This is a genomic window from Nocardia sp. NPDC049707, assembly GCF_040674855.1.
Taxonomy (GTDB): domain Bacteria; phylum Actinomycetota; class Actinomycetes; order Mycobacteriales; family Mycobacteriaceae; genus Nocardia.
In genome coordinates this window covers 1-40,646 of the sequence record NZ_JBFANN010000059.1, presented here as the reverse complement: position 1 = coordinate 40,646, position 40,646 = coordinate 1, and the positions used below count along the sequence as shown (strand labels likewise).

Genomic DNA, 40,646 nt, shown 5'->3' with positions numbered 1-40,646 from the left:
GCCCGCACACCATGGCGCATCTCGACCTCACCGGCCAACCCGGCACCCGACTCCCCCATCACCACCTGCCCGACGGTCGCTCGACACTCGACCTCCCGCCCCGACCATTGGTCGAAAGACCGTATTTCGGCTCAGGCCTTCACGATCGATACCCGCACGCCACCGACGATTTCGGCGGCATTCGCGCCAGGATCACCGAAAGTCAGCTCGGTGGCGAGGATTTCGCCCGCGATGAGGTCGCGGTGGGACTGTGCCCAGTCCTGCTTATCGGCGGGCACCGCGAGCACCACGATGATGCGATCGGAAACTTCCAGCCCCAGTGACTTTCGCGTCTCCTGCAGATCGCGGATCACATCGCGGGCCCAACCCTCGGCCTCGAGGTCCTCGGTCACCACCGAATCGAGGACGACCAGGCCCGCATTGCCGGGCAGGGCCGCGGTGGACTCCGGCTCGGCCGCGACCAGGCGCTGGGTGTACTCCTCCGGCAGCAGTTCGATGCCCGCGGCGGTGACCACACCGGCGGCGTTCTCGGACCATTCGCCCGCCTTCACCGCCTTGATCACGGTCTGCACATCCTTGCCGAGGCGCGGGCCCGCGGCGCGGGCGTTCACAACCAACTCGAAACGGCCGTGCACGGCGACATCGGTGGTCAGGTCGACCTTCTTGACATTCACCTCATCGGCGATGATATCGGCGAACGGCCGCAGCCGCTCGGCATCGGGCGCGGCGATGGTGACCTCGGTCAGCGGCAGGCGCACCCGCAGGTTCTGCGCCTTGCGCAGGCTCAGCACCGTCGAGCAGACCACCCGGACTTCGTCCATGGCGGCGACCAGATCCGGATCCTCCGGCAGCTCACCCTGCTTGGGCCAATCGGCCAGATGCACCGACCGCTCGCCGGTCAGTCCGCGCCAGATCACCTCCGAGATCAGCGGCAGCAGCGGCGCGGCCAGCCGGGTGACGATCTCGAGCACGGTATGCAGTGTGTCGACCGCATCCCGGTCCTCGTCCCAGAAGCGCGAACGTGACCGGCGCACATACCAATTGGTAAGCGCGTCGGCGAAGGCGCGCAATTCGTCACAGGCGCCGGCGATGTCGTAGACCTCGAGCGCCGCGGTCATCGCATCCTGGGTCGCGGCCAACTTGGCCAGAATGTAGCGGTCCAGCACATGCGGCGAATCCGTGCGCCACACACCGGATTTCGAGGCATAGAGCTGCAGGAAGGTCCACGCGTTCCACAGCGGGCGCAGCGCGTGGCTCACCCCCTCACGGATGCCGCGCTCGGTGACGATGAGATTGCCGCCGCGCAGGATCGGCGAACTCATCAGGAACCAGCGCATCGCATCGGAGCCATCCCGGTCGAACACCTCGTTCACATCCGGGTAGTTGCCCTTGGACTTACTCATCTTCAGCCCGTCGTCACCGAGCACGATGCCGTGCGCGACAACGGTTTTGAAGGCCGCGCTGTCGAACAGCGCGGTCGAGAGCACGTGCAGGTTGTAGAACCAGCCGCGAGTCTGCCCGTTGTACTCGACAATGAAATCGCCCGGGAAGTGGCCGTCGAACCACTCCTTGTTCTCGAACGGGTAGTGCACCTGGGCGTAGGGCATAGAGCCCGATTCGAACCAGCAGTCCAGCACCTCCGGCACCCGGCGCATGGTCGACTTACCGGTCGGATCATCGGGATTCGGCCGGGTCAGCTCGTCGATGGTCGGCCGGTGCAGATCGCTCGGGCGCACGCCGAAATCGCGCTCCAACTCGTCCAACGAACCGTACACATCGATCCGCGGGTAAGCCGGATCATCGGAGATCCACACCGGGATCGGGCTGCCCCAGTACCGGTTACGGCTGATATTCCAGTCTCGCGCACCCTCGAGCCACTTGCCGAACTGTCCATCGCGGATGTGTTCGGGCACCCAAGTGATCTGCTGATTCAGCTCGACCATGCGGTCGCGGAACTTGGTCACCGCGACGAACCAGGACGGCACCGCCATGTAGATCAGCGGCTGACCGGAGCGCCAGCTGTGCGGGTAGGAGTGCTCGATCGTCTCGTGCCGCAGCAGCTTTCCGGCCGCCTTGAGATCCTTGATGATCACCGGATTGGCGTCGAAGACCATCAGGCCCTCGTATGGCGGCACCATCGAGGTGAACTTGCCGCCCGGATCCAGCGGCTGCACGAGCTCGATGCCGTTGGCGCCGGCGACATCCATATCCTCCTCACCGAAGGCCGGTGCGAGGTGCACGATTCCGGTGCCGGAGTCGGTGGTCACGTAGTCGGCGGTCAGCACGCGGTGCGCGTTGGGATGGCCGACGAAGAAGTCGAACGGCGGGGTGTAGGACAGATCCGCGAGGGCGGCACCATCGAATTCGCCGAGCACCTCGACAGGAGCGGAGCCTGCGGAGCGACCAGAGGATTCAGCGTTGCCGAGTTCGCGGGCGTAGTGCGAGACCCGTTCGGCGGCCAGCAGATAGCGCTTGCCGTCGGTGCCGCGCACATGCACGTAGCGCACATCCGGATGCACCGCGATCGCGAGGTTCGACGGCAGCGTCCACGGCGTGGTGGTCCAGATGAGTGCGTTGGCGCCATCGAGTTCGTGCAGCGGATGCTCGCCGGGTACGCGCAGCACCATATCCACGGTGACGGCCGGATCCTGACGCATCTTGTAGGCGTCGTCGAGCCGGCTTTCCTGATTCGACAGCGGAGTCTGCTCGTACCAGCTGTAGGGCAGCACCCGGAACCCCTGGTAGATCAGGCCCTTGTCGTACAGCGACTTGAACGCCCACATCACCGACTCCATGAAGTCGAGATCCAGTGTCTTGTAGTCGTTGTCGAAGTCGACCCAGCGGGCCTGACGCGTCACATAATTACGCCATTCCCCCGTGTAGCGCAGTACCGAGGATTTACAGGCCGCGTTGAATTCCGCGAGCCCCATGGCATCGATCTGTGATTTGTCCGTGATACCGAGCTGCTTTTCCGCTTCGATTTCCGCGGGCAGTCCGTGACAGTCCCAGCCGAAACGTCGATCGACCTGCTTGCCGCGCATCGTCTGGAAACGCGGGATGACATCCTTCACGTACCCGGTGAGCAGATGTCCATAATGTGGCAATCCGTTGGCAAACGGCGGACCGTCATAGAAGACGAACTCCGCTGCACCCGAACGGTTCTCGATGCTGGCGCGGAAGGTGTCGTCGGCGGCCCAGCCGTCGAGTACCCGACGCTCCAGGTCCGGGAAGGATGCCCCGCTGCCGGCTGCGTAGCGACTGTTTGCAGGTCGCTCGACAGGGCCTGCCAGATCGACGCGCGGGTATGCGCTGCTCGAAGGTTCGTCCGCCATCGCGGATCCCGTCTCCTCGTGCCGCCGCGCCGTAGCGCGTAAGTGTCAGCACGGGGACGATGACGACGCCGGTTGCGTCGAAACCGCGGTACCACCCCGCTTGTCCGGGCGGCGCGCCGATCCGCGGCGACCAACCAGGACCTCTCGTTTCGAGCTGTGACGGGCTCACCCGTTCGGTTCTACTGGGCGCGGTGTGCGCACCGTTCTTCCGAAGACTCCCCGGTGATGGCCGGATCTACGCCGATTACATGTTTGATTCTAACCAGGACGGTCAAACCGATTTGTAGGGCCTACGATTACCGTTTCGCATGGCGACCAGGCGGTGGCGCGGTATCGCTATCAGAGCTGCGCATGGAAAGCGCGCTCACCAGCAACAGCACAGCGCCCATGATACAGACGAGGATGCACCCCCATGCCCACAGCACCGACCCGGTGGTCAGCGCGGTCACTAGCAGGGCGAACCCGATCGCGGCCAAGACAAGCGTCAAGACGAGCATATTGACCCCCTAGGCGTACCAGGCGGCTCGGCGTACCTCTAGCTACTCGAACAGCAACTACAGCGGAGATATCTCTCTACTACGAGAGACTACTTGGCGCCCTTGGCGAACGAGGCGGGAGCGAGATTGTTCGCGGTATTGACGTCCACGAAAGCCTCGCCGCCGTCCACCGGCACCGCCGAGCCGCGGTTCTCCAACTCCTCGAGCTGGGATTCCAGGTACGACTTCAGCCGCACGCGGTATTCCCGCTCGAAGGTCTTGAGCTGCTCGATCCGGCTTTCCAGCACGCTGCGCTGTTGGGTGATGGTGGCCATGATCTCGGTGTGCTTGCGCTCGGCATCGGCCTGCAGCGCGTCGGCCTTCTCCTTGGCCTGCCGTAGCTGATTGTCCGAACGGGTCTGGGCATCCGACAGCATCGCATCCGACTTCTGCCGCGCATCGGCGATCATCGCCTCCGAGCGGGTTCGCGCATCGCCGACCAGGCGCTCGGAATTGGCTCGCGCGTTCGACAGCAGATTCTCCGCTTCGAGCTTCGCATCGGTGGTCAGCCGGTCCGCCATCTCTTGGGCGAGGCTGAGTACCTTGGCCGCCTGCAGATTCGCATCGGCGCTCGGCGCATCCTTGGCTACCGGTACCGCGACCGGCATCGGAGGCGGCGGCGGGGCCTGCTGAACAGGTGGTTTGATGGGCTCGGGCTGGGGCGGTGGGGCTTGCGGAACTGGTGCTTTCACCACGGCATTGACATTGGCCGGACCGCGATTCTTCTTGGCATCAGCCAGTTCCGCATCGAGCTCGGCAACCCGCTGGCGCAGGTCGGCATTCTCCTCGATCAGACGCGAGAGCTCCTGCTCCACGAGATCCAGGAAGGCGTCTACCTCATCCTCGTTGTAGCCGCGCTTCCCGATCGGCGGTTTGCTGAACGCGACGTTGTGCACATCGGCTGGGGTCAGCGGCATGGAAGGATCCCTTCACGCGTCTTTGGGAGATCTAGCAGATCTAGCAAGCTATCTTCTCGGTTCATTCTGACACACCTGGGCTACCCGTCGGCGTGGCCGCCCACAAACGTCATCGAGATGAAGACGACGAAAAGCAGGACCATAATCGACAGATCGAGCCGAATTCCTCCCAATGACACCGGTGGTATCAACCGCCTCAGGAGTTTCACCGGAGGATCGGTGATCGTGAAGATCACCTCGAGGATCACGACGACGAAGCCACTCGGGCGCCAGTCTCGGGCAAAGCTACGGATGAACTCGACGATCACTCGGCTGATCAACAACAGCCAGAAGATGAACAGCACGAAGTACAACACCGCAAACAAGGCCACGACCTTACTCTGCCCGAAAATCCGCGCCGCGCAAAGTGACCACACCGCTGGCAACGGCTCGCAGATCGCTCGAAAACGTCAGCCCGATACCCAACGGGTCTGACAGAACCCCCGGAACACAAGCGTTATTTCTGGTTGTAGAAGCCGGTTTCGGCGATCCTGCGACGCTCCTCGGCCGAGACATCGACATCGGCGGGTGAGAGCAGGAACACTTTGGTCGCGACCTTGTCGAATGAGCCACGCAGCGCGAATGCGAGACCGGCGGCGAAGTCGACCAGCCGCTTCGCGTCGGCATTGCTCAGATCGACCAGGTCCATGATCACCGGGTTGCCCTCGCGGAAACGCTCACCGATAATGCGGGCCTCGCTGTAGTCGCGCGGGCGCAGCGTCGTGATCTTGGACAAGGGACCTCCGTCCTCGAAGATCCCCGGCCGACGCGCGGGCGCGGGCTCGGGGCGCACGCGCTCCTCCATTCGCCGCTCCTCGGCCTCGGGATCGACGGCGAGCGCACCCCTGGTGGCTCCCCGCAGCATCGGCGCATTGCCGCCCGCACGGAATCGGGACGCGCCCGGCGCGGCATCGATCCTGGTAGGGCGCGGCCGCGCGTCATAGCGGTCGTCCCCATAGGGCTCGTCGACATAATCGTCGCGCCGAGACACCGGGTATCCCGCCTTGTACGGCGACTTGTACGCCGGCTCCGCGTAATCCGGCTCGTCGGCATAGCGGTCGTCGGCATAGCGGTCCGCGCCGTAACCGGCGCGCTCGGAATAGTCACGGGGCCGGGGACGACGTGAGCCGCGCTCGTCCACACCGCGGGGGGCGGGTTCGGCGACGTAATCGTCTTCGTAATCCTCGAGCGGAACCATGCCGAAGTACGCCTTGAACTTGTGCAGCGTGCTCATTTCATAGACCTTCCTTCGGCCCCGGTGGCGGCCGGGTGTTGAAGTCTTGCTCAGTCCTCTCCAGTCCCAGCATATGTGTCAAATGTGACTGATGAGGTTCTTTGCTACGCCGAGGTTATCGGTCGAGCGCCCATCAAGGCGGTACCGACACGCACACAGGTAGCACCGTGTTCGATTGCCAATTCCAGATCACCCGACATGCCCGCGGAGAGTTCGGTCGCTTCGGGATGATCCGCGCGCACCAGCGCATGCACATGCGCAAGGCGTGCAAAAGCATCGGCGGGCACGGCGTCGAGCGGGGGAATCGCCATCAGGCCCACGAACTGCAGTCCTGGTGCGGTGGCCACCCGAGCGGTCAGTGCCGCAAGATCTTCCGGGGCGACGCCGCCCCGACCCGGATCCTCGTCCAGGCTCACCTGGACCAATACGCGAACCGGTTCAGCGCGCTCCCCCGAGTCCAAGGCGGCTCGCGCCGCGGTGTCAAGGGCCGTTGCCAGCCGTTCGCTGTCGACCGAGTGCACGGCATGTGCCCAGCGCGCGACGATCCGTGCCTTGTTGCGCTGCAGCCGACCGATCATGTGCCAGCGCACCTCCGCGAGGTCTGCCAGCTCGGCGACCTTCGCGGTGGCCTCCTGCTCCCTGGACTCGCCGAAATCCCGGCAGCCCAAGCGATGCAGGATAGCGATATCGGTGGCCGGGAAGAACTTCGTCACAGGCAGCAGCCGCACCGAGCCCGGATCACGCCCGGCCGCAAGGCAAGCCGCGCCGATGCGCTTGTTCAGATCGGCGAGATTCGCCGCGAGTTCGGCGGTCCGGCCGTCCATGGCCTCGGCGGCAATCGATTCCGGCCTCATGCGTCCGCCTGCATCCAGATGACACCCGCGATGCGACCGGTCGGTGCGCCACGGCGATGACTGAACAGCGTCTTGTCCTCGATCGTGCAGCGCGGATCGATGGCGACCGCGCCGATTCCCGCTTCGGTGAGCTGTCTGTTGATTCCGGCGCGCAGGTCGAGTGCGGGCGTGCCGCGCACGGTGGTTGTCGCGCTGCCGGGTAGATGCGCCTCGACGTCGGCGCGCATCGCGGCGGGCACCTCGTATTGACGGCCCGATGCTGCCGGGCCGAGAAAAGCGCCGATGCGCTCGATGCGGGCACCGGCCGAAACCATTGCATCCAAGACGCGCGGCACGATGCCGATGCGCGCACCGATCCGCCCGGCATGTACGGCCGCGATCACGCCTGCCTCGTCATCGGACAGCAGGATCGGCACGCAGTCCGCGGTGAGCACCACCAGTGCAAGACCTGGCACGGTCGTCACCACTGCGTCGGTGGCGGGCACCGGCGCATCCTGTGGCCCATCGATGATTTCGACTGTGCGCCCATGGATCTGTTCCATCCACACGAGCCGATCCGGTGACAGGCCGATACCCTCGGCCAGCCGGTCCCGGTTCCGCTGCACGGCCGCCGGGTCGTCCCCCACATGGTCCCCCAGATTGAACGAATCGTATGGCGGCGCCGAGAAACCGCCCGCTCTGGTGGTTGTCACTCGTCGAACGGTCAATGGCGGCGCTGCTCGCCCGCCTCCCCGGAACTTTTGCCGGTCGTCGAGTGCGTCAACGGCACCGTTGTGGGCCATCGGTCTTGTGCCTGGCCGAGTGCTGGGCATTCCCGACGAGTTACCCATGTGCGTACGAGATCTGTTGTTGCGTGGGCATACCGCCCAGTGTGCCAGTCCTGCCGAGCGATGTGCTCGTACCCTAGCGACGCATGAACGACGGCACGTCGACGTCGTCATCATCGTCGGTATCCGGCGGCTCGATATGCGAACGCGTATTGTGCGTGACCGTCGGGTCGGCCAGCGTGCGGGCCCGTTCGGAATCCCGGTAGCTGGGCACCGCGCCCCGAACGGAGCCGGTTTGACCTGCGGCGGAAGTGGTTTCGGTGCGCGCGGCGGCGGCGATCTCACTGGTCCGGCCGGTCGAGCCGATCTCACCGGCCCGGCCCGAACCGATCGCGCCGCGGCCCGCCTCGAAGGTGCGCCGCGCCGGCCCGCCGCCGTCGAAACCGGCCGCGATCACCGTGACGCGAACCTCATCGCCGAGCGAATCGTCGATGACGGTACCGAAGATGATATTCGCCTCGATATGCGCGGCCTCCTGCACCAGCGAGGCGGCCTCGTTGATTTCGAACAGACCCAGATCCGAACCGCCCGCGATCGAGAGCAGCACGCCGTGCGCGCCATCCATCGATGCCTCGAGCAGTGGCGAATTGATCGCCGATTCGGCGGCCTTGACCGAACGGCCCTCGCCACGCGCCGAACCGATACCCATCAACGCGCTTCCCGCGCCGGACATCACGCTCTTCACGTCGGCGAAGTCGACATTGATCAGACCCGGGGTGGTGATCAGGTCGGTAATGCCCTGCACACCGTTGAGCAGCACCTCATCGGCGGAGCGGAAGGCGTCCATCAGGCTCACCGCCGCATCGCCGAGCTGCAGCAGCCGATCGTTAGGGATGACGATGAGCGTGTCGCAGGATTCGCGCAGCAGGTTGATGCCCACTTCGGCCTGATTGCCACGCCGCTTGCCCTCGAAGGAAAACGGCCTCGTGACGACACCGATGGTGAGCGCGCCGAGCTTGCGCGCGATGCTCGCGACGACGGGTGCGCCACCGGTACCGGTGCCGCCGCCCTCACCCGCGGTGACGAAAACCATATCGGCGCCCTTGAGCACCTCTTCGATCTCGTCCTTGTGATCCTCGGCGGCTTTGCGACCGACCTCCGGGTCGGCACCGGCACCGAGACCGCGGGTGAGCTCACGGCCGACGTCGAGCTTGACGTCGGCATCGCTCATCAGCAGCGCCTGCGCGTCGGTGTTGACCGCGATGAACTCGACTCCCTTGAGTCCCTGTTCGATCATCCGGTTGACGGCATTCACGCCGCCGCCACCGATACCGACGACCTTGATCACCGCAAGGTAGTTGTGCGGGGGCGTCATGGGCCTTCGCCTTCCTTAGATCTAAAGTCTGTCGTTTTCGGACTCTCGACATTCGGCCTGTGGCAAGTCCGGGCAAACCCTAAACCTCAACCATAGGGTCAGCGTTATGTCAAGTATCCGACTGCTGCGGAACGCTATTCGCAGCCGCCGCGATAGACGCGCAGGCGCGCCGAAACGACTGACAGAATCTTGTGTGATCCCACTCGTCTCGCCGCGCAACACGTCATATCGTGAACGGTTGCCCCCGAACGCCCGGTCTCGCTGGGCTGTTCCCACTGCGGTCACAGTTCCATCGAAAAACCCCTGGGCACAAAGGGTATCGATCACTTTACCGTGACCAGATTCGGACTCGAAACATCGAACACCGTTCCATCGCGGGTCAACAGCGGCATCACCACGGCCGCCTTGCGTTCCGCGTCATTAGTTCCTCCCCACAGTACAGTGCGACCGTCGCGCAGGTTCAGGGAAATATTCGAAATCGACCGCGCGACAACCTCGTCCACTTGCACGACCAGCGCGGCAGGCAATACCGCCAAAACCGAGACCGCGGCCCGGGTCACCGGATCGGTGCCGTCCGGATATTCGGTGGTCAGCTTCGGAACACCGATGGGCGCGTCCTCGATCGCGAACTTCACACCCTCCGCATCAATCAGATGCGCGCCTTGCGGACTGTCCCAGAACAATACCGGCGTGCGCTCCACCACCGTCACCTTGACGGTGGACGGAAGTACCCGCTGCACCCGTGCGGTGCGGACCTTCGGAATGCTCGCCACCCGCCGGGCCATCGCATCGGTGTCGATGCGCAACATCGAGCGGCCGGACGGAATCTCGAGTTTGTCGCGCACCTGTTCCTCGGGCACCGCGACCAAACCGTCGATCTCGACCGTGCTCGCCGAAAGCACCGGGGTGAACCAGGCGAGTACGAGGACAACGGTAAGGACGCACACGCCCAGCCAACTCCACCGACGCAGGCGACCCCGGTGTGCCCGGTCGAACCAGTCACCGGCGGTGCGCATCGCGGGTCACCGCCCGTATTGCGGACGCGCGCGCAGCCCATCGAGAATCTGGCTGCCGAGCATCGTCACATCGCCCGCGCCCATGGTGATCACCACATCGCCGGGCAAGGCCAGGCCCGCGACCTGACGGCCGACCCGCGATATATCCGGCTGGTAATGCACGGGTTTGGTGACCGCTTGTGCGACCAGTGCCCCGTTGACACCCGGCAGCGGCTTCTCCCGCGCACCATAGACATCGAGCACGACGACCTCGTCGGCAAGGCTCAGAGCCGCGCCGAAATCCTGGGCGAAGGTGGCGGTGCGACTGTAGAGGTGCGGCTGGAACACCACGATGACCCGGCCCTGTCGGGAGCGGGCGCCATCCCGAGCCTCCTGCCGCACCAACTCGGCGGCCGCGCCGAGTACCGCGCGCACCTCGGTCGGATGGTGGGCGTAATCGTCGAAGACGCGCACGCCGTTTTCCCGGCCCACGAACTGGAACCGGCGGTGCACACCGCCGAAACCCTCCAGCCCCTGCACGATTTCGTCCACATCCGCACCAGCGGCGCGCGCGGCGAGCAGCGCGGCCAACGCGTTCAGCGCCATATGTCGACCGGGCACCGCGAGCCGCAGGGTACGCGGCGCGGCCTCGTCGGCGAGCTGGAACTGGGCCAGGCCGCCGACATCGCGCGGCTCCCAACTGTGCAGCCGCACGCCTACCGGCACCGGCGCGTCGGCCAGCTCACCCGATCCGTAGCCGAGCACCCGAACGTTCTTCTCCGCCAACCGCACACCGACCCGCTCGGTCAGCGCCCGCGAACCGGGATCGTCCAGACACACCACCAGCAGCCCGCCGGGACCGAGACGGTCGGCGAAATCGTCGAAGACCTGGACATAGGCCGCATCGGAACCGAAGAAATCCAGGTGATCGGATTCGATATTGGTGACCACGGCGACATCCGGGTGGTATTGCAGCAGTGAGCCGTCGCTCTCGTCGGCCTCGGCGACGAATATTTCGCCGGTGCCGTGATGGGCATTGGTCCCCGCCTCGTTGAGTTCGCCGCCGACCGCGAAGGACGGATCGAATCCACAGTGCTGTAAAGACACGATCAGCATGGAGGTAGTCGAGGTCTTGCCGTGCGTGCCCGAGACCAGCAATGTCCGATGTCCCTGCATCAGCGAGGCGAGCACGGCGGGACGCAACAGCACCGGAATATCGCGCCGATTCGCTTCGACCAGTTCGGGATTGGTCTTGGGGATGGCGGCATAGGTGGTGACCACCGCCGTCGGGCCGCCGGGCAGCAGGTCGAGGGCGCTGGCATCGTGACCGATGCGCACCTGAGCGCCGCGGGCCCGCAGCGCGAGCACGCCGCGGCTCTCCTTGGCGTCCGAACCGGAGACCGAGCCACCGCGCGCGAGCAGGATGCGGGCGATACCGGACATGCCCGCACCACCGATCCCGACCATATGCACCCGCGCCAATTCAGGCGGCAGGGCAGAGCGCGCCTCGTCGGCGCCGGATTCGACCGCCCCGGATTCGGTGGCATCGGCTCCCGTGGTCACCGGCCGCTCACCTCGACGACAACGCGTGCCAGCTCGTCGGCGGCGTCGCGGTGTCCGGCGCCTGCGGCGGACAGGCTCATTTCGATCAGCCGTGCGCGGTCGGTCAGCAGCGGTATCACCTCGTCGATCACGTATTTCGGGGTCAGCTCGGCATCCGGGACGATTCTGCCACCGCCCTGGCGGACGATCGGTCTGGCATTGAGTTCCTGTTCACCGTTGCCGTGTGGCAGCGGTACATAGAACGCGGGCAGGCCGACCGCCGACACCTCGGCGACGGTCATCGCGCCGGAGCGGCAGACGACCGCGTCGGCGGCGGCATAGGCCAGGTCCATCCGGGAAAGATACGGCACGGCGACATACCGCGCCCCACCTTCATCCGCATCCGGGACCTCGAGGGTGTTCTTGGGACCGTGCGCGTGCAGCACCGAGACGCCCGCCGCGGCCAGCTGTGCCGCCGCGCCGGAAATCGCCTTGTTCAACGAGACCGCCCCCTGCGAGCCACCGAAGACCAGCAGCACCGGTCCCTCGGCTGGCAGGCCGAAATGGGCACGGGCCTCGGCTTGCAGCGCGGCCCGATCCAGTGAGGTAATGGACCCGCGCACCGGAATGCCGATGACCTCGGCCTTGGCCAGACCCGAATCGGGTACGGCGGCAAGCACTCTGGCCGCGCGCCTGGCACCGACCTTATTGGCGATTCCGGCCTTGGCATTCGCCTCGTGCACCACCACCGGCACCGCACGCCTGCGGCCGAGCATGCCGCGGCCGGCCGCGAGGTAGGCCGGCAGTGCGACATAGCCGCCGAAGCCGACGATCACATCGGCCTCGACCGCGTCGATGACCGCCCTGGTCCGAGCCACCGACGCGCGGACACGGCCGGGCAGCCGCAGCAGATCCGCGGTCGGTTTGCGCGGCAACGGAACCGGCGGAATCAACTCCAGCGGATAACCGCGCTCGGGTACCAGTCTGGTCTCGAGTCCGCGTTCGGTGCCGAGTGCGGTGACCCGGATCGAATTGTCGAGTCGCCGCAACGCGTCGGCGACGGCCAGCGCGGGCTCGATATGTCCCGCGGTACCACCGCCCGCGACGATCACCGATAGTGGCTTGCGGGGTCGCTCCGCACTCACCTGGATCTTCCCCGATCTCTCGCATGGTTTATCGGATAGCTGGGCTCCCATGCCCTGGTCGCCCGCAGTGAACTCGTGCCCCTGCTCTCGGGCGCCCGCCGTCGACCGGAGTCGGATTGGGTCCGCCGCCCCTGCGGCAGCGCGGCCCGTGCCCGGTCGGCCTTGGCCCGTTCGGCCCGTGCCCGCTGTTCGGCCGCCCTGGCCTTGGCCGCGGCCGAGCGCGCACGCGCCGCGTCCGCCTTCGCCGGTGAGTACACCTCCGGCTTGGGCAATCGCAGCAGTCGGCTGACTCGGCCATCCTGTCCGGCCTGTAGTGCCGCGATCGCCTCGGGTTCGTGCCGGGCCGCATTGGCGATGATGCCGAACATGAACAGGGTGATCGCCAGCGACGAACCGCCCGCCGAAACCAGCGGCAACTGCAGACCGGTCACCGGGAGCAGGTTGACCACATAGCCGATATTGATCAGCGCCTGGCCGGTGATCCAGGTCGTCGCGGTCGCGGTGAGCAGCCGCAGGAACGGATCGACCGAACGGCTCGCAATGCGCAGGCCGGTATAGACGAACAGCGCGAACAGGCCCAGAACCAGTGCGCAGCCGAGGAATCCGAGTTCCTCGCCGATGATGGCGAAGATGAAGTCGTTGTGCGCATTCGGCAGGTACTGCCATTTGGCCCGGCTCTGGCCGAGGCCGCGACCCCAGATCCCGCCGTCGGCCAGCGAGTACAGCGCCTGGCGCGCTTGGTAATTGATGCCCTGCGGATCGTCGCCCGGATTGAAGAAGGCACGCATCCGGTCCGAACGATAACCGGCGGACAGCGCGAGAATGCCCGCGGCGATCATGCCCGCAATCGCGATGGTGACGAACAGCCGCACCGGCAGCCCACCGAACCACAGCAGTGCGGCGAGCACGATGCCGAGCGCAATGGTGGTCGACAGATTCGGCTCCAGCACGACGAGCAGACACACCAGCAGACCGGCGGGCACCAGCGGCACCAGAATATCCTTGAGCGCGGCGCGTTCCGAGCGGCGCGAGGCGAGCAGATGCGCACCCCACACCACCAGTGTCACCTTCACGATCTCCGACGGCTGCACCGAGATCGGCCCGATGAAGAACCAGCGCCGCGCACCCTGCACCTCGGAGCCGATGCCGGGAATCAGCACCAGCACCAGCGCCAGCACCGAGATCGCGAACAGCGGAAACGACCATTGCCGCAGTCGCCGCAACGAAATCCGCAGTGCCACATAGAACAGCACCGCGCCGATCACGGCGAACATGGCCTGCTGGATGAACAGCGAGTACGCCGACCCGCCGTCGACATACGCCTCGACGCTGGATGCCGACAACACCATGACCAGACCGAGCACCGTCAGCAGTGTCGCGATCGTGACGACCAGATGGAACGACGCGAGCGGGCGCGCCAGCCAGGCGCCGAACTTGGTGTCCGCCAGCCGATTCCGCCGTGCCGTCTCGGTCATAGATGCCGCCCGATGTCACCGACTTCCAGCGCGGCCACCGCCGCGGCGAAACTGCGCCCGCGGTGGGTGTAATCGGCGAACATATCCAAGGAAGCCGCGGCCGGAGCGAGCAGTACGGCGTCCCCAGCACGGGCAAACCCGGCCGCGGCGCGCACGGCCTGCGCCATCACGGCGTCGGCCGCGCTCTCATCGATACCGGCGTCACCCATGCCTGCATGGTCTCCCGCGCTGACCTCGACAACTGGGACCTCGGGCGCGTGTCGCGTCAATGCAGCCGCGATCACCGGCGCGTCGGCCCCGATCAGCACCGCGGCGACGAGGCGGTCGGCGATCTCCTCGACCAGATCCTCGACCGAGGCGCCCTTCAGCTGCCCACCGGCGATCCAGACCACCTGCGGGTGGCCGAGAATCGAGGAGCGGGCGGCATGCGGGTTGGTGGCCTTGGAGTCGTCGATGAACTCGACCTCGGCCACCTCACGCACGAACGCGGCCCGGTGCGGACCGACCTTGTGCTCGATGAGACCTTCCCGCACGAACTGCGGTGCCACATCGATGGCCCTGGTCACCGCGGCGGCGGCGAGTGCGTCGGCGACACCGGCGGGTCCCTTGGGGCTGATATCGCCGACCTCGGCCAGGATGGCGGCCTTGGTGAAAGCGCGGTCGAGCAGTTTGCCGTCCACGACACCGAGTTCGCCGTCGGCGGGTACGCCGATCCGGAAGCCGACCATCCGGCGCGCCTTACTGCGCCGGGCCAGCGAGGCGGCCACCGGATCATCGAGTCCGACGACACCGACACGGCCGTACAGCGCCCTGGACTTGGCTGCGGCGTAGGCATCGAGGCCGCCGTGCCAATCCAGGTGGTCCTCGGCCACATTCAGCACCACACCGGCCTCGGGCCGCACCGATGGCGCCCAATGCAATTGGAACGAGGACAGTTCGACCGCGAGCACCTGCGGACCGGGATTGCGGCGTAGCGCATCCAGGATCGGCAGCCCGATATTGCCGCAGGCGACACTGGCGATTCCGGCCGCGCGCAGGATGGAGTGCACCATCGAGGTGGTGGTGGTCTTGCCGTTGGTACCGGTCACCACCAGCCATTTGCGCACTGGACCGTAGATCCTGGCCTGATCGACCCACCAGGCGAACTCGACATCGCCCCAGACCGGGGTGCCCTCGGTCACCGCGGCGGCGAGCACCGGCGAATCCGGCCGCCAGCCCGGACTGGTGATGACCAGTGCGAAGCGGCTCCAGTCCGTGGTTTCCAGTTCGGTGCAGGTCGCAATGTCCAAGCCGAGTCCGGCCGCCTCGGCCAATGCGGCGGCACCGCCGTCCGTGACCACCGGACGCGCGCCGATATCGCGCAGCGGTTCGATCAACGAGCGGCCCGAGACGCCCCATCCGGCCACCAGAACGTCACGGCCACGCAGGAATTCGAGCATGGGCCCCGGTGTTCGCAGGGCACGCGGAGAATGTTCGACCATCGCTACTTCACCCGACCGCTGAGAGATATTCGCTGTAGAACAGGCCGAGTCCGACCGCCGACGCCATGGCCGCCAACAGCCAGAATCGGATGATCACCGTAGTCTCGGCCCACTTACTGAGTTCGAAGTGATGATGGAACGGCGCCATCTTGAACAGCCGGTTGCGGGTTGTGCGGTACACCGCGACTTGCAGCACCACCGATGCGGTTTCGGCGACGAACAGCGCACCGATCACGACCATCAGCAGTTCGGTGCGAGTGGTGATGGACAGACCCGCAAGCATGCCGCCCAGGGCCAGCGATCCGGTATCACCCATGAAGATCTTGGCGGGCGCGGCGTTCCACCACAGGAAGCCCACACACGCGGCGGCCGCCGAGGCACAGACCAGCGCCAGATCCAGCGGATCGCGCACGTTGTAGCAACCCGCCTCCGGAATCGTCGCGCAAGCGTTGCGGTACTGCCAGAACGTGATGATCACGTAGGCGCCCAGCACGAGGCTCATCGATCCCGCGGCCAGACCGTCCAGGCCGTCGGTCAGGTTCACCGCATTGGACCACGCGACGACCAGCAGACAGACCCAGCACACGAAGATGATCACGCCCATCGACACCGTGGTGATATCGCGGACATAGGACAGATGCTTACTGGCCGGAGTCAACCCGTTACCGCCGCGGAACTGCAAGGCGAGCACGCCGAAAATGACCGCGGCGCTGATCTGACCGATGTATTTGCCCGCGGCCGACAGCCCCAGATTGCGCTGCTTGCGCAGCTTGATGAAGTCGTCGAGGAAGCCGACCACACCGAGTGCGGTGGTCAGTCCGAGCACCAGAATGCCCGAGGCAGACGGTCCGTCGGCGTCGTAACCGATGCCGATCAGATGTGAGCCGAGGTAGCCGGCCCACATGCCGACCAGAATGGCCACACCACCCATGGTCGGGGTGCCGCGTTTGGCCTGATGACTAGCCGGACCATCGACCCGGATCTCCTGCCCGAAGCCCTGCCTGGCGAAGATCCGTATCAACAGTGGCGTCAACAGGATGGAGACCGCGAGCGCGATCCCCGCCGCGAACATAATCTGCCTCACGACTCCGCCTCGCTAGCGCTCGGCTCCGTCGTTCGGCCGATGGCCGCTGTATCCATGGTTCGCTCACTCCGCTCACTCACGACTCCGCCTCGCCAGCGCTCGACTCCGTCGTTCGGCCGAAGGCCGCTGTATCCATGGTTCGCTCGCTCCGCTCACTCACGACTCCGCCTCGCCAGCGCTCGACTCCGTCGTTCGGCCGAAGGCCGCTGTATCCATGGTTCGCTCGCTCCGCTCACTCACTCCCAGCGCCTCCGTGCTACCCCGGCTAGTTCCCGCACGTTCCGCGCTGGTCAAATGTTCGGCGACCGCCCACAGCCCGACCGCCTTGGACGCTTTGACCAGCACCACATCGCCCGGTTCGACCTCGCTGTCGAGCAGCGCGATGGCCGCACCGATATCGGGTACGAGGATCGACTCCTCGCCCCATGAGCCTTCCATTACCGCGCCCTGGTGCATCGCGTGGGATGGCCTTCCGGTACCGACCACGATCAACCGGGAGACATCAAGGCGCACCGCGAGGCGGCCGATCCGGTCGTGTTCGATGACGGATTCCTCGCCCAGTTCACCCATTTCACCGAGTACGGCCCAACTGCGGCGCGGGGAGTCGCCCACCCGCGACATGGTCACCAAGGCCTTGAGCGCGGCGCGCACCGAATCCGGATTGGCATTGTAGGAGTCGTTGACGACGGTGATGCCGTCGGCGGTGGTCCGCACATCCATGCGACGGGCCGATGCGGCATGCGCGCCGCCGAGTGCCCGCGCGATGGTGTCGAGATCCGCACCGCATTCGAGCGCGACGGCGGCGGCGGACAGCGCATTGCCGACCTGGTGTTCGCCGTGCACGGCGAGCCGCACCGGGATGCTGCCCTGCTTCGTGTGCAGGGTGAAGCCCGCGCGTGCCTCGGCATCGAGATGTACATCGGTGGCGCGGATTTCGGCATTGCCCGCCTGGCCGACCGTCACCACGCGGGCCTGCGTACGTGCGGCCATCGCGGCCACCTGCGGATCGTCGGCATTGAGGACCGCCAGCCCGGTCGACGGGAGTGCCTCGACGAGTTCGCCCTTGGTCTGCGCGATCGCCTCGCGACTGCCGAACTCACCGAGATGGGCGGCGCCGACATTGAGCACGACACCGATCTTCGGCGGCGCGACGCGCGCGAGCGCGGCGATATGGCCCGGACCGCGCGCGGACAGTTCCAACACCAGGAAGCGGGTGTCGGCGTCGGCGCGCAGCGCGGTCCACGGATGGCCGAGTTCGTTATTGAACGAACCGGGCGGTGCGACGACCGGACCGAGCGGTGTGAGCACGGCCGCGAGCAGATCCTTGGTCGAGGTCTTGCCCGACGAACCGGTCACTCCGATCACGGTGAGTCCGCCCGCCGCAGTGTTGGATTGGCCGCGCTCGTGGTGCCCTGCGTGGTTACGCTCCGCTACCGCCTCCGGGCCCGTCGCTCCCGCGGCGGAAAGACGTTCAACGCTCACCCGGGCGAGCGTAGCGAGCGCGACCAGTACTGCGGCCCCCGACCCATCCGAATCACCGGCCAGCGCAACGGATTTCGCGGGTACGGTGCCCGGACTCGGCGCCACCACGATCGCGGGCACGCCGACCGGGCGGGCCGCGAGCACCGCGACCGCACCGGCGTCGACGGCGGCCTTCGCATAGTCGTGGCCGTCGGCCTGCTCGCCGGGCAGGGCCAGGAAAAGATCCCCGGAACCGATTCGGCGCGAATCGAATTCGACCGAACCCGTTACCGTCACCTCCGGGTCGGGGGCGTCGTGCAGCGTGCCGCCGACGACCTCCGCGATCTCCCGCAGTGTCATCTCGATCATGAAACCGTCAAGTCCTCCGCGTCCGTCCCCTGCGGACTCTGCTCAGTGTTGTCGTGCCGCGGGCCCCGCTCCCGTTGCTCCAACGCCGCCGCGAGCACCTCGCGGTCGTCGAATGGATGCTTCACGCCCCGGATCTCCTGCCCTGCCTCATGTCCCTTACCCGCCACTAGCACCACGTCACCGGGACGGGCCCAGCCGACGGCGGCGGCAATGGCCGCGGCCCGGTCCCCGATTTCGCGCACCTCACCGCGTTCGGCCTCCTGGACCGCCAACGCACCTCGGCGCAGCGCGGCGCGGATCGCGGCCGGATCCTCGCTGCGCGGATTGTCATCGGTGATGATCAGCAGATCGGCGCCGCGGGCACCGGCCGCACCCATCAGCGGGCGCTTCCCCTCGTCCCGGTCGCCGCCCGCGCCGACGACCACGGCCAGCCGACCACCGCTACCATCCGCAGTACTGGATTCGCGGCGCTCCCGGTGCCCTCCGTGGTCACGCTCCGCTACCGCCTCCGGGCCCGTCGCTCCCGCCGCCAGATGACCGCGCAGCGTAGCGATCACCGACTCCACCGCCGCGGGCTTGTGCGCGTAGTCGACGATGGCCAGGAAGTCCTGTCCGCGCTCCACCCGCTGCATCCGGCCCGGCACGTCGACGGCGGCCAGTGCGGGTGCGACGACGGCGGGATCCACGCCGGCGGCGGTGCACACCGCAACCGCGAGCAGCCCGTTGGCGACGTTGTAGCGCCCCGGAAGTCGCAGGCGCACATCGACATTCGCCTCCGGTCCGGTGGCGCTGAATTCCTGCTCACCGCTGTGCGCGGATACCTCGCCGATCAGCTGCCAAGTACCGGAACCGGTGGTGGAAACGGTGATCGGATTCGCGAGATCGGCGGCCAGGCGTCGTCCCCATTCGTCATCGACGCAGATGACCGACGTGCGCGCGGCGATCGGCGACTCCGGTTCGAAAAGCCTGCGCTTGGCGGCGAAGTAATCCTCGAAGTCGGCGTGGAAGTCCAGGTGATCCTGCGAAAGATTGGTGAACGCACCCACAGCGAAGCGCACGCCGTCCACCCGCCCCAGCGCCAGCGCGTGGCTGGAAACCTCCATCACGACCGCGTCCACACCCTGCTCGACCATTAGCGCGAACATGGCATGCAACTGCGGCGCCTCGGGCGTGGTCAACGCGCTCGGCACCCGGGTACCGCCGATCCTGGTCTCGATGGTGCCGATCAGCGCGGTGGACAGGCCACTGGCGGCCAGCCCGGCCTCCACCAGATACGCGGTGGTCGTCTTGCCCGAGGTGCCGGTAATGCCGACGATGCGCAGCCGCTCGGACGGATTGCCGTAGAGCGCACCCGACAGCTCCCCGAGCACCGACCTGGGCTGCTCACGCACCAGCACCGGCACATCGAGCTCACCTACAAATTCGGCACCCGCGGCATCGGTGAACACCGCGAGCGCACCGCGTGCGACGGCATCGCGTGCGAAACGGGCGCCGTGCGCCTGCGCGCCCGGCAGTGCGGCGAACAGATCACCCGGTTGCACCGCATGCGAGCGCTGCTCGATGCCGGTGACCTGGATCTGCGCGAGGTCGGCTCGCGACGAGCCGGCACCGGTCATGGCCAGCACGGTGGACAACGACGTCGACCGCGGCTGGGTCGGCCGGAGCACGTGCTGGTTGGACTGTGCGGGCACAGGGCTCCTCTCGGGAATCGGCATGGACGGGACTGAGCGGATCAATAGGAATGACGGGAACGTCGAGTCAGGTTACCGACGTCGGCTCACGGCCGGGCAACGCGGCTCCAATCTTATGAAGCCTGCAGAACGAACCGTCGCGACGGCTCGGGTGACGGCGGGATCCGGTCGCGCTGCAACGCCCAAGAGGCGATGTTGTGGAACAGGGGGGCTACGGAGCCTCCACCGGAGCCGTCAGAGCTGCGAATAGGGGCGTCGAGCATGAGGCCGATGACGTAGCGCGGATTGTCGGCCGGAGCCATGCCCGCGAAGGTGATCCAGTAGCTGGAGTCGGAGTAGCACTTGCAGCGCGGGTCGATTTGCTGCGCAGTCCCGGTCTTACCGGCTATCTGGTAACCGTCGACGGCGGCGGGCGCACCCGTTCCATTCTGATTCGCGTCCATCCGGTCGCGCTGTACGACGGCCTGGAACATGGTCCGCAACGTCGCAGCGGTCTGCGGACTCACCACCCGCACGCCGTCCGGCTGTGCTTCCTCGGTGCGGGTGCCGTCGGGCGCGATCTGGGCCTTCACAATTCGTGGCGGAACACGAACACCGTCGTTGGCGATGGCTTGATACATGCTTGTCATCTGCAGCGTTGTCAGCGAAAACCCCTGACCGATAGGCAGGTTGGCGAAGGTGGAACCAGACCACTGATCGCGAGCGGGCACGACACCGGGGCTCTCACCGGGCAACCCGACACCGGTGCGCTGGCCGAGTCCGAAGCGTTTGAGCATGTCGGCATACCGTTCTTCGCCGACCCGCTGCGTGAGCATCAATGTGCCCACATTGGAGGATCTGCCGAAGATGCCAGTTGTCGTGTATGGCACAACCCCGTGCACCCAGGCGTCCGCGACCGTCACGCCACCCATGCTGATCTTGCCCGGAACCTGGAGCACCTCATCGGGATTCGTCAGCCCATACTCGATCACGGCGGCCGCAGTGACGATCTTGTTGACCGATCCCGGCTCGAATACATCCTCCACCGATGGGTTCTTGGTCTTGGCCGCGCCCCAATTCTCCGGTCCCAGCTCCGGATTGAAAGTATTGTCGTTGGCCATCGCGAGCACCTGGCCGGTCTTGGCATCCAGCACCACCGCAGAAGCCGAATTCGCGCCGGACATCTCCTTTGCCTGCTGTACCTGCTGCTGCACGTAGTACTGCAGATCCGAGTCCAAGGTCAGCTCGACACCGGTGCCGTTCATTGCGGGCTGCTTGTCACGCCAACTTCCAGGGATAACGGTGCCGTCCGAACCACGATCGTAGGTCTGTGACCCGTTGGTCCCGGCAAGCACCGAGTCCAGCGACGATTCCAACCCGATCAGACCGTGCCCGTCCCAGCCGGTGGCCCCGATGATGTTGGCCGCCAACGACCCACCGGGGTGCTCGCGCAATGGCTGCGCATCCGCGCCCACCTCCGGAAACTGCAACCTGATATCGGTGGCGATGCGTGCATCGACATTCCGGGCCAGGAACACAAAAGTCTCGTCGCTGCGCAGCTTCGCCAGCAATTCCGATTCGGTAGGTGCCTGCTTGCCGAGCTTGTCGTGGATGGTCTTTGCGATCGCCTTCAGCCGCTCGTCAGGATCGGGTGCCTTGGCGCTCTTCTCCTTCGCCGCCTCCAGATTCTTGCGCACCTGTACGGGTTGGAAGGTCAGCTCTTTGGCGGAGGTGGTGAAGGCCAGCGACTTGCCGTAGCGATCCGTGATCGGACCGCGGACAGCCTGCTCAGTGAACGTGGTTCTGCGCTGGTTGGCTGCCTGCGCGGATAGCCGGGGCGCGGAAATACTCTGCACCCACAGCAATTGGAGCGCGACGACTGCCAGTGCGATCAACATGATCACCCGGCCGACGCCGAGACGCACGCGCAGCGGCCGATCCGAGGCGGACGTCCGCGGTCTGGATGCGGTTGCCGGCCTCGACGTTGGGGCGGCTCTGGTGGAGCCCGCCTTGGATGCCGACGGCCCGCGGCGCTGACGCGACGCGGGCCTGGTCTGCCGCAGGCTCATCGAGCGCCCTCGTCCGGGGTGGGCGCTGGCTGCATCTCCAGCTGCGGCGCTTGGGCTTGCTCCGATACCGACTGCGGCGTTTCCGGTTGCGGCGTCTGTGCCGGAGTCTGTGCGAGCGGACTCGGCGTCGGCACCGGGCTCAGCGGTGTCGGGCTCGGCTGTCCCGCAACCGCATTCATGGGCTGACCGGCATTCGGCCGGGCGGGCGGCGCGGACGGCGTGGTCGTCACCGGAACCAGTCGTTCGCCGCGGGCCTGGGCATTGCCCGTCGGCGGGGGGGTCGGGGTGGCCGGCGAGCTGTTCAACGGCGGCACCGGCGCGCCCTGCGCGGGCGTCGGCTTGCCGACCACCGTCACCCCGCCATCCGGTCCGATCACCAAACGGGCCGGATCCGTGGCCGGGATCATCCCGAGTTCGCGGGCCCGGGCGGCGAGTTCGGGCGCGGAGTCGGCGGCCTCCACCTCGCGCTGCAGCGCCGCGCGTTCATCGGCCAGCTTGCGGTTGGTCGCCCTGGCATCGCCGAGCTGATAGCTGTCCTCGGCCGAGCGGGTGGTGAGCAGCAGGGTGAGCGCGAGACCGCAGCCGAGCAGCGCGATGATGGCCGCCACGAACGGAATCCGCGTGGCCATCGCCGACGCACGCTGCTTGGGCAGATCATGATGGTCCCCCGACTGCTCGGCACGCGTCCGGCGCTTGGCGTAGGCCCGTTGTGCAGCACCCGATTTCACCCGCTCGGCGGCCTGAACCCGGCGGGCGATCCGGCCCGGCGCCTCGTCGGTACGCGTGCGCACACTCATGCTGTCCCCTCCTGGATTCTCTCCGCCGCGCGCATCCGCACGGGTGCCGCCCTCGGGTTCTCTTCGATCTCTCGTTCGGTTGCCTTCTCGGCGCCCCGGGTCAGCAGCCTGAATTCCGGTCCCATACCGGGCAATTCGACCGGCAGGTCGAGCGGTGTCCGCGATGTGGTGCGCGGCGCCAACTCCTGTTTGACCACCCGATCCTCGAGCGATTGATAGGACATGACCACGATCCGGCCGCCGACCCGCAGCGCGTCGAGGGCGGCGGGCAGCGCGGCGCGCAGCGAGTCGAGTTCGCCGTTCACCTCCACCCGCAGCGCCTGAAAGGTCCGCTTGGCGGGATGACCGCCGGTCCGCCTGGCGGCGGCCGGGATTGTGGCATAAAGCAATTCGACCAATTCGGCACTCGTGCGAAACGGCCGCTGCTGCCGACGACGCACCACCTCCGATGCGATCTTGCCTGCGAAGCGTTCCTCGCCATAGGTTTTCAGCACGCGCGCCAGCTCACCGTGACTATAGGTATTGAGCACATCCGCGGCGGTGATGCCGGTGGTGGGATCCATCCGCATATCCAGCGGCGCGTCGACCGAGTAGGCGAAGCCACGCTCGGCCTCGTCGAGCTGCATCGAGGACACGCCGAGATCCATCAGGATTGCGCTCACCGAACCGGTGGTCGGCAATCCGGCCTGTTCCAGTGCGGCCGCGATTCCGTCATATCGGATGTGTACCAAGGTGATTCGGTCCGCGAACGGCGCCAATCGCGCACCGGCCAATGCCAGCGCGTTGGTATCGCGATCGAGTCCGACGAGACGGATATTCGGGTAGGTCCGCAGGAAGTGTTCGGCGTGTCCGCCCAAACCCAATGTGGCGTCGACATATACCGCGCCGGGCTCCGTGAGCGCCGGTCCGAGTAGCGCGTCGGCTCGCTGGAGCAGAACCGGAACATGGCGAGGACCGTCCTGCTCACGGTTCACCTCGACCTCCCGGAATCATGCCTCGCGTCGTCGCGCATCGAGCCGTGCCAATGGGATCACTCGCTGCGGGGTCGCCTTGTTGCACAGCTACTTTGAAATACGAGTGCCGCGTGGTCTCTGACCGGAGCCTCGGCACCTGGCGTCGGGGAAGTACGTCAGGGTCCGCGCGTCCGGGCAGAGGCCGCGTGGCACTCGTTCGCTCAGGGCTAGAAGATTCCGCCCAGCGACTCGTCTCTCGCTTGCGCGTAGTCCTCCTCGTGCTCGGCGAGGTAGGCCTCCCACGCCTGCTTATCCCATATCTCGAGGAAGTCGACCGATCCGATCACCACGCAGTCCCGCGAGAGGTTCGCGTAGCGACGATGATCGGCCGACAACACGATCCGGCCCTGGGCGTCCGGACGCTGTTCATCCGTACCGGCCGCGAGTGCCCGGACGAACGCGCGCGCTTGCGGATTACTTCGAGACGCCGCCGCGGCTCGCCGTGCGAGTGCGGTGAACTCTTCCTTGGGATATACGGCAAGGCTATGGTCCTGACCCTTCGTGACCATCAACCCTCCCGCTAGATCGTCTCGAAACTTCGCAGGCAACGTCAGTCGCCCCTTGTCATCCAACCGAGGTGTGTAGGTACCGAGAAACATCCCGCTACCTCCTGGATCTACCCCGTCGTTCGGGGAGCACGATCACCTCGGATGTATGCCCTTCCTCTTGTGCGCGCTCCACATTACCCCACTTTCCCCCACTTTCAATCGAAACTCGAGGTGATCTGGCTCCCCGCGTCATCGATTACGCAGGTCATCCCAGCTATCACAGTGGTGGAGAACTTTTTCCGTGTTCTGGCGACACGCGCCGCACGACCCGACACGCGCCCGACAACTATCAGCAAACGCCCTGGTTCCCCTGGTTTCGGCCGGTGGCGAGGCGCCGTCAAGGTGAGCGGTGGGAGGTTGTGGGGAAGATCGTGGCGCGTTGTGGGCAACCGTGCGCGGCGAGCATTCAGCCGCCTGGTGGTTCACGCATAACAGCGCGCCGCCGCACCCGTTCGGTGCGGCGGCGCGTTCGATATGTCGATGCGGGCTACGGGTGCGCTACTCCTGATCGAAGCGACGGCGGAACCGATCTTCCATGCGGTCGGAGAAACCACCGGATTTGCGCTGTCGCCCACGTCCGCCCGATCCGCCACTCGGGCCACCGGATTGGGCATTGCCCGACCGGTCGCCCTTGGCGATGCCCTTGGAACCACCGAGGAGCAACAGCACGCCAGCGGCGAACATCACAATGAATCCGATCAGGCTGATGATCGGAAAGTCGCCGAGCTTCACCGGAGCGGCTATGCCGGCGACGAGTAGAAACAGGCCGAGGACGAACAGGGCCGCGGCCTGGAGTCTGCGACGACTCGAGGTCGAGCGAAGGCGTCCGCCGCGGACGGACGACGCGAACTTCGGATCCTCAGCATAGAGCGCGCTCTCGATTTGTTCGAGCATGCGCTGCTCGTGCTCGGAGAGTGGCACGGTACCTCCCCCGGCACTAGGACGTGGCTGTCGCCTCCGGGTAGGCGACAGATAGCCAAGGTCGGCTATCTGCCACCAATGATACGAGTTCGATCAGTGCCGTACCACCTACTCGCCGATAACTAAGCGGTCATGCCGCCGGACCAGCCCGGAGCCGGGCGCAATCGAGCCCCGGCATTCAGCAGATCTTCCACATCGTGGAGGAATGCGCCCACCCGCGAAGAGAACTCGTCGGCCTGTTGATCATCCACAGTGCGATCCAGTCCCGCCTCCAGCGCCGCCCTGATCTCCGAACGGGCGCTGAAGTAGTCGGCCCACATGACGAATTCGGGCGCGGCGCGCTGCAGCAGCACCCAGGCATTGCGCGAGCGCGCCCGCGGCGCGGCGTCCGCGCCGGTAAACGCGAGCACGGCCCCGGCACCGCGCAGCGCGGCGAGATATGCGGTCCGAAAACGTTCGCGCGGGTCGCGTTCCCCCGCCGCCTGCATCAGCAAGCCGTCCGCCCGCTGCAGCAGCTTGCCCGCCTTGCCGGGTTGCCCCGGGTGTTCGATCCGACCAGACATCAGCCGTCCCTCCGAGTCGCTCACCTGGCCTATCCTGTGCACGAATGCCGAGTTCCCAGCACCGAGCGGATCGAACAGGTATTCGAACGTTTGAATTGAATCGAATATAAGGACACCCACCGACAACTTCTGTGGACCGACGAGAGCCATGACAGCCGTCAAGCCCAAACACACCCCTGCCAACGCACCTGTCGTCATCGACCTCTCCGTCGCGGCGCTGCGCTCCCGGCTGCACGATGCGCTGGCGGTGTACGTCGCGGCGATGGAATATCCGCACGGCACCGAACACCATCGCGCGCCGATGTGGAACGAGCACACCACCCGCGCCGGCTGGCAGGGTGTCGCCGCCGTCGTCCCGGATGATTCCGGGCAGATCGACCTGCGGACCGCGCCGATCGTGGCCATCGGCTACGGCTATCGCGGCGCCCCCCACCAGTGGTGGCAGCAGCAGGTGCACAGCGGGATGCGGCGCTCGGGCTGGCCGGAGCATTCGGCGCGTGAACTGCTTTCGGACTATTTCGAACTGACCGAGCTGCACGTACATCCGTCGGCGCAGGGGCGTGGCATCGGCGGCGAGCTGCTGACCCGGCTGCTGGCGAATCGCACCGAGAGTGCGGTGCTGCTGTCCACACCGGAAGTGCGCGCCGAGGCCAACCGGGCCTGGAAGCTGTACCGGCGACTCGGATTCACCGATGTGATCCGGGATTTCGTCTTCGCCGGAGATACCAGGCGATTCGCGATCCTTGGACGACGGCTGCCACTGTGACTGTTGTCGTCGTCGGGTCGGGTCACAATGCGCTCGTCGCCGCTTGCTATCTGGCGCGGGCCGGGGAGCGGGTCGAGGTGCTCGAGCGCGATGAGGTGCTCGGTGGCGCGGTGTCGACGGTCGAACGCTTTCCCGGTCATCTGGTCGATCGCGGATCGTCGGCGCACATCATGGTGCGCCATACCGGGATCATCGAGGAACTGGAGCTGACTCGCTTCGGGCTGCGCTATATCGATTGTGATCCTTGGGGTTTCACGCCCGCGGGGCCGGACGGCGGTGCGCCGATCGTGTTCCATCGCGATCTCGATCGGACCTGCGCCGGCATCGCGGAGGTCTGCGGTGCGCGGGACGCGGCGGCGTATCGGCGCTTCGTCGAGGTCTGGGGGCCGCGGTCGGCACGGGTGATGCGCGCGTTCGGTGGTGCGCCCACGCCGGGTCGGCTGCTGCGTTCGTTCTGGGGGCTGGACGCGCGCGATGGCGGGAGCGCGTTGTCGCGGGAGTTCCTGCAGACCGGCGATGCCCTGCTGGACAGCCACTTCGACGATGAGCGGCTCAAGGCATCACTGGCCTGGTTCGGCGCGCAGTCCGGGCCGCCGATGTCGGAACCGGGGACAGCACCGATGGTCGGATTCGCCGCGCTGATGCATACGCTCCCGCCGGGACGGGCGGTAGGTGGCAGTGGGGCGCTGACGGCGGCACTGGTCGCGCGGCTGCGTGCCGACGGCGGGGTGGTGTCGGCGGGCGATGCGGTCACCGAGCTGCGACAGGTCGGTGCGGGCTGGCAGGTGTGCACGACATCGGGCCGAAATCTGCACGCGGACACCGTGATCGCGGGCAGTCATGTGCTGACCACTTTGGATCTGTTGCGAAACGGCGGATTCGACGGGACGGTGCTCGACGACTGGCAGCGCCGGATCCGGGTCGGCCCCGGTATCGGTATGGTGGTACGGCTCGCGACCGCCGCGCTGCCGCAGTATCCCGGTAGCTCGACCGCCGAATCCGCCAATGGTCTGCAGTTTCTCGTCTCGGATCGGCGGCAACTCCGCCGGGCGCACGGTGCGGCGCTGGCCGGTGATCTGCCGCCGCGTCCGGTGGTACTGGCCATGAGTTTCAGTGCGCTGGATCCGAGCATCGCCCCTGCTGGTGAGCATCAGCTCTCGCTATGGGCGCAATGGCATCCGTACGAGTTGGCCGACGGGAGCGACTGGGCCGCGCACGCGGCGTCGGAGGCCGATCGGATCATCGCCGAAGTCAACTCCTACGCACCGGGTTTCGGGGCGAGTGTGCTGCGGCGGTATGTGCAGACACCGGTCGATCTCGAGCGCGAACTCGGGTTGCGCGGCGGGAATGTGATGCATGTGGAGATGTCGCTGGATCAGATGATGCTGTGGCGGCCGCTGCCGGAGTTGTCCGGGCAGCGGGTGCCCGGCGCGCCCGGGTTGTATCTCACCGGGGCGTCGACGCATCCGGGTGGCGGAGTATCCGGAGCGAGCGGGCGCAGTGCAGCGCAGTTGGTGCTGCGCGATCGACGGCGCAACCGGCTCCGGCTGCTGCGCAGGCGATGACGGAGCCCACCGGACCATCCGGGCCGGAGCTGCATGAGCGACCGTCACAGGCGGAATCCTCCGGCCGAACAGATTCCGACGTCCGCGATGCTGGCGCGAGCGGACACCCGCGGTCGACGGCGGCCTTGCGATGGACGCCGCGATTCCTGGCACCCGTGGTCTCGGCGGTACTGCTCGTACTCGTGCAGATCGGTTATCCGCTCGCGTCGGGCGTTGCTCGCGATCGGGTGACCGTCGCGGTTGTGCTGCTGTCGGCGGGAACGGCGCTGGTGCATGCGATGACGACGCGCGGCATTCGGTACGCCCTGGGATTCGTAGTGATCGTCTCCGGGCTCGGCTTGCTCGCCGAAATTATCGGTACCGCGACGGGTTTCCCGTTCGGTTGTTATGACTATGCCGACGGCAGGCTGGGGCTCGCGGTGGCGGGAGTGCCGTTGGTGGTCGCATTGGCCTGGACTGGTGGGCTGTATCCGGTGTGGGTGGTGGCCGGGCTGTTGACTCGGCGATGGGCCGGGCGAGTTGTGTTGACCGCAGTCGGGGCCGTGGGGTGGGATCTGTTCCTCGATCCACAAATGGTGGCGGACGGGCAGTGGCGCTGGTGTGCCGCCGGTTGGGGGCTGCCCGGACTCGCTGAGATTCCCTACACCAACTATCTGGGATGGTTCGCGGTGGCGCTGGTGATGGCGTTGCTGCTGACCGGCTTGGATCGCGCTGTGGGGACTTGGGGCGCGAATACGTTTGCGGCACCAACGGCAGTGCACCTGCTGTCGACAGCGCAGACACCGGCGCCGACCGCCGAGCACCCGTCGCCGACGGCACAAACACAGGCACCGACCACGGCCTCAGATCTGGACGCTGGAACCCATGCGCTGAAGTCGGGAACGCTCGGCTCGTCCGGTCCGGAGCACGGATCCCGAGAGCCGACAGCCCTGATCTCGGCGGACGTGGTCGTGCCGGTGGCGGTGTTCATGTGGACCTGGCTCGGGTCGACACTTGCACATAAGGTATTCCTCGAGCTGCCCTATTCGGCCTGGTACGGGTGTGTCGGGCTGGGGGTGCTCGGCGTGGCGCTGCTGGTGCGGTTGGTCGCGGCCCGGTGGGGCTGACGCGGTGCGGATACGCCCGGTCCGACACCTCGGTCGGCGTGCGTTCCGCCCGTCGCGTGGCAATTCGGGGTGACGGCCTGGCACGATGTGTGCCGTGCAGCCGAGTCCTCTCACCGTGATACCCGAAACACCGGTTCTACTGCCACGTTCTCCCCGACCCGGAGCGCGGGTGGCCGCGGTAGTACTGCTGGCCGCGATGCTGGTGCCCATGCTCGCGGGCTGCCTGCGGGTGCAGGTGTCGATGGGTGTGTCGTCCAATGACCGGGTGTCCGGTCGGATCGTGGCCGCGGTGGTGCCCGCGGACGCCAATGACAAGGGCCCGCAACTGAAAGCGCCCGATTCGCTGGCCGCGAAGGTGCGGGTCGAGCCGTACAGCCAGGACGGCTATGTGGGCAGCAAGGTGTTCTTCGAGGATCTGTCCTTCGGTGAGGTCGGCCAGCTCGGCGCACTCTCGGATCAGACCCAGGGCATGTTCAACCTGTCGTTCCAGCGCACTGGCGATCTGGTCAGCCTCAACGGCCGGGTCGATCTGAAATCCGTTCCGCCGCATGGCTCGGACGTGCAGTTCACGGTGGCCTTCCCAGCCCGGGTCGCCAAGACCAACGGTAACCGCGAGGACGATTCCACCGTCTCCTGGAAACTGCCACCCGGCGATGTCTCCACGGTGCGCGCCGAGGTCAGCTACGCGGACCCGAATACCCGCTCCTTCGCGGGCTGGGCCGGCATCGTCGGCGGCATCACCCTCGCCGTCGCCGCCATTATCGCCGCCATCGCCTATATGAACCGCAACCCGGCACCATCCGGCGCACCCGAAGGCAACTTCTCCCCGAGTAATCTGTGGCGTTCACTGACCCGCCGCTGACGCGAACCCTGTGCACAGGCGCGGCCATCGCCGCGTGGATGGGCGCGGGTGTCGCGCTGTTCGGTTGCGGGACCGCGGTATTCAACCGCGCTACGGTGCGCAGGCTGTCGGCCGGAACGAATACCGTGATCGAGCCGGTGGCGGTGTGTATCCCGGCACGCGATGAGGCACAGCGACTGCCCGAGCTGATCGATGATCTCCGCGGCCAGCTGGGTGTTCCGCGATTGCGGGTACTGATCCTCGATGATGCGTCGTCGGACGGAACCGAAGCGGCTGCGCTCGAAGCGATTGCCGACGATGCGCGATTCGCGGTGTTCCGCTCCGAGGCCGAACCCGCACCCGGATGGACCGGGAAGGCCGCGGCCTGCGCGCGACTCGCCGAGTTGGCCGATGCCACGGTGCTGATCTTCCTCGACGCCGATGTGCGACTGGCGCCGAATGCGATTGCCGCGGCGACCGCCGAATTGCGCCGCAGCCGGGTCGCATTGTTGTCACCGTGGCCGTACCAGGTGGCCGAATCAGTGGCCGAGGCGCTGGTGCAGCCGCTGCTGTGCTGGTCGTGGGCGGCCAGCCTGCCGATCGCAGCCGCCAACCGCAGCCTCCGCCCGTCGACGGCCGTCGCCTGCGGCCAGTTCCTGGTCTTCGATGCTGCCGCCTACCGGGTCATCGGCGGGCACGCCGCGGTGGCCGCGAGCCCCACCGAGGACCTGGATATCGCTCGCGCACTGCGTCGTTCGGGTCGCCGGACCGCGCTGGTCGCGGCCGGCCGCGCGGCGAGCACCCGAATGTATCGTGACGCAACCGAACTGGAGGCCGGTTACACCCGCTGGCTGTGGTCCGCCTACGGCGCCAGGACAATCGGCGGCGCGGCAGTGGGAGCCGCGGCGGCACTGGCCTACTGGGTGCCCCCACTGGCTGCGATCGCGGGGCGAGGCTCCGTACGCACCGTCGGTTTCATCGGCTACGGTGCCGCGGTCGCCAGCCGCCTACTCGCCCGCACACTGGAACGCGGCACCGCGACCCGCACGGATGCCCTTGCGGCCCTGGCACACCCGATCTCCATCGCCGCCTACCTCCGCCTCTGGTCCCGTTCCCGCCACGCCCACCGCACCAACGCCTTGACCTGGAAGGCCCGCCCCATCGCCTCCACCCGCTGATCAAGATCAGCTGGAATCCATCGCGGCATCGTCCGAGCGGACCCGCCACCAGTTCCACCTGATCTCGATCCGGCGGCGAGGTCTCGCTGTTGCAGCGCTCGGCAGTGTGCTACGGCGGCATCGCCCGTCGATCCGCTGGTGCCTGAACCTGTCCGCCCCGCTCCCGAAACCTGCCGGGCTACCTGGATCCTGCCTCCGCCCCGGAACCTATCTCCGCCCCGGCCCAGGAACCGACCTCGGCTCCGGCGCACGAAGGGACAGCTCAGCGCACTGAGGTGAGTCCTACGGTCGGGAGGAAGAAGCAGGACTTGCCGCCGTTGTCCACGGTTCCGAAGACCACCGCGAGTACCGTGCCCGATCCGGTGTCGACCGGAACCGCGCGGACCCCGCCGGCCGGAAATGTGGCGAATAGATCGTGGACGGCGCGTTCGGCGAGTGGTCTTATCTCGGTCGGGATTTCGGTGGGCACCATGGTGCGGACCACATCGGAGATCGATCCCATGGCGGTGACGCCGCTGCGGCCGTTGGCCAGGTTGATCCAGGCGACATTCATGCCCGTGCCATTCGTGCCGTCCGGGCCGAGGCCATAGGGCACGAAGGTGAACAGGACTTGGCCCGCTTTGACGGCGGCCGGGTCGAGTCCGGGAATGGCCACGGTGGTTCTGGGCCATGGGCCGGGGACGGCGCCCGCAACCGCCGGGACCAGACCGAGGGTGCCGGTGCCGGAGCAGAACGGCGCGGCCGCTGGATACAGGAACGGGTCGATGCCGAAGGTACGCAGCCCTTCGACAACAGCGCGGTAACCGGCGAACAGATCACCGGGCCCGGTCTGGGCGGATGGTGCGGGCGCGGCGGGAGCAGCGGGCACGGCTTTCGGCGCCGCGGCGGCGATGCCGGGGGCGGCGAGAGTCAGCGCGGCCGCACCGGTCGCGATGGCGGTTAGCGTGGTCAGACGGCGCAGCAGGATCACGGCGGACCTCCTCATCGTCGGGCACGAATCGAGGTCCGAGAGTATCCGGCAACCTCCACAACAGCGGCTATTTCAGCGGTCGCCGCGTTCGCGCCGCGCGTCCCAGCGGATCACCGCAGCGACGCACAGGTGGGCAATCCGGACGAAAGGGACACGAAAAATGGGTCTGAGGTGCGCGGTCCACTGCACGCAAACTCGGGCCGCCGATCGTCTTCGAAACGCGCGACGATTTCGTCGCGCGCGGTTCGGCACTGGTGGGCAGTCCGGAGCAGGTGATCAAGGAGGTCGGTCGCCAGCACAAGGCCTTCGGGCATGAGGTGATCCACCAGACGCACCGAGGTCCGATATGGCGGCAGCCTCGAACTCTTCCAGGCCGAGGTCGCACCCGAACTGCGCGGAAGCATTCCGACGACTCTTCGCCGATGCGTCGGGTCTGCGGACAGCGCGCGCTGCCTGAATCCGGCGCCGCCCTGGCCTACCGGGCGGCGGCTTCGGTCAGACGCTGATCGGTGCCGCGGTTACGCCGTAGCCGAGGTTGGTGAGGACCTCACCGGTGGCCTTGGCGAAGTTCAGCGTGATGAAGTGCAGACAGGGTGCGCCCTCATTGATGAGGCGCTGGCCCATTTCGGTGGCGATTTCGATGCCGACCTCGCGGACCGCCGCATTGTTCTCCTCCGGCCCGTCACCGGCGGCCTTGCGCAAGCGCTCCATGACGGCGGGCGGCAGTGGACGTCCACACAGTTCCTCGGCGCGTGTCACCGTGCGCAGCGAAGTAATGGGCATCAGCTCCGGGATGATCGGCTTCGCGCCCTCGATCGGATCGAAGGCGACGATGCGATCGCGTAGGCGCAGATAGTGCTCGACGTCGAAGAACATCTGGGTGATCGAATACTCCGCGCCCGCACGCAGTTTCGCGGCCAGGTACGCGGTGTCGTGCTCCAGATCCGGAGAGCGATGGTGGCCCTGCGGGAACGAGGCGACGCCGACATGGAAGTCACCGAGATCGCGCACGATGCGCACCAGTTCCTCGGCGTAGGCCACCCCGTCGGGATGTTTGCGCCATTCACCGAGTGGATCGCCGGGCGGGTCGCCGCGCAGCACCAGGATATTGCGGATGCCCGAATCGGCGTACGCACCAACCAGCGAGCGCAGTTCGGCGACACTGTGCTCGACCGCGGTCAGATGCGCGACCGGCAACAGCGTCGTCTCCTCGGCGAGCGCGCCGGTGATCCGTACGGTGCGGTCGCGGGTGGTGCCGCCCGCGCCGTAGGTCATCGAGACGAAGGCCGGATGCATGCGCTCAAAGGTGCGTGCGGCCCGCCACAGCCGCGCCTCGCCCGCAGCGTCACGCGGCGGATTGAACTCCACCGAGAAGGGCACCGAACCCGCCGAATGGGTCCGCAGACTCTGCACAACCGAGGGTGTTCCAGAGACGATCGGTGGCGTCGGGGACGGCCGGCCAGGGGTCGAACTTCCCCGCACGTTATCGAAAGTCACCGGTCCAGTGTAGTGGTGGCGGTCCCAACTCCACCTCGCTAGCACTCGGCTCCGCGGTGACCGATGGTGCTGTGCCTTGGTTCCCGCGCTCCGCTCGGTCACGTGCCCGTCGGGTCGTCGCACCCATACGCGTATTCTGCGACCAGGCGACACATTCGCTATCGCCGGGCGACACGACCGTCACCGTCCGGCACCGAAGTACCTATAGCGCCCACGATCCACCGCGCGCATCAGCACCCGCACGACCTTGGAGGCTCCCCTGTCCGCCGGAACCGGTATCCAGACGCCTCAGGCCACCCCGCCCGCGAACCCCACGCCGGGCACCCCCGGATTCGTGGCGACGGTCGAGGACGCGCTCAAAGCCTTCTTCCTGACCCGACGCCCCATCGTCGAACCGCTGGGTCCGGCTTTCGTCCAGGCCGCGGATGCGCTCGAACTGTTCGTGCTTCGCGGCGGTAAGCGCACTCGACCCGCCTTCGCCTGGACCGGCTGGCTCGGCGCGGGCGGCGATCCCACCGGCCCGCACGCGGCCGCGGTCCTGAACGCCTGTGCCGCACTGGAATTGGTGCAGGCCTGCGCACTGGTCCACGACGACATCATCGACTCTTCACGCACCCGTCGCCGCTTCCCCACCGTGCACGTCGACTTCGAACAGCGCCACCGCGACCACGGCTGGACCGGCGATGCCGAACACTTCGGCACCTCGGTCGCCATCCTGATCGGCGATCTGGCGCTGGCCTGGGCCGATGACATGGTGCACCACGCCGGGCTCGACGCCGCCGCGCTCGGCCGTTTCGCGCCGGTCTGGGCGCTGATGCGCACCGAGGTACTCGGCGGGCAACTGCTCGATATCCACGGTGAATCGGCGGGTGACGAATCCGTCGCGGCGGCGCTGCGCATCAACCGCTACAAGACGGCGGCCTACACCGTCGAGCGTCCGCTGCACCTGGGTGCGGCGCTCGCCGACGCCGATCCGCGACTGATCGAGGCCTACCGGACCTTCGGCACCGATATCGGCATCGCCTTCCAGCTGCGCGACGATCTGCTCGGCGTCTTCGGCGATCCCGCGGTCACCGGAAAGCCCTCCGGCGACGACCTGCGCGAGGGCAAACGCACCGTCCTGGTCGCCGAGGCGCTGCAGCGCGCCGATGCCACCGACCCGGCCGCGGCCGCCTTACTGCGCGCCAGCATCGGCACCGACCTGAACGCGGACCAGGTCGAGCGATTGCGCGCGGTGATCACCGAACTCGGCGCGGTCGACGAGGTGGAGCGCCGCATTACCGAACTCACCGAACAGGGCCTGGCCGCACTGGCATCGAGTACCGCCACCCCCGCCGCCAAGGAGCGATTGCGCGCCATGGCCCTGGCCGCCACAAGTCGCACGCACTAGCCGCGACCGCGCGAGGAGATCCACATGAAAACCGTTGCGGGACCGACCGATCGCGTCGTGGTGGTGGGCGCCGGACTGTCCGGCCTCACCGCGGCCCTGTATCTGACCGGGGCCGGACGCACCGTCACCGTGCTGGAACGTGCCGATCATCCTGGTGGCCGCGTCGGCCGGTACCGCGGCCCCGACTACGAAATCGACTCCGGCGCAACGGTCCTCACCTTGCCGGAGCTGATCGCCGATGCCCTCGCCGCCGTCGGCGGCACCCCCGAGACCTGCACGCCGCCACTGCGCATCCACCAGCTCGACCCCAGCTATCACGCCCGCTTCGCCGACGACTCCACCATGCGCGTCTACGCCGATCCCGAGGCCATGGCCGTCGAGGTGGCCCGCGTCTGCGGCGCGGACGAGGCCCTGCGCTACCGGCGGCTGCGGGCCTGGCTCGCGCAGATCTATCAGGCCGAATTCACCGAGTTCATGGATACGAACTTCGATTCGCCGCTCGATATGGTCCGCTACCCGGCCAAGCGCCGCGCACTGGCGACGCTCGTGCGACTCGGCGGCTTCGGCAGGCTCGGCCCGCGCGTGTCCCGCTTCCTGCGCGATCCCCGTCTGGCCCGGCTGTTCACCTTCCAGGCGCTGTACGCGGGCATGGCCCCGGCGCGGGCACTGGCCGTATACGGCGCGATCCCGCATATGGACACCTCGCTCGGCGTCTACTTTCCCGAGGGCGGTATGCGCGCCATCACCGCCGCACTCGCGGACGCCTTCACCGCGGCGGGCGGTGCACTCGAGCTGAACACCGAGGCCACCGGGATCGAATACGCCGGCGGCCGAGCCAGGCAGGTCCGCACCGCCGACGGCCGCGCCTTCGACTGCGACGCCGTGGTTCTCACAGCTGACCTCGGTGCACTCGAGCGCTTCGGCGTGCGCCGCCGCCGTCGGCTGCGCGCCGCACCCTCCGCTGTCGTCGCACACGGCACCATCCCCGCCGAGATCGCCCGAACCTGGCCGATCCAGGCCCACCACACCATCGATTTCGGCGCTGCCTGGGACCGGATCTTCGACGAGATCGCCGCCCGCCCCGGCCGCGGTCGCCTGATGAGCGACCCGTCATTGCTGCTCACCCGGCCCGCGCTGACCGATCCGACGCTCTACATCGACCGCGCCGACGGCAGGCACGAGCCGTTCTCGCTGCTCGCCCCCTGCCCCAACCTCACCGCCGCACCGTTGGACTGGGACCGACTCGGTCCCGCCTACCTGCGTGAACTCCTGAATGTCATGGCGGAACGCGGATATCACGGCATCGCCGAATACTTCACCGTCGATCACCTCGACACACCCGGCACCTGGCGCGATCAAGGCATGCTTGCCGGCACCCCGTTTTCCGCGGCGCATCTGTTCCGGCAAACCGGACCGTTTCGTCCACGCAACTTTCCCGGCGGCAGCGACAACGTGGTTATCGCCGGTTGTGGCACTACTCCGGGTGTCGGAGTGCCGACCACCGTGCTTTCCGGAAAACTGGCGGCAAACCGTATTATCGGCGCCGCGCAACCCACTCGGAATGTATCCCCACGCACCAGCGGGATAGTGTTCCCGGCAAGCCGATAAGCTAGCGGCCGACCTATTCGCCTGCGGTTGCGACCGCCGACCACTCCGGGGGGACCGACACCACATGCATCCCCCTGAGATGACAGCCACCGCGCCCACCGACAACTCGATCACCGCGACCGAGGACGAGGCGCGCCCATCGCGCGCCCCGGCGCGCCGGGCGACCCCGGCCGTCGCCGAACACGGATTCCGGGCCTGGCTGCGGACCACCGCCGACTTCGCCCGCAGCCCTGAGGGGCATTCGGCGCTGCTCGGTTTCTTCGGCGCGCTGATGATCACCTTCGGCGGATTCGGCGCGGGCAGCGTCCGCGAAAACGATCCGCTGCTCGAGGCACTGCATCTGTCCTGGCTGCGCTTCGGGCACGGCTACGTGCTGTCCACCATGGTCATCTGGGTCGGTGTGCTGTTGATGATCACCGCGTGGGTGCGGCTGGGCCGCACCACGATCGGCTTCGGCGACCGACCCGACGCCGGGGTCACGCTGAACGAGTTGCGCGCGATCGTCGGCATCTGGATCTTCCCGCTGCTGTTCGCGGTGCCGATGTTCAGCCGCGACGCGTATTCGTATCTGGCCCAGGGCGCGCTGCTACGCGACGGCTTCGATCCCTATGTCTCCCCACCGGTCGCCAATCCCGGTGTGCTGCTGGACAATGTGAGCCCGGTCTGGACCACCACCACCGCGCCCTATGGTCCGATCTTCCTGCTACTCGGCAACGCCATCACCGCGATCACCGGCGATAACGTCGTCGCGGGCACCATCGCGCTGCGGCTGGTCATGCTGCCCGGCCTGGCGCTGATGATGTGGGCGGTGCCGTATCTGACCAAACACCTCGGCGGCAAGCCGACCGTCGCGCTGTGGCTGGCCGTGCTCAACCCGCTGGTGCTGATCCACCTCATCGGCGGCGTGCACAACGAAATGCTCATGGTCGGGCTCATGTGTGCGGGTATCGCGCTGGTGCTCGAGCGCCATCATGTGGCGGGCATCGTGGTCGTCGCGATCGGCGTCGCCATCAAAGCGACCGCGGGTGTCGCGCTGCCATTCCTGGTATGGATCTGGATGCTGCACGAGCGCGAACGCCGTGCACTGCAACGCGCGGGGCAATCACCGGGTGCCACTCAGAGTGTCGAGAGCGAGGCCGAGCCAGCACGAGCCAGCGCGGAAGTACCGCATCCGGCGCTGATGTTCGCCAAGATCGCCGGACTCGGTTTGAGCGTTTTCGCGGTGGTGTTCGTGGCCGCCTCGGCCATCGCCGGGGTCGGCATCGGCTGGCTGACCGCGCTGTCGGGCTCGAAGAAGATCATCAACTGGCTCTCGCTGCCGACGATCATGGCGCATATGGTCCGCTGGGTGACACCGTTCCCGATGGATCCGGTCCTCGCGGTCACCCGCGCACTCTGTGCGCTGGCGCTGGCCGCCGTGCTCGCGTGGACCTGGTGGCGGTTCCGGCACAGCGAGCGCGAGGCGGTCTTCGGCATCCTCATCGCCTTTGTCGCCATCGTCATCCTCTCGCCCGCCGCACTGCCCTGGTACTACTCCTGGCCGCTGGCGTTGGCCGCCGGGTTCGCACTGTCCACCACCACGCTGATGATGCTGGTCGGACTGTGCACCTGGTTGATGCTGGTATTCCAGCCGGACGGCTCGATCGGGCTCTACAGCTTCACCCACGTCGCCGCCGCGACCTTCGCCGCCGTGGTAGCGGCACTGTCGCTGCGCACGGTCGACCCGTTGCGATTGCGCGCCACCCCGCCGGAGAGCAATCCGGTCGCCGTCACCCTGTCATGACCGAGATCGCGCCGACAGACCGCGGCTCGGAATTGGCCGCGGCATACCACGTCTGCCGTGCGATCGCCGCCGAACACGGCCGCACCTACTTCCTCGCCACCCGACTGTTGTCCGCGCCACGAAGACCCGCGGTACACGCGCTCTACGCCTTCGCACGCCTGGTCGACGACATCGTCGATCACCCGACGCACGACGCCGAACACGGCCCCGCGGGCGAACTCGATCTGGTCGAAAAACAGCTGCGCGTCGCCTTGGAACAGGCCAAGTCTCCCGTCGACCGGCGCAGCCAGGTACTCGTCGCAGTCGCCGACACCATCCAGCGCTACGACATTGCGCCCCAGCACTTCTGGATCTTCCTGGACTCCATGCGCATGGATGTGCCGGGCACCGCGCACTTCCGCGCCCACTACGCCACCATGACCGAACTGCGCGACTACATGCGCGGTTCCGCGGCCGCGATCGGTCTGCAGCTGCTGCCGGTACTTGGTACGGTCATCCCGCCGACCGAGGCCGAACCTGCCGCCGCCGCGCTCGGCGAGGCCTTTCAGCTCACCAACTTCCTGCGCGATATCGCCGAGGATCTGGACCGGGGCCGGATCTACCTGCCCACCGACGAACTCGCGGCCTTCGGCGTCGATGCGGACCTGCTCACCCATTGCCACCGGATCAACCACACCGAACCGCGGGTGCGCCGCGCACTTGCCCACCTGATCGCGATCAACCGCGACCTCTACCGCTTCGCCAATCCGGGCATCGATCTCCTCGACCCGCGGGTGCGCCCCGCCATTCGCACCGCGAGCACGCTCTACTCCGGCATCCTCGATGAAATCGAGCACTCCGACTATGCGGTGTTCGCACGCCGCGTCGTAGTCCCCCGCCACCGACGCCTGCGGGTCGCGGCGATCGAGTTCACCACCGCGGCCCTGCGGCTCTGAGACTCGATCGCAACGACGCCACTAACCCAACCGCCACGGAACAGTCTTACGAGCGACCAGCGCGGCCGAAAATTCAGAAGGGGTCGGCTGCCGCCCGGCGCAGAACCTCGCGCGCGAGCGGGCCGTGCAATGCGTCTACGGGCTTACCGGGCAGACTGTCGTCGTCGGTGAAGATCCACTCCAGGATCTCCTCATCGGTGTACTTGGCATCTTTCATAACGGTGATCAGGCCCGGCAGCGGCTTCACGATCGCGCCAGCATCGTCGAAGAAGCGCTCGGGCACGCCAGCGACGCCATCGCGGCGCACGGCAAGCAACTGATGATCGCGCAGCATCTGATGCACCCGGGTCACCACGAGCCCGAGCTTGTCGGCCACCTGGGGCAGCGGGATCACCGCCTCCGACTCGGGAACAACATCGTCACTGCAAGGAAATGCACTCACCTGGATAACGGTAGACGGTCCCGCGCCGCGTGGCTCGAGACACCCTGGACCATTCCCCGCCGATTCGACCTGGTGATAGCAAGCTCGTAGCCACGAGCCATCAGTTGCACACCCAAATCAAACACTGAGCGAGTCTTACGAGCGACCCGTTCGCGGCCCGTCTCCCGACCGAGTGGCCGAAGCGCATGCGCCGCAGACACGAGACTCGACGCGCACACACCAGATGCCGAACGACCCGCCCTACACCGACCACAACGGAGCGAGTCTTACGAGCGACCGTTCGCGGCCCGTCTCGCGTCCGAGTCGTCGAAGCGCATGCGCCGCAGGCGCGAGTCTCGACGCCCAGGCGAACCGACCGCCCGCGTAGGTGATGGCGGT

General features: G+C 67.0%; 34 protein-coding genes. 9 read left to right on the top strand and 25 right to left on the bottom strand.

Features of this window, described 5'->3' with window-relative positions:
• Window positions 1–131: 131 nt before the first annotated feature.
• The 22 genes from ileS to AB0J29_RS33290 all read right to left on the bottom strand — a co-directional run bounded on the left by ileS (window position 132) and on the right by AB0J29_RS33290 (window position 26,187).
• Window positions 132–3,332 (bottom strand): isoleucine--tRNA ligase, encoded by a 3,201-nt coding sequence (gene ileS / locus AB0J29_RS33395; RefSeq protein WP_364794627.1) that lies wholly within the window; start codon window positions 3,330–3,332, stop codon window positions 132–134.
• A gap of 296 nt (window positions 3,333–3,628) precedes the next feature.
• Window positions 3,629–3,829: a hypothetical protein gene (locus AB0J29_RS33390; RefSeq protein WP_364506427.1), complete on the bottom strand. Its 201-nt coding sequence runs from the start codon at window positions 3,827–3,829 to the stop codon at window positions 3,629–3,631.
• Window positions 3,830–3,918: 89 nt separating this feature from the next.
• Window positions 3,919–4,785, bottom strand: coding sequence for a DivIVA domain-containing protein (locus tag AB0J29_RS33385; RefSeq protein ID WP_364794625.1), 867 nt, complete (start codon window positions 4,783–4,785; stop codon window positions 3,919–3,921).
• A gap of 80 nt (window positions 4,786–4,865) precedes the next feature.
• The gene (locus AB0J29_RS33380; protein ID WP_040688811.1) at window positions 4,866–5,156 is read right to left on the bottom strand and encodes a YggT family protein; all 291 of its coding nucleotides are present in this window, start codon (window positions 5,154–5,156) and stop codon (window positions 4,866–4,868) included.
• 125 nt (window positions 5,157–5,281) lie between these two features.
• Window positions 5,282–6,058 (bottom strand): cell division protein SepF, encoded by a 777-nt coding sequence (locus AB0J29_RS33375; RefSeq protein ID WP_364794624.1) that lies wholly within the window; start codon window positions 6,056–6,058, stop codon window positions 5,282–5,284.
• 104 nt (window positions 6,059–6,162) lie between these two features.
• Window positions 6,163–6,912, bottom strand: coding sequence for a YggS family pyridoxal phosphate-dependent enzyme (locus tag AB0J29_RS33370; RefSeq protein ID WP_364794622.1), 750 nt, complete (start codon window positions 6,910–6,912; stop codon window positions 6,163–6,165).
• The gene (pgeF, locus tag AB0J29_RS33365) at window positions 6,909–7,619 is read right to left on the bottom strand and encodes a peptidoglycan editing factor PgeF (RefSeq protein ID WP_364794620.1); all 711 of its coding nucleotides are present in this window, start codon (window positions 7,617–7,619) and stop codon (window positions 6,909–6,911) included. The genes AB0J29_RS33370 and pgeF overlap by 4 nt, the downstream gene beginning before the upstream one ends.
• Window positions 7,620–7,815: 196 nt before the next feature.
• Window positions 7,816–9,054: a cell division protein FtsZ gene (gene ftsZ, locus AB0J29_RS33360; protein ID WP_364794618.1), complete on the bottom strand. Its 1,239-nt coding sequence runs from the start codon at window positions 9,052–9,054 to the stop codon at window positions 7,816–7,818.
• A 323-nt stretch (window positions 9,055–9,377) separates the two neighbouring features.
• Window positions 9,378–10,070 (bottom strand): FtsQ-type POTRA domain-containing protein, encoded by a 693-nt coding sequence (locus AB0J29_RS33355; RefSeq protein WP_364794616.1) that lies wholly within the window; start codon window positions 10,068–10,070, stop codon window positions 9,378–9,380.
• A 6-nt stretch (window positions 10,071–10,076) separates the two neighbouring features.
• Entirely contained in the window at window positions 10,077–11,516 is a 1,440-nt protein-coding gene (murC, locus tag AB0J29_RS33350; RefSeq protein ID WP_364794638.1) for a UDP-N-acetylmuramate--L-alanine ligase, read from the bottom strand.
• A gap of 92 nt (window positions 11,517–11,608) precedes the next feature.
• The gene (gene murG / locus AB0J29_RS33345; RefSeq protein WP_364794614.1) at window positions 11,609–12,736 is read right to left on the bottom strand and encodes an undecaprenyldiphospho-muramoylpentapeptide beta-N-acetylglucosaminyltransferase; all 1,128 of its coding nucleotides are present in this window, start codon (window positions 12,734–12,736) and stop codon (window positions 11,609–11,611) included.
• A complete protein-coding gene (gene ftsW, locus AB0J29_RS33340) occupies window positions 12,733–14,211 on the bottom strand; it encodes a putative lipid II flippase FtsW (protein WP_364794613.1) in 1,479 nt (492 codons plus the stop codon). The genes murG and ftsW overlap by 4 nt, the downstream gene beginning before the upstream one ends.
• Window positions 14,208–15,650, bottom strand: coding sequence for a UDP-N-acetylmuramoyl-L-alanine--D-glutamate ligase (gene murD / locus AB0J29_RS33335; RefSeq protein WP_364794637.1), 1,443 nt, complete (start codon window positions 15,648–15,650; stop codon window positions 14,208–14,210). Before murD ends, ftsW begins: the two co-directional genes overlap by 4 nt.
• A 49-nt stretch (window positions 15,651–15,699) precedes the next feature.
• Entirely contained in the window at window positions 15,700–16,776 is a 1,077-nt protein-coding gene (mraY, locus tag AB0J29_RS33330; protein WP_364794611.1) for a phospho-N-acetylmuramoyl-pentapeptide-transferase, read from the bottom strand.
• 156 nt (window positions 16,777–16,932) lie between these two features.
• The gene (gene murF / locus AB0J29_RS33325) at window positions 16,933–18,606 is read right to left on the bottom strand and encodes a UDP-N-acetylmuramoyl-tripeptide--D-alanyl-D-alanine ligase (protein WP_364794610.1); all 1,674 of its coding nucleotides are present in this window, start codon (window positions 18,604–18,606) and stop codon (window positions 16,933–16,935) included.
• The gene (locus tag AB0J29_RS33320; protein WP_364794608.1) at window positions 18,603–20,321 is read right to left on the bottom strand and encodes a UDP-N-acetylmuramoyl-L-alanyl-D-glutamate--2,6-diaminopimelate ligase; all 1,719 of its coding nucleotides are present in this window, start codon (window positions 20,319–20,321) and stop codon (window positions 18,603–18,605) included. The genes murF and AB0J29_RS33320 overlap by 4 nt, the downstream gene beginning before the upstream one ends.
• Window positions 20,322–20,410: 89 nt before the next feature.
• The gene (locus AB0J29_RS33315) at window positions 20,411–22,174 is read right to left on the bottom strand and encodes a penicillin-binding protein 2 (RefSeq protein ID WP_364794636.1); all 1,764 of its coding nucleotides are present in this window, start codon (window positions 22,172–22,174) and stop codon (window positions 20,411–20,413) included.
• 167 nt (window positions 22,175–22,341) lie between these two features.
• Complete coding sequence (locus tag AB0J29_RS33310; RefSeq protein ID WP_364794606.1) at window positions 22,342–23,142, bottom strand: hypothetical protein; 801 nt, start codon at window positions 23,140–23,142, stop codon at window positions 22,342–22,344.
• Window positions 23,139–24,116: a 16S rRNA (cytosine(1402)-N(4))-methyltransferase RsmH gene (gene rsmH, locus AB0J29_RS33305; RefSeq protein WP_364794605.1), complete on the bottom strand. Its 978-nt coding sequence runs from the start codon at window positions 24,114–24,116 to the stop codon at window positions 23,139–23,141. Before rsmH ends, AB0J29_RS33310 begins: the two co-directional genes overlap by 4 nt.
• 206 nt (window positions 24,117–24,322) lie before the next feature.
• Window positions 24,323–24,754, bottom strand: a complete 432-nt coding sequence (gene mraZ / locus AB0J29_RS33300; protein ID WP_364506469.1) for a division/cell wall cluster transcriptional repressor MraZ — start codon at window positions 24,752–24,754, stop codon at window positions 24,323–24,325.
• A gap of 447 nt (window positions 24,755–25,201) precedes the next feature.
• Entirely contained in the window at window positions 25,202–25,624 is a 423-nt protein-coding gene (locus tag AB0J29_RS33295) for a DUF3040 domain-containing protein (RefSeq protein WP_364506472.1), read from the bottom strand.
• A 122-nt stretch (window positions 25,625–25,746) separates the two neighbouring features.
• Window positions 25,747–26,187, bottom strand: a complete 441-nt coding sequence (locus AB0J29_RS33290; protein WP_364794634.1) for an SAV_6107 family HEPN domain-containing protein — start codon at window positions 26,185–26,187, stop codon at window positions 25,747–25,749.
• 148 nt (window positions 26,188–26,335) lie between these two features.
• Here AB0J29_RS33290 and AB0J29_RS33285 point away from each other — a divergent pair, with 148 nt between their 5' ends.
• From AB0J29_RS33285 to AB0J29_RS33265, 5 genes are all read left to right on the top strand, one after another.
• Window positions 26,336–26,953 (top strand): N-acetyltransferase, encoded by a 618-nt coding sequence (locus AB0J29_RS33285; RefSeq protein ID WP_364794603.1) that lies wholly within the window; start codon window positions 26,336–26,338, stop codon window positions 26,951–26,953.
• Window positions 26,950–28,518, top strand: coding sequence for an NAD(P)/FAD-dependent oxidoreductase (locus tag AB0J29_RS33280; protein ID WP_364794601.1), 1,569 nt, complete (start codon window positions 26,950–26,952; stop codon window positions 28,516–28,518). The genes AB0J29_RS33285 and AB0J29_RS33280 overlap by 4 nt, the downstream gene beginning before the upstream one ends.
• A 125-nt stretch (window positions 28,519–28,643) precedes the next feature.
• Window positions 28,644–29,624, top strand: coding sequence for a carotenoid biosynthesis protein (locus tag AB0J29_RS33275; protein ID WP_364794599.1), 981 nt, complete (start codon window positions 28,644–28,646; stop codon window positions 29,622–29,624).
• A 196-nt stretch (window positions 29,625–29,820) separates the two neighbouring features.
• Window positions 29,821–30,486, top strand: a complete 666-nt coding sequence (locus AB0J29_RS33270) for a DUF3153 domain-containing protein (RefSeq protein ID WP_364794633.1) — start codon at window positions 29,821–29,823, stop codon at window positions 30,484–30,486.
• 38 nt (window positions 30,487–30,524) lie between these two features.
• The gene (locus tag AB0J29_RS33265; protein ID WP_364794631.1) at window positions 30,525–31,643 is read left to right on the top strand and encodes a glycosyltransferase; all 1,119 of its coding nucleotides are present in this window, start codon (window positions 30,525–30,527) and stop codon (window positions 31,641–31,643) included.
• Window positions 31,644–31,905: 262 nt separating this feature from the next.
• On the opposite strand, the gene AB0J29_RS33260 is transcribed toward AB0J29_RS33265, so the two are convergent.
• Window positions 31,906–32,613: a hypothetical protein gene (locus AB0J29_RS33260; RefSeq protein ID WP_364794598.1), complete on the bottom strand. Its 708-nt coding sequence runs from the start codon at window positions 32,611–32,613 to the stop codon at window positions 31,906–31,908.
• 495 nt (window positions 32,614–33,108) lie between these two features.
• Complete coding sequence (locus tag AB0J29_RS33255) at window positions 33,109–34,050, bottom strand: methylenetetrahydrofolate reductase (RefSeq protein WP_364794629.1); 942 nt, start codon at window positions 34,048–34,050, stop codon at window positions 33,109–33,111.
• A gap of 307 nt (window positions 34,051–34,357) precedes the next feature.
• Between AB0J29_RS33255 and AB0J29_RS33250 the strand changes: the two genes are divergently transcribed.
• The 4 genes from AB0J29_RS33250 to AB0J29_RS33235 all read left to right on the top strand — a co-directional run bounded on the left by AB0J29_RS33250 (window position 34,358) and on the right by AB0J29_RS33235 (window position 39,826).
• Entirely contained in the window at window positions 34,358–35,500 is a 1,143-nt protein-coding gene (locus AB0J29_RS33250; protein WP_364794596.1) for a polyprenyl synthetase family protein, read from the top strand.
• 24 nt (window positions 35,501–35,524) lie between these two features.
• Entirely contained in the window at window positions 35,525–37,108 is a 1,584-nt protein-coding gene (gene crtI / locus AB0J29_RS33245) for a phytoene desaturase family protein (protein WP_364794595.1), read from the top strand.
• Window positions 37,109–37,187: 79 nt separating this feature from the next.
• Window positions 37,188–38,891, top strand: coding sequence for an alpha-(1->6)-mannopyranosyltransferase A (locus tag AB0J29_RS33240; RefSeq protein ID WP_364794593.1), 1,704 nt, complete (start codon window positions 37,188–37,190; stop codon window positions 38,889–38,891).
• On the top strand, window positions 38,888–39,826 hold the full coding sequence (locus AB0J29_RS33235; RefSeq protein ID WP_364794591.1) for a phytoene/squalene synthase family protein: 939 nt from the start codon (window positions 38,888–38,890) through the stop codon (window positions 39,824–39,826). The genes AB0J29_RS33240 and AB0J29_RS33235 overlap by 4 nt, the downstream gene beginning before the upstream one ends.
• Window positions 39,827–39,899: 73 nt before the next feature.
• On the opposite strand, the gene AB0J29_RS33230 is transcribed toward AB0J29_RS33235, so the two are convergent.
• On the bottom strand, window positions 39,900–40,268 hold the full coding sequence (locus AB0J29_RS33230) for an Rv2175c family DNA-binding protein (RefSeq protein WP_364794590.1): 369 nt from the start codon (window positions 40,266–40,268) through the stop codon (window positions 39,900–39,902).
• Window positions 40,269–40,646: the final 378 nt, after the last annotated feature.

What these genes read in the sequence shown, in the direction of transcription:
- ileS (WP_364794627.1), bottom strand. Translation starts at nt 3,332, where the DNA reads ATGGCGGACGAACCTTCGAGCAGCGCATACCCGCGCGTCGATCTGGCA.
- AB0J29_RS33390 (WP_364506427.1), bottom strand. Translation starts at nt 3,829, where the DNA reads ATGCTCGTCTTGACGCTTGTCTTGGCCGCGATCGGGTTCGCCCTGCTA.
- AB0J29_RS33385 (WP_364794625.1), bottom strand. Translation starts at nt 4,785, where the DNA reads ATGCCGCTGACCCCAGCCGATGTGCACAACGTCGCGTTCAGCAAACCG.
- AB0J29_RS33375 (WP_364794624.1), bottom strand. Translation starts at nt 6,058, where the DNA reads ATGAGCACGCTGCACAAGTTCAAGGCGTACTTCGGCATGGTTCCGCTC.
- AB0J29_RS33370 (WP_364794622.1), bottom strand. Translation starts at nt 6,912, where the DNA reads ATGAGGCCGGAATCGATTGCCGCCGAGGCCATGGACGGCCGGACCGCC.
- ftsZ (WP_364794618.1), bottom strand. Translation starts at nt 9,054, where the DNA reads ATGACGCCCCCGCACAACTACCTTGCGGTGATCAAGGTCGTCGGTATC.
- AB0J29_RS33355 (WP_364794616.1), bottom strand. Translation starts at nt 10,070, where the DNA reads ATGCGCACCGCCGGTGACTGGTTCGACCGGGCACACCGGGGTCGCCTG.
- murC (WP_364794638.1), bottom strand. Translation starts at nt 11,516, where the DNA reads ATGGTCGGGATCGGTGGTGCGGGCATGTCCGGTATCGCCCGCATCCTG.
- ftsW (WP_364794613.1), bottom strand. Translation starts at nt 14,211, where the DNA reads ATGACCGAGACGGCACGGCGGAATCGGCTGGCGGACACCAAGTTCGGC.
- murD (WP_364794637.1), bottom strand. Translation starts at nt 15,650, where the DNA reads ATGCTCGAATTCCTGCGTGGCCGTGACGTTCTGGTGGCCGGATGGGGC.
- murF (WP_364794610.1), bottom strand. Translation starts at nt 18,606, where the DNA reads ATGATCGAGATGACACTGCGGGAGATCGCGGAGGTCGTCGGCGGCACG.
- AB0J29_RS33320 (WP_364794608.1), bottom strand. Translation starts at nt 20,321, where the DNA reads ATGCCGATTCCCGAGAGGAGCCCTGTGCCCGCACAGTCCAACCAGCAC.
- AB0J29_RS33315 (WP_364794636.1), bottom strand. Translation starts at nt 22,174, where the DNA reads ATGTTGATCGCACTGGCAGTCGTCGCGCTCCAATTGCTGTGGGTGCAG.
- AB0J29_RS33310 (WP_364794606.1), bottom strand. Translation starts at nt 23,142, where the DNA reads ATGAGTGTGCGCACGCGTACCGACGAGGCGCCGGGCCGGATCGCCCGC.
- mraZ (WP_364506469.1), bottom strand. Translation starts at nt 24,754, where the DNA reads ATGTTTCTCGGTACCTACACACCTCGGTTGGATGACAAGGGGCGACTG.
- AB0J29_RS33290 (WP_364794634.1), bottom strand. Translation starts at nt 26,187, where the DNA reads ATGTCTGGTCGGATCGAACACCCGGGGCAACCCGGCAAGGCGGGCAAG.
- AB0J29_RS33285 (WP_364794603.1), top strand. Translation starts at nt 26,336, where the DNA reads ATGACAGCCGTCAAGCCCAAACACACCCCTGCCAACGCACCTGTCGTC.
- AB0J29_RS33270 (WP_364794633.1), top strand. Translation starts at nt 29,821, where the DNA reads ATGCTGGTGCCCATGCTCGCGGGCTGCCTGCGGGTGCAGGTGTCGATG.
- AB0J29_RS33265 (WP_364794631.1), top strand. Translation starts at nt 30,525, where the DNA reads ATGGGCGCGGGTGTCGCGCTGTTCGGTTGCGGGACCGCGGTATTCAAC.
- crtI (WP_364794595.1), top strand. Translation starts at nt 35,525, where the DNA reads ATGAAAACCGTTGCGGGACCGACCGATCGCGTCGTGGTGGTGGGCGCC.
- AB0J29_RS33240 (WP_364794593.1), top strand. Translation starts at nt 37,188, where the DNA reads ATGACAGCCACCGCGCCCACCGACAACTCGATCACCGCGACCGAGGAC.
- AB0J29_RS33235 (WP_364794591.1), top strand. Translation starts at nt 38,888, where the DNA reads ATGACCGAGATCGCGCCGACAGACCGCGGCTCGGAATTGGCCGCGGCA.